The sequence below is a fragment of the Escherichia fergusonii ATCC 35469 genome, from assembly GCF_000026225.1.
Classification (GTDB): domain Bacteria; phylum Pseudomonadota; class Gammaproteobacteria; order Enterobacterales; family Enterobacteriaceae; genus Escherichia; species Escherichia fergusonii.
Genome location: NC_011740.1, coordinates 4,377,232 through 4,434,902 on the forward strand (window position 1 = coordinate 4,377,232; position 57,671 = coordinate 4,434,902).

Genomic DNA, 57,671 nt, shown 5'->3' on the forward strand with positions numbered 1-57,671 from the left:
TTTGCCAGATCCGGATCGCCCTGAATGTAGTGTTCGACATACGCTTTTTGTGCGTTGTTCACCACCTGCACGGTCGGATCGTCCTGCACCAGCGCCAGATAGCTATACATATTGTCGGCAGATTTACCGATTGGTTTGCTGACAAACTGGCGTGTGGCGTCGTGATCGGCTTTAAGCGTATCGACCAGATTACTGTCTTCCGCCGCGAGAGATTTTTTATTGGCGATATCGTAAATCGGGCGTGCTTCCGCTTTCGCTTGCGCCACCTGCCATTTTCCGCTGTCATTATTGAGTTGCAGATCGACCACGCCGAGATGATCGCCCCACATGCCCGGCATTACCGCCGGAACGCCATTCAGCGTGCCTTTGGCGATATCAGCCCCTTTGATATTCGCAAAATCTTTACTCGGGAAAACAGCGTGAGCATGACCAAACATAATGGCATCAACGCCCGGAATTTCACTGAGGTAATAAACTGAGTTTTCTGCCATCACTTTATACGGATCGGCAGACAGACCAGAATGTGCCAGAACGACAACGAGATCGGCACCTTTCTCGCGCATTTCAGGCACGTACTTGCGCACAGTTTCCGTTATATCGTTAACGGTGACTTTGCCGGACAAATTGGCTTTATCCCACCCCATAATCTGCGGCGGCACGACGCCAATATAGCCAATCTTTAACGTCTGTTTTTTTCCGTCTTTATCGACCACTTCGGTGTCTTTAATCAAATACGGTGTAAACATGGGCTGTTTGGTTTTAGCGTCAATGACGTTGGCATTTACATAAGGGAATTTCGCTCCTGCCAACGCATTTTTCAGGTAATCCAGGCCGTAGTTAAACTCGTGGTTACCGAGTGTGCCGACGGTATAGTCCAGCGTATTCAATGCCTTATAGACAGGGTGAATATCTCCGGCTTTTAATCCTTTCGCCGACATGTAATCGGCCAGCGGACTCCCCTGAATCAAATCGCCATTATCGACCAGTACGCTGTTTTTCACTTCATTGCGGGCATCGTTAATCAGGCTTGCCGTACGTACCAGTCCGAATTTTTCCGTGGCGGTGTCTTTGTAATAATCGAAATCCATCATGTTGCTATGCAGATCAGTGGTTTCCATGATACGCAGATCGACCGTCGCTGCATTCACACTGGCGGCAATCAGCGTGGCCAGGAGCGTTGCGCTAAACTTAATCATCAGGGACATCCTTTTATTATCGGGAATACGAAAGAAAAGGGAGAATAAACGTCTTACTAACAGAACAGCGAAGAATGCCACAATTTAACGCTTTGAAAATGATGACACTATCACAGTTGGCGCATTCTTTATTGATAGGGTATAAGTAAAACAACGAGTTAACACCACTGAAACAAAAGAGGTGGAAAATGTTAGAACAAGTATGCCTACTTGCACGGATGGCGGGCGACGCCATTATGCAAGTTTATGATGGAACAGTACCGATGGATGTCGCCAGTAAAGCCGATAACTCCCCGGTGACGGCTGCAGACATTGCCGCGCATACCGTCATCATGGACGGTTTACGTACGCTGACGCCGGATATCCCGGTTCTCTCCGAAGAAGATCCGCCCGGCTGGGAAGTCCGCCAGCACTGGCAGCGTTACTGGCTGGTTGATCCGCTGGATGGCACCAAAGAGTTTATTAAACGTAATGGCGAATTCACGGTAAACATTGCCTTGATCGACAAAGGCAAACCAATTCTGGGTGTGGTGTACGCGCCGGTAATGAAGGTGATGTACAGCGCGGCAGAAGGAAAAGCCTGGAAAGATGAAAATGGTATACGTAAGCAGATTCAGGTACGTGATGCTCGCCCACCGCTGGTGGTGATCAGCCGTTCCCATGCCGATGCGGAATTGAAAGAATATCTACAACAACTTGGCGAACACCAGACGACCTCAATTGGCTCCTCACTGAAGTTCTGCCTGGTGGCGGAAGGGCAGGCTCAACTCTATCCGCGTTTCGGGCCAACTAATATTTGGGATACCGCTGCCGGTCACGCAGTTGCGGCAGCGGCCGGGGCGCATGTTAATGACTGGCAGGGTAAACCTCTGGATTACACTCCGCGTGAATCATTCCTGAACCCCGGTTTTCGTGTCTCTATTTACTAAGTAATTTATGCAGCAGGTCCATTACCTGCTGCACCTCTTGCTGAGTTAAAGCACCATCCTTCGCCCATTGCACGCGTCCGTCTTTATCCAACACCGCAATGGCTGAACTCTCTTCATCCAGCTGCCAGGCTCCACGTGCTACACCATTGCTATCAACGATAAACTGCGACCACGGATAAAGCTTTTTATTACTTTCCAGAGAACTACGGACAAACATGCCGGAACCGGGAATGGCGTCGTCTGTGTTAACAATGGTGGTGGTCTGATAACGGTCATGAGGCAGCTTTGCCGATTTGATCGCTTCAATCAGTGTGGCATTTTTCTCTTTGGCCGAAGTTCGCCCGGCAATATGTTGCAGGACTCGCACTTTTCCTGGTAACTGTGCGCTGTTCCAGTTTTTATAGCTAAACTGATCTTTATCAAGAATCAGTTCACCACGGTCGGCAATCCCCACCGGTGGTACGCGCTGCCCTGTTTCAAATTTATGTGCGGAGGCCATCATCGGCAGTAACAGGCAGGAGAGCGCCAGAATCTTGCGAAGTGTCATAATTTTTCCTTCTTATCGTGTGCAGGTGATCCGACCACTTGGTCTGAGTTTTAATCATAAGTGCGATCTATTTGTTTTTCCCGCAAGTCTGATGCCAGTTTGCGGACGGGCGCACAAATCATATGAAATATGAATGCTTATACTGAAGACCGTGCTTCACTGAAAAGATAATTCTGAATAACTGTAACCATAAGGTAAAAAAATTTCTACAAAGTGGAAACATTGCGGAGATAGTCTATAGTCAGAAGGCATTAAAATTTGCGCCTCAATAATGTTGGGCCGATTGTGGCACCGCGAAGGCGTTAGACTCAGCAGGAGAAAACAATGAAAATTTTCCAACGGTACAACCCACTGCAAGTGGCGAAGTACGTAAAGATCCTGTTCCGTGGACGGTTATACATCAAGGATGTTGGCGCTTTTGAATTTGATAAGGGTAAGATTCTTATCCCAAAAGTGAAGGATAAGCTGCATTTGTCAGTGATGTCCGAAGTTAACCGTCAGGTTATGCGTCTGCAAACAGAGATGGCGTAACCAAAGTGCTATGCAGTAATAAGACGGCTCCTGAATCAGGAGCCGTTGACGTTTGGGGGGTTATGCGACGCTTTCTTCTTTATCTTTAGCGTCAGGCAGTTTTGGGGAAAGCGCAGTGGCTTTATTGTCGATGCGTGTCACCAGCAGCTGGTCGATGCGGTAGTTATCAATATCCACCACTTCGAATTTGTAGCCGGAGAACTTCACCGAATCGGTGCGTTTCGGGATCTTGCGCAGCATAAACATCATAAAGCCGCCGATGGTTTCGTAGTTGTCTGACTGCGGGAACTCATCGATATCCAACACGCGCATCACGTCATCAATAGGCGTACCACCATCGATCAGCCATGAGTTTTCATCTCGCGCCACAATCTGCTCTTCCAGACCCTGACCAACCAGATCGCCCATCAGTGTCGTCATCACATCATTCAGTGTGATGATCCCCACGACCAGCGCGTATTCATTCATGATTACCGCAAAATCTTCACCTGCAGCTTTAAAACTTTCCAGAGCTTCAGAGAGCGTTAATGTGTCTGGCACGATCAACGTATTGCGAATTTGTACGCCACTGTTCAGTGCCAGGCTTTGGTTAGCCAGCACGCGATTAAGCAGATCTTTTGAATCGACATAGCCGATGATGTGATCAATATCTTCATTACAGACGAGGAATTTCGAGTGTGGATGCTCGGCCACTTTATTCTTCAGGCTTTGCTCATCTTCATGAAGATCAAACCAAACTACATTTTCGCGTGGCGTCATGGAAGAAGGTACAGTACGGGATTCCAGTTCGAACACGTTTTCGATCAGTTCGTGCTCTTGCTTACGCAACACTCCCGCCAGCGCACCGGCTTCTACCACCGCATAGATATCATCGGAAGTGATGTCATCTTTACGTACCATCGGTAGTTTGAAGATGCGGAAGATAATATTTGCCAGGCCGTTAAAGAACCACACCAGCGGGGTGAAAACGAACAGGCAGAAGCGCATCGGGTTGATGATACGCAAAGCGACAGCTTCTGGCGCAACCATACCGATGCGTTTCGGGGTTAAATCCGCAAACAGGATAAAAAGGCCAGTCACTAACGAGAAAGAGAGGATAAAGCTCAGTTGCTCGGAGAGTTCTTCAGGCATATAGCTGGAAAACAAGCTGTGAAACGCCGGAGAAAACGCCGCATCACCCACGATACCACCAAGAATGGCGACCGCGTTCAGGCCAATTTGCACCACGGTGAAGAACATACCAGGGTTAGCCTGCATATCCAGCACCCGTTGGGCATTTATATTACCCTCATCAGCCAGCAGTTTAAGTTTGATTTTGCGCGAAGCAGCAAGTGATATCTCCGATATGGAGAAGAACGCACTTACAGCGATCAAGCAGAGTATGACAAAAATACTGTTTAACATATCTTATCCGACCGTTACGGTCAGATCCTCGGAAGGGGACGTTGATTAATTTGTGTGAAAAACACATTGAAAACTGGTTCGAAGGAAGTGAACCAGCATTTTCAGTGGCTAGTATAGCGTAATCGACTGTAATGCCGCCAGAGGGTTAAATTTTGGTTAGCAAATTTGCTGGATCTACTCATAACGTTGTATACATCTCTGTACAAAAAACGAACTACACTTAACTGGCTTCTCTAACCTGAGGTTACGATCATGCCGTTAAGTCCTTACCTTTCTTTTGCTGGCAATTGTGCCGACGCTATCGCTTTCTATCAGCAAACGCTGGGGGCGGAGCTGCTCTACAAAATCAGTTTTGCTGAGATGCCGAAATCTGCACAGGAGAGTGAAGACGGTTGCCCATCAGGTATGCAGTTCCCGGACAGTGCCATCGCTCATGCCAATGTGCGCATTGCCGGAAGTGACATCATGATGAGCGATGCTATGCCATCAGGAAATGCCCACTACTCTGGCTTTACGCTGGTGCTTGATACACAGGATGTTGAAGAGGGGAAACGCTGGTTTGGTAACCTGGCAGCAGAAGGAAAATTGAAATGGACTGGCAGGAAACGTTTTGGGCGCATGGATTCGGTAAAGTCACTGACCGTTTCGGCGTTCCGTGGATGATCAATGTCGTGAAACAGCAGGCGCCAACAGAGTAAGTTGGTTGGGGGCGGTGTTTTACTGCACCGCCATTACTTTCAGCCTAACGCGAGTATTCCTCCTCCATTCGTCGCTCTTCATCGTCTAACTGGCGGCGTTCCTGATCAAGCTGACGCTGGCGATCTTCCAGTTGGCGACGGCGATCTTCAAACTGACGCTGTCTGTCTTCATACTGCCGCCGACGGTCATCACTGACTTGCCGTTGCCAGCTCTCATCGCGCGAGTCATCGTAATTGCGATCACTGTCAGGGTTATAAGCATCACTAATCGCCTGCTGAATATTGCCGATAGTGTCATCAATGATATCGGCCCGTACCGGCAGCGTACTTAGTGACAGCAAAGCAAATAAACAAAGTTGGGGAAAAGTTTTCATAAGCCAGCCTCAGTATCAGACAGGCTTACGTTATAAAAGTGTGAATAAAAGCAGTAGCGGAGTAATCTCAATCATCCCGCATTTCAATTGCTTTTATTGCCTCGACCCGTGCCAGATGGCGCCCACCTTCAAATTTTGCATCCAACCAGGCATCGACGATCATCTTTGCCAGCTCCAGGCCCACGACTCGCGAGCCAAATGCCAGCACGTTGGTATCGTTATGTTGCCGCGACAACTGCGCAGAGTACGGTTCGCTACAAACAACCGCCCGAATACCAGCAAATTTGTTTGCAGTAATTGAGATCCCCACGCCAGTCCCGCAAATCAAAATGCCGCCATCTGCTTCCCCCGCCACCACCGCTTGAGCAACTGCACTGGCGTAACGTGGATAATCAGTACGCTCACCAGACCACGTACCTTTATCGAGTACCTCGATTCCGCGTTGGGCTAAATGCGTAAGGATCTCCTCTTTAAGGATAAAACCCACATGATCGCAGCCGAAGGCAATCTTTTTCATTTTCTGCTCCTGAAGACCGCAAACTTCACGGATTTACATAAGTTGTGATATTTATGGCTCTATATGTGCAATAAATCTACAGTCACTCTAAAAAGAATTATTTTTCTACTCCCAAAGCAATCACTGCGCAATAGTCTTACTACTTTTAGATTAAGCGTTGCTGTAAAGTTGTTTAGCAATAAAAATATATATGTAATTGATTTATATAGATTATGTTTGTTAATTGGATTGATGATATGTTGTTTAATTCACAAAATAACAAACTTTATGAATTTAGCGGTTTTGTGAAGTTGTCAGCATCTTTTCTGTTTTTGCTGTGGTGTTATAGTGGCGTCTTTATTTCATGGACAAGAGAACGCGATGAGCCAGTCAGAGTTTGATTCAGGGCTTCCTGAGGGAATCGGGCTTGCCCCCTACCTGCGAATGAAGCAGGAAGGCATGACAGAAAACGAAAGTCGGATCGTGGAGTGGTTGCTGAAACCAGGCAATCTTAGTAGTGCTCCAGCGATAAAAGATGTTGCGGAAGCATTAGCCGTCTCCGAGGCGATGATCGTAAAGGTCTCAAAATTATTAGGGTTTAGCGGCTTTCGTAACTTGCGTAGTGCGCTGGAAGATTATTTTTCTCAGTCCGAGCAGGTACTTCCCAGTGAACTGGCTTTTGATGAAGCGCCACAGGATGTCGTGAACAAGGTGTTCAACATCACGTTACGCACCATTATGGAAGGCCAGTCGATTGTCAATGTCGATGAGATTCACCGGGCCGCGCGTTTCTTTTATCAGGCAAAACAACGCGATCTCTATGGCGCTGGCGGTTCAAACGCTATTTGTGCGGATATTCAGCACAAGTTTTTACGTATTGGTGTGCGCTGTCAGGCCTATCCTGATGCTCACATCATGATGATGTCCGCTTCGTTGTTACAAGAAGGCGATGTGGTGCTGGTAGTGACCCACTCAGGGCGAACCAGTGATGTGAAGGCGGCTGTAGAACTGGCGAAAAAGAATGGGGCAAAAATTATTTGTATCACTCATAGCTATCATTCTCCGATAGCGAAGTTGGCTGATTATATTATTTGCTCCCCGGCACCTGAAACACCGTTATTAGGTAGAAACGCCTCTGCCCGCATTTTACAACTTACTTTGCTGGATGCTTTTTTTGTTTCTGTTGCCCAGCTTAATATTGAACAGGCCAATAAAAATATGCAAAAAACGGGCGCAATTGTTGATTTCTTTTCACCAGGTGCGCTGAAGTAAAAAAGTAATCCCGCAATCGCGGGATTACCACTCAACCCTACACTGAGAACATTATTATGAATAAATATCTGAAATATTTCAGCGGCGCTGCTGTGGGCTTAATGTTATCAACCAGTGCATTTGCTGCGGCCGAATACGCCGTCGTATTAAAAACATTATCTAATCCATTTTGGGTGGATATGAAAAAAGGTATTGAAGAGGAAGCCAAAACACTGGGGGTGAGCGTAGATATTTTTGCTTCTCCTTCAGAAGGCGATTTTCAATCGCAGTTACAGCTGTTCGAAGATCTCAGTAATAAAAATTATAAAGGGATTGCCTTTGCGCCACTCTCCTCGGTTAACCTGGTAATGCCCGTCGCCCGGGCATGGAAAAAAGGCATTTATCTGGTCAATCTCGATGAAAAGATTGATATGGATAACCTGAAAAAAGCGGGGGGTAATGTTGAAGCGTTTGTCACCACTGATAACGTCGCTGTTGGGGCGAAAGGCGCGGAATTTATTATCGGCAAACTGGGCGCTGAAGGTGGCGAAGTAGCCATTATCGAAGGCAAAGCCGGTAATGCTTCTGGTGAGGCACGGCGTAATGGTGCGACCGATGCTTTCAAAAAGGCCACGCAGATCAAGCTCGTCGCCAGTCAACCTGCCGACTGGGATCGTATCAAAGCGCTGGACGTTGCCACTAACGTGTTGCAGCGTAACCCAAATATCAAAGCAATTTATTGCGCCAACGATACTATGGCAATGGGCGTCGCCCAGGCTGTCGCAAATGCGGGCAAAGTGGGGAAAGTTCTGGTGGTAGGCACCGACGGTATCCCGGAAGCGCGTAAAATGGTTGAGGCGGGTCAGATGACCGCGACCGTCGCGCAGAATCCGGCAGATATCGGTGCCAGCGGTTTGAAGCTGATGGTTGATGCTGCGAAGTCAGGCAAAGTGATTGCCCTGGATAAAGCACCACAATTTAAACTGGTAGATTCTATCCTTGTGACCAAATAAGTTGTCATAAACCCCCTTCTGTAGCGTTATGGAAGGGGGCCATTAAAAAGGAAATTATTTATGGTCACGCCATATATATCCATGGCGGGGATCGGCAAATCCTTTGGTCCGGTTCACGCATTAAAATCGGTTGATTTAACTGTTTATCCTCACGAAATACATGCGTTATTAGGTGAAAATGGCGCAGGGAAATCAACTTTAATGAAAGTGCTGTCGGGAATACATCCACCGAGTAAAGGCACGATCACTATCAATAATACGACCTATGACAAACTGGACCATAAATTAGCGGCACAACTTGGCATCGGGATTATTTATCAAGAGTTAAGCGTTATTGATGAATTAACGGTACTGGAGAATTTATATATTGGTCGCCATCTGACAAAGAAAGTCTGTGGTGTCGATATTATCGACTGGAAAGAAATGCGTATTCGGGCGGCAATGATGTTGCTACGAGTGGGATTAAAAGTCGATTTAGATGAAAAAGTGGCGAATTTATCAATCAGCCATAAACAGATGCTGGAGATCGCCAAGACACTGATGCTCGATGCCAAAGTGATCATCATGGATGAACCTACGTCGTCATTGACCAATAAAGAGGTGGATTACCTGTTTTTGATCATGAACCAGCTGCGTAAAGAGGGCACAGCCATTGTTTATATCTCTCATAAGCTGGCAGAGATTCGCCGTATCTGTGATCGCTACACAGTAATGAAAGATGGCAGCAGCGTATGCAGTGGCATGGTGAGTGATGTCTCTAATGACGACATTGTGCGGCTAATGGTTGGACGTGAGTTGCAAAACCGCTTTAGCGCCATGAAAGAAAGCACCGGAAATGTGGCGCGGGAGACCGTGTTTGAAGTGCGAAATGTTACCAGTCACGACCGCAAAAAAGTCCGCGATATCTCTTTCTCGGTCAGTCGCGGTGAAATTCTCGGCTTTGCCGGGTTGGTAGGATCTGGCCGGACGGAGTTGATGAACTGCCTGTTCGGTGTGGATAAACGTGCCAGCGGCGAAATCCGCCTGAATGGTGCAGCTATCTCACCACGTTCGCCACTGGATGCGGTGAAAAAAGGGATGGCTTACATAACCGAAAGTCGGCGCGATAACGGTTTTTTCCCCAATTTCTCGATTGCCCAGAATATGGCGATTAGCCGCAGCCTGAAAAAGGGTGGTCTTAAAGGCGCAATGGGGCTGTTTCATGACCATGAGGAGCAGCAAATTGCTGAGGCGCAGCGGGAATTACTGGCGCTGAAATGCCATACCGTCAACCAGAATATCGGCGAACTTTCTGGCGGTAATCAGCAAAAAGTATTGATTTCTAAATGGTTGTGTTGTCACCCGGAAGTGATCATTTTCGATGAACCTACCCGTGGTATCGACGTCGGCGCGAAAGCCGAAATCTACAAAGTGATGCGCCAACTGGCGGACGACGGAAAAGTCATCCTGATGGTGTCATCTGAGCTTCCTGAAATTCTCGCCGTCTGTGACCGCATCGCTGTGTTCTGCGAGGGGCGACTGACGCAAATCCTGACCAACTGCGATGACCTGAGCGAAGAGGAGATTATGGCATGGGCATTACCACAAGAGTAAAAGGCGAGGTCGCGGAGAAAAAACCGTTCAACTTCGCGCTGTTCTGGGATAAGTACGGCACGTTTTTTATCCTCGCTATCATCGTCGCCATCTTCGGTTCTTTGTCGCCGGAGTATTTTTTAACGACGAACAACATTAGTCAGATCTTTGTTCAAAGCTCCGTTACCGTATTGATTGGTATGGGCGAGTTCTTTGCCATTCTGGTAGCAGGTATTGACCTTTCTGTCGGCGCGATTCTGGCGCTCTCCGGTATGGTGACGGCCAAACTGATGCTGGCGGGGATTGATCCGATCATCGCAGCACTGATTGGTGGTGTGCTGGTAGGTGGCGCTTTGGGGGCTATCAACGGTTGCCTGGTCAACTGGACAGGTCTCCATCCGTTTATTATCACTCTTGGCACAAACGCCATTTTTCGTGGCATCACCCTGGTGATTTCTGATGCCAACTCGGTGTATGGCTTCTCCTTTGATTTCGTTAACTTCTTCGCCGCAAGCCCACTTGGGATCCCTATTCCGGTGATCTTCTCTCTGCTGATTGCGTTGGTCCTCTGGTTTCTCACTACCCGGATGCGGCTTGGGCGCAACATTTATGCCCTCGGCGGCAATAAAAACTCGGCGTTCTATTCCGGGATCGATGTGAAGTTTCACACTTTGGTGGTGTTCATCATCTCTGGTGTTTGTGCTGGACTGGCGGGCGTGGTTTCCACGGCGCGTCTGGGCGCGGCAGAACCTCTCGCCGGTATGGGATTCGAAACCTACGCCATTGCCAGTGCCATCATTGGCGGGACCAGTTTCTTCGGTGGCAAAGGGCGCATTTTCTCGGTGGTTATTGGCGGGTTAATTATCGGCACTATCAATAACGGTCTCAATATTCTGCAAGTACAAACCTACTACCAGCTGGTGGTGATGGGTGGATTAATTATCGCGGCTGTCGCCCTCGACCGTCTTATCAGTAAGTAAGGAATAGAACATGAAAATCGCTCCCTCATTAATGTGTATGGATCTGCTGAAATTTAAAGAACAGATCGAGTTTATAGACAGTCACGCAGATTATTTTCACATCGACATAATGGATGGTCATTTTGTACCAAACCTGACTTTGTCACCGTTTTTTGTCAGCCAGGTGAAAAAACTGGCGAGTAAACCGCTGGATTGCCACCTGATGGTGACTCGACCGCAGGATTACATCAGCCAGCTGGCGCAGGCTGGGGCTAATTTCATCACGCTGCACCCGGAAACCATTAATGGTCAGGCGTTTCGCTTAATTGATGAAATCCGTCGCCTGGGAATGAAGGTCGGGCTGATCCTTAACCCTGAAACGCCGGTTGAGGCCATGAAATACTACATCCATAAGGCCGATAAAATTACGGTGATGACTGTTGATCCGGGCTTCGCCGGGCAGCCATTTATTCCTGAGATGCTGAATAAAATTGCTGAACTAAAAGCATGGCGCGAGCGTGAAGGTTTGCATTATGAAATCGAAGTGGATGGCTCTTGTAATCAGGCTACTTATGACCGACTGATAGCGGCAGGTGCGGACGTGTTTATCGTTGGCACATCCGGGCTGTTTAATCATGCAGATAATATTACTGATGCCTGGCAGGTAATGACCACGCAGATCCTCAATGCCCGTAAAGGAGTGCAGAGTTATGGCTAAACAGCGTAGCGTGGTGGCGGGCGTGGATATGGGGGCGACTCATATCCGCTTTTGCCTGCAAACGGCTGCGGGGGAGATTGTGCATTGCGAAAAGCGCCGTACCGCAGATGTATTGGTCCCCGATGTCGCCAGCGGAATCGCTGCTATGCTGCATCAACAGTTCGTGCATTACGATGTGACCTGTTGTGGGCTAATCATGGGTTTACCGGCACTGGTTGGCAAAGATCAACGCAGCATTATTTCGACTCCCAACTTGCCATTGTCGGCCGGGGAGCTACATGGCCTGGCTGATAACCTGCAAGCTTCACTGAAATGCCCGTTAGCATTTTCCCGTGATGTAAACCTGCAACTCTCCTGGGATGTGCAGGAAAATCATCTGGTCGATCAACTGGTCCTGGGAGCCTATCTGGGAACCGGAATGGGATTTGCCATCTGGATGAATGGTGCGCCATGGACCGGGGCGCATGGTGTTGCAGGAGAATTAGGGCACATACCGCAAGGTGATATGACTCAACACTGTGGCTGTGGCAACTCTGGCTGCCTTGAGACAGTCTGTTCGGGGCTGGCATTAAAACGGTGGTATGAACAACAACCTCGTAACTACACCTTGAGCGAGTTGTTTGTCCATGCCAGTGATGAGTTGTTTGTGCAGTCGCTGCTCGATCACGCCGCTCGCGCAATTGCTTCCAGCGTAAATTTGTTTGATCCCGATGTGGTGATTCTCGGTGGCGGTGTAATGGATATGGTAGCGTTTCCGCGAGAAGCATTGATTGACAAAATTAAGTGTTATTTGCGCCGCCCGTTACCGTATCAGGAAGTCTGTTTTATTCCGGCATCGTCTTCGGCATTTAATGGTGCGCAAGGGGCCGCGACACTGGCAAGCGGACGTTTCTTTGCGAAGCAATGATATTTACAGGACTCAGTGGTGCTGAATATATAATTTTCATATGAATTACATATATACATTATCCACGCAAATCTATTTGCTATTGCGGGAAAAGTTCGCACTAATACCTAACTAAATTATCCACTCAGCTCACACTTCATTTTCTCAAAATGACATTCTCGCCTTTATTATAAGGCGAGGATATTTTTCATTTTGCCGCTTTAAATATTGATGCCATAAATAATTAAATGGAGATTAAGATGAATAACTCCCGGTTATTCCGTTTGAGCAGGGTTTTTATTGCGCTTACCGCCACTGGTGGGCTGCTAATCAACAGTGTCAGTGCCAGTGCCAGCGAATCGACGCACAAGGCGTCTCAATATACTCAACAAATTAACCAGAATTACACAAACTCGCTGCCGTTCAATGATCGTCAGGATTTTGATGATGCACAACGCGGGTTTATCGCGCCATTGCTCGATCAGGGGATTTTGCGCACACCAGATGGCAAAGTGTACTACCGTGGCGAAGATTTTAAATTTGATCTCAATGCGCCAGCACCGGAAACCGTTAACCCAAGTTTGTGGCGCCAGTCGCAGTTAAACGGCATATCTGGTCTGTTTAAAGTCACCGACAAGATGTATCAGGTTCGTGGTCAGGATATTTCCAACATTACCTTCATTGAAGGGGATACGGGCATCATCGTGATCGACCCGCTTGTTACGCCCCCGGCCGCTAAAGCGGCATTTGATCTCTACTTACAGCATCGCCCACAGAAACCTATTGTGGCGGTGATTTATACCCATAGTCATACCGACCATTATGGTGGTGTTAAAGGCCTGGTTTCAGAAGACGATGTTAAAGCCGGGAAAGTGCAGATCATCGCTCCGGCAGGCTTTATGGATGAAGCGATTAGCGAAAACGTGATGGCCGGTAATATCATGAGCCGTCGCGCACTTTACTCCTATGGCCTGTTACTACCACGTAACCCCGAAGGTACTATTGGCAATGGTCTTGGTGTAACGCTGGTAACGGGTGATCCTTCAATTATTGCACCAACAATCACCATAACGAAAACCGGTGAAAAACGGATTATCGACGGTCTGGAGTTTGATTTCCTGATGGCACCAGGCAGTGAAGCGCCGTCAGAAATGCATCTCTATATTCCGGCACTGAAAGCGCTGTGTACCGCAGAGAACGCCACCCATACGCTGCATAACTTCTACACTTTGCGTGGCGCTAAAACCCGTGATACCAGTAAGTGGACGGAATACCTTAATCAGACCCTGGATATGTGGGGTAATGAAGCAGAAGTCTTGTTTATGCCGCATACCTGGCCGGTCTGGGGTAATAAACATATCAATGATTATGTAAGTAAATACCGCGACACCATCAAATACATTCATGACCAGACTCTGCATTTAGCCAACCAGGGCTACACCATGAATGAAATTGGCAACATGCTCAAGTTACCACCGTCACTGGCAAATAACTGGGCCAGCCGTGGTTATTACGGTTCTGTCAGCCATAATGCCCGTGCGGTGTATAACTTCTATCTGGGCTACTACGACGGTAACCCGGCGAATCTCAATCCATATGGTCAGGTGGATATGGGGCAACGCTATGTGAAAGCGCTGGGGGGTTCTGCCCGGGCCATTAACCTGGCGCAGGAAGCCTATAAACAGGGCGATTACCGCTGGGCGGCAGAGCTGCTCAAGCAAGTGATCGCTGCGAATCCGGGTGATCAGGTAGCGAAAAATCTGCAGGCTAATACCTTTGAGCAACTTGGTTATCAGGCGGAATCAGCCACCTGGCGTGGCTTCTACCTGACCGGAGCGAAAGAGCTGCGTGAAGGCGTCCATAAATTCGCTCACGGCACCACCTACTCTCCAGATACCTTGAAAGGAATGTCGGTAGAGATGCTGTTCGATTATATGGCCGTGCTTCTCAATAGCGAGAAAGCCGAAGGTAAGAGCGTCAATCTGAACTTCAATATGGATAATGGCGATAACCTGAACCTTACGCTTAATAACAGCGTGCTGAACTACCGACAAACCCTGCAACCAAACGCCGATGCTTCGTTCTATATCAGCCGAGCGGATCTGCATCAGGTCTTGACCGGGCAGGCAAAAATGGCCGATCTGATCAAAGCGAAGAAAGTGAAAGTGATTGGTAAAGCGGCGAAGCTGGATGAAATTTTTACCAGCCTCGATCAATTTGAGTTGTGGGTAAATATCGTTACACCAAATTAATTAGCGTATAGCTTCCGGGGGTGACCCCCGGAAGCGATTTTTTCAATAAATAGTTTTCACAAAACAATAATGTTAATGAATAAGTTCTGAATGCGGTAAAAGATTAAAGCCATTTCGCAGGTATTAAAAAATCGCCATACTGTGCTCCGGTTTCGCTATTCATATTGACCAGGGATATTATTCGCCGTAAACGGGATGTTTTTATGATGCAAAGAATTAAATCCATTTTAGGAACGCAGTTAAAAAAATTGTTTCTGCTCATACCAGCAATATTATTAACCGGTTGTAAGTTATCTCCTGCAATTCCCGTCATCGGTGCTTACTATCCTGGCTGGCTTTTCTGCCTGATTGCAGGCGTCGTTCTTACCCTTATTACGCGGCAAATCATACTGCGCACTTATAACAACCTGTCATGTGCCGGGCTGGTTTACACCGCGCTGTTTGCCCTCTACTCCACGCTGTTCTGGCTGGTTTTTTTCTAACTTATTTTTGAGATGCGCTCATGGAAAGTACGCCAAAAAACGCTACGCGCAATAAATTACCCGCGTTGATCCTGACCGTTGCGGCAGTCGTTGCTCTTGTTTATGTGATCTGGCGTGTCGATAGCGCCCCGGCAACTAACGACGCTTACGCATCTGCGGATACCGTTGATGTGGTGCCAGAAGTCAGTGGCCGCATTGTGGAACTTGCGGTCAAAGATAACCAACTGGTGAAACAGGGCGATCTTCTATTTCGTATTGATCCGCGCCCCTATGAAGCAAGCCTCGCAAAAGCCCAGGCGTCGCTGACCGCGCTGGATAAACAAATTATGCTCACCCAGCGTAGCGTTGAAGCCCAGCAACTCGGAGCCGCGGCAGTGAAGACATCGGTGGAGAAAGCCCTGGCGATTGTTCATCAGACCAGTAAAACCTTTCAACGTACCGAGTCTCTGTTGGCAGAGGGCTATGTATCAGATGAAGATGTGGATCGCGCCAGAACGGCCCATCGCTCAGCACAGGTTGACTATGCAGCACTGTTACTACAGGCACAATCTGCGGTCAGTGGTGTGGGAGGCGTGGATGCGCTGGTCGCCCAACGTGAGGCCGTTCTCGCCGATATTGCACTGACAAAGTTGCATCTGGAGATGGCTACCGTTCGTGCGCCTTTTGATGGACGCGTGGTGTCGCTGAAAACATCTGTCGGGCAGTTTGCTTCGGCGATGCGGCCGATTTTCACACTGATCGACACCCGCCACTGGTATGTCATCGCTAACTTCCGTGAAACAGAGCTGAATAATATCCGCGCCGGAACACCCGCGACAGTTCGCCTGATGAGTGACAGCGGTAAAACCTTTGAAGGCAAAGTCGATTCCATTGGTTATGGCGTATTACCAGACGATGGCGGCATGGTATTAGGTGGGCTACCACGTGTATCTCGCTCAATCAACTGGGTACGTGTTGCCCAGCGTTTCCCGGTAAAAATCATGGTAGATAACCCTGACCCTGAGATGTTCCGTATAGGTGCTTCGGCGGTTGCTAACCTTGAGCCACAATAATGAGCGCGCTCAACTACCTTCCGCTACCAATGGTTCGGCTGTTGGCTTTTCTTCATGAGGAGTTAAACGAACAGCGACCGGGGCGTATGGCACAAACCTTCCAGCTATGGGCTGGCTGTCTGCTGGTTGTGCTGATCTCCATGACGTTTGAGATCCCGTTTATGGCGATCTCACTGGCTGTTCTGTTTTATGGTGTGCAGACAAATGCCTTCTATACCAAATTTGTGGCGATCCTGTTTGTGGTTGCTACGGTGCTGGAAATGGGTAGCCTGTTTTTGATCTATAAATGGTCTTACGGCTACCCGCTGATGCGTCTGGTGATTGCCGGGCCGATATTGATGGGCTGCATGTTTATGATGCGTACCCATCGGCTGGGGTTGGTCTTTTTTGCTGTGGCAATTGTCGCTATTTACGGGCAAACCTTCCCGGCGATGATCGATGTGCCGGAAATTGTTGTACGTCTGACGCTGTGGTGCATCGTGGTTGGGCTTTACCCGACCTTGCTGATGACGTTAATCGGTGTGTTGTGGTTTCCCAGCCGGGCAGTAAATCAGATGCATAAAGCGCTAAGCGAGCGTCTGGATGATGCGTTACGTCATCTCACCAACGAGGTTTCACCGTTAGCAGAAAAATATATTGAACGGGAAGCGCTGGCGCTGCAAAAGCTGAACGTCTTCTGTCTAGCCGATGACGCGGAGTGGCGTAAGAAAAGCGCCTGGTGGCAGAACTGTGTTGCTACGGTCACTTATCTCTATACCAGCCTGAATCGTTACGATGTCCGTGCCTTCCCGGAATCCCCGGAAATGACTGTTTTACGTCAGAAGCTGATCAGTGAAGTGCAGTCGCTGCAACAAGCCATTTGCGCAGGTGAAACCTGGCAAAGCAACTGGCAGCTTCGGGAAGATGAACTTACGCTTGCTCATCAATGTGGTTTGTTCAGCCATTGTCAGATGTTGCTGCAACTGGGGCATATGGACCCAGCGACACCCCCCACACCAGCAGCAAAACCGCCATCAATGGTCGCGGATGCATTTACCAATCCTGATTATTTGCGTTATGCCCTGAAAACATTGCTGGCATGTTTGATTTGCTACACCTTTTATTCCGGTGTCGATTGGGAAGGTATTCACACCTGTATGCTGACCTGCGTGATTGTCGCTAACCCCAATATTGGCTCGTCATATCAGAAAATGGCATTACGTTTTGGTGGCGCATTCTGTGGGGCGATTCTGGCGCTGGTGGTCACTATTTTTGTGATGCCGTGGCTGGACAATATTGTCGAGTTACTGTGCGTGCTGGCCCCCATTTTCTGGATTGGCGCAAGGCTGGCAACCAGTTCAGAGCGTTCGTCTTATATCGGCACCCAGATGGTCGTCACTTTTGCCCTCGCCACGCTGGAAAACGTCTTTGGCCCGGCGTATGACCTCGTGGAGATCCGCGATCGTGCTATCGGTATTTTGATCGGAACGGCAGTTTCAGCAGTCATTTACACTTTTGTCTGGCCGGAAAGTGAAGCACGCGCTTTACCACAAAAACTGGCCGGAGCAATGGCGATGCTCAGCAAACTGCTGCGTATTCCACGCCAGCCGGAAGCCGCCATGGAACGAACTTATCTGCAATTGCGGATTGGCTTACATGCAGCGTTCAACGCCAGTGAAGAGATGTATGAACGCGTCGCGCTTGAGCGTCAGCTTGCAGGAGCAGAACGGGAAGCTCTCCTGCAGCGCGCGAAGAGTGTCATTACCCTTGGTCGGGAAATTATTCACACCTGGGATAATACCGGGATTAACTCGCTTACCCCTGAGCGCGTGAATCAACTTGCCGGAGCGCTGGAATTTTACGCCGCAGGATTGCCACAACATACCAGCCTTTCCCCCACGCTTGACATGAGTGAATTAAATCAACAGGAGCAGCGCGTCATGCAGTTAATCGCCAGTCTACCTGACTGGACTTCCCCAACGCTTACGCCTGCCACGCAACACGTGCAAGGAGCTACACCATCATGAGCCGTCATCTTTCCCGCTTAATTCTCTGTGGTCTGTTAGGCGGCGCGACGCTGCTTTCTGGCTGTGCCCTGGTACGCAAAGATTCTGCGCCGCATCAGCAGTTAGCCCCCGAGCAGATTAAACTTGCCGATGACATTCACCTGGCAAGCGCCGGTTGGCCACAAGCGCAGTGGTGGCGACAATTTAACGATCCGCAGCTTAACGCCCTTATCGAGCGTACTTTGCAGGGATCGCACACGCTTGCAGAAGCCAAATTACGCGTTGAGAAGGCGCAATCGCAGGCGGATTTACTGGAAGCTGGTTCACAATTGCAAGTTGCTGCGCTGGGAATGTTGAATCGCCAGCGTGTCTCGGCGAATGGTTTTTTAAGCCCCTATGCGATGGATGCACCGCATCTTGGTATGGACGGGCCGTATTATACCGAAGCCACCGTTGGCGTATTTGCCGGGATGGATCTGGATCTGTGGGGCGCTCACCGTTCATCGGTCGAGGCCGCCATTGGCGCACAAAATGCCGCGCTGGCCGAGTCTTCGGCGGTGGAGTTATCACTTACCACGGGTGTGGCACAGCTTTACTACAGTATGCAGGCCAGCTACCAGATGTTGGATTTGCTGGAGAAAACACGCGATGTGATTGATTACGCAGTAAAAGCGCACCAAAGCAAAGTCGCCAGTGGTCTGGAAGCTAAAGTGCCTTACCACGGCGCAAGGGCGCAAATCCTCGCGGTAGAAAAACAAATCGCGGCAGTAAAAGGGCAACTCCGTGAAACACGTGAATCCCTGCGTGCGTTGATGGGGGCTGGTGCCAGCGATTTGCCAGAGATCAAACCTGTTGCGCTTCCTTTGGTAAATACCGGTATTCCGTCATCACTTTCTTACGAACTACTCGCCCGGCGCCCGGATCTGCAAGCGATGCGCTGGTACGTTCAGGCATCTTTAAATCAGGTGGACGCCGCGCGGGCGTTGTTCTATCCAAGCTTTGATATCAAAGCATTCTTCGGGCTGGATGCTATTCATCTCGACAGCTTATTCAAAAACACCAGCAGGCAGTTTAACGTCATTCCTGGTCTGAAATTACCGTTGTTTGATGGTGGGCGACTGAATGCCAACCTCGAAGGAACGCGGGCGACCAGTAATATGATGATTGAACGCTATAACCAGTCGGTACTCAATGCCGTTCGTGATGTGGCGATAAACGGTACGCGTCTACAAACGCTGAATAATCAGCGAGAAATACAAGCTGAGCGCGTAGAAGCCATCCGTTATACCCAGAAGGCTGCAACAGCGGCCTGGAAGCAAGGGCTAAGCAGCCGTTTGCAGGCAACGGAATCGCAGCTTCCGGTGTTAGCTGAAGAGATGTCATTGCTGATGCTGGATTCACAACGTGTTGTGCAAAGTATCCAACTGATCAAGTCGCTTGGTGGTGGCTATCAGGCAATACCTGCCAGTAAGTAATTCTCACACCGCGCGGTGAATGTCGCGCGGTATCTCACTTCGTCACGTCAAAACTGACGACAGCCTGTTTTTCGTCAGGGTTTTGACCACAATTCACCCGTAATATCAGGGTAAACCCACAAATAAAATGTGGCATAGAAGATGCATACTCAAGGCGACAGCGCGTATGCGCGATTTGATTAACTGGAGCAAGACCGATGAAAAAAGTCGTCACGGTTTGCCCTTATTGCGCATCAGGTTGCAAAATCAATCTGGTGGTCGATAACGGCAAAATCGTCCGGGCTGAGGCGGCGCAGGGGAAAACCAACCAGGGAACCCTGTGCCTGAAGGGGTATTACGGCTGGGATTTCATTAATGATACCCAGATCCTGACTCCGCGCCTGAAAACCCCCATGATCCGTCGCCAGCGTGGCGGCAAACTCGAACCTGTTTCCTGGGATGAAGCGCTGAATTACGTTGCTGAGCGTCTGAGTGCCATTAAAGAGAAGTATGGCCCGGATGCCATCCAGACCACCGGGTCTTCGCGTGGTACGGGTAACGAAACCAACTATGTAATGCAAAAATTTGCGCGCGCCGTTATTGGTACCAATAACGTTGACTGCTGCGCTCGCGTCTGACACGGCCCATCGGTTGCAGGTCTGCACCAGTCGGTCGGTAACGGCGCAATGAGCAACGCCATTAACGAAATTGATAATACCGATTTAGTGTTTGTTTTCGGGTATAACCCGGCAGATTCCCACCCCATCGTGGCGAATCATGTGATTAACGCTAAACGTAACGGGGCGAAAATCATCGTCTGTGATCCGCGTAAAATCGAAACTGCGCGCATTGCTGACATGCATATCGCACTGAAAAACGGCTCAAATATCGCGCTTCTGAATGCGATGGGCCATGTCATTATTGAAGAAAATCTGTACGACAAAGCGTTCGTCGCTTCTCGTACAGAAGGCTTTGAAGAGTATCGTAAAATCGTTGAAGGCTACACGCCGGAGTCGGTTGAAGATATCACCGGCGTTAGCGCCAGTGAGATTCGTCAGGCAGCGCGGATGTATGCCCAGGCGGAAAGCGCAGCCATTCTGTGGGGCATGGGTGTTACCCAGTTCTATCAGGGCGTGGAAACCGTACGTTCTCTGACCAGCCTCGCGATGCTGACCGGTAACCTCGGTAAGCCGCATGCGGGGGTAAACCCAGTTCGTGGTCAAAACAACGTGCAGGGGGCCTGCGATATGGGCGCACTGCCAGATACTTACCCTGGCTACCAGTACGTGAAAGATCCGGCTAACCGCGAGAAATTCGCCAAAGCCTGGGGCGTAGAGAGCCTGCCTGCACATACCGGTTATCGCATCAGCGAGCTACCGCATCGCGCAGCGCATGGCGAAGTGCGCGCCGCGTACATTATGGGCGAGGATCCGCTGCAAACGGATGCGGAACTGTCGGCAGTACGTAAAGCTTTTGAAGATCTGGAACTGGTCATCGTTCAGGACATCTTTATGACCAAAACCGCGTCGGCGGCGGATGTCATTTTACCGTCAACGTCGTGGGGCGAGCATGAAGGCGTGTTTACTGCGGCTGATCGTGGCTTCCAGCGTTTCTTCAAAGCCGTTGAACCGAAATGGGATCTGAAAACGGACTGGCAAATTATCAGTGAAATCGCCACCCGGATGGGTTATCCGATGCACTACAACAACACCCAGGAGATCTGGGATGAGTTGCGTCATCTGTGCCCGGATTTCTATGGTGCGACTTACGAAAAAATGGGCGAATTGGGCTTCATTCAGTGGCCTTGCCGCGACACATCAGATGCCGATCAGGGGACTTCTTATCTGTTTAAAGAGAAGTTTGATACCCCGAACGGTAAAGCACAGTTCTTTACTTGCGACTGGGTAGCACCAATCGACAAACTTACCGACGAGTATCCGATGGTGCTCTCAACGGTGCGTGAAGTTGGACACTACTCTTGCCGCTCGATGACCGGTAACTGTGCGGCGCTGGCGGCGCTGGCGGATGAACCTGGTTATGCGCAAATCAATACCGAAGATGCAAAACGTCTGGGTATCGAAGATGAAGCGCTGATTTGGGTACACTCGCGTAAAGGCAAAGTCATCACCCGTGCTCAGGTGAGTGATCGTCCGAACAAAGGGGCGATTTACATGACCTACCAGTGGTGGATCGGTGCCTGTAACGAGCTGGTCACTGAGAACTTAAGCCCGATTACGAAAACGCCGGAGTACAAATATTGCGCCGTACGTGTCGAGCCAATTGCTGATCAGCGTGCCGCCGAGCAATATGTGATTGACGAGTACAACAAGCTGAAAACCCGCCTACGCGAAAGCGCACTGGCGTAAATCCCTCCACAACAGCCTCCAGCCGGAGGCTGTTTTTTTTCCATGCATTCTATTTATACTGTCTACTCCTTACCCTACATAAAAATGAAAATGAAACGATTATTTGCATTGATGTTTTTACTAACATTCTTTGCCCATGCCGACGAACCGCAGCCCGGAAGCCAATATCTGCAAGCGGCAGAAGCCGGTGACAGACGAGCACAGTATTTTCTTGCTGATAGCTGGCTTAGTTCCGGCAATCTCAGCAAGGCGGAATACTGGGCGCAAAAAGCAGCTGATAATGGTGATGCTGATGCCTGTGCTTTACTGGCACAAATCAAAATCACCAATCCGGTAAGTCTGGATTATCCACAAGCAAAAATTCTGGCTGAAAAAGCTGCTCAGGCAGGGAGTAAAGAAGGCGAAGTCACGCTGGCGCATATTCTGGTAAATACCCAGGCAGGTAAACCTGACTATCCGAAAGCTATTTCATTACTCGAAAATGCCTCTGAGGATTTGGAAAACGACTCTGCCGTTGATGCTCAGATGCTGTTAGGGCTTATTTATGCGAACGGCGTGGGCATTCCCGCCGATGACGAAAAAGCGACCTGGTATTTCAAGCGCAGTTCTGCCATTTCACGCACCGGTTATTCAGAATATTGGGCGGGAATGATGTTCTTAAACGGTGAAGAAGGTTTTATCGAGAAGAATAAACAGAAGGCGCTGCACTGGTTAAATCTGAGCTGTATGGAAGGGTTTGATACCGGGTGCGAAGAGTTCGAAAAATTAACTAACGGTTAAACGGCGCATTCAGCACGAGGTCGGATACGGCGTTAACGCCTTATCCGACCTGAAAAAATCACGCTAAATCAGACTATTGCGCAGTTTTATCAAATTTGCCCAGCACTTCACGCTCATAAGCCAGCGCTTTCTTACGGTCAAATTTGTGTTCCCACTTGGCAATCACCAGCACCGCCAGGGCGTTACCCACCACATTCAGTGCCGTACGTGCCATGTCGAGGATACGGTCAACCCCGGCAATAAACGCCAGACCTTCCAGCGGGATCCCTACGCTTCCCAACGTCGCCAGCAATACCACAAACGATACGCCAGGCACGCCAGCAATCCCTTTTGACGTTACCATCAGCGTCAGTACCAGAACGATCTCCTGCCAGATTGACAGGTCAATGCCGTACAGCTGGGCGATAAAAATAGCGGCAATACTTTGATATAGCGTTGAACCGTCAAGGTTAAAGGAATAACCGGTCGGAACCACGAAACTGGTGATCGACGCCGGTGCACCGTAGGCTTCCATCTTCTCAATAATTCGCGGCAGCACGCTTTCAGAGCTGGCAGTGGAGTACGCCAGAATCAGCTCATCTTTCAGAATACGAATCAGGATCCAGACACTTAACCCGCACAGGCGCGCCACAATTCCCAGTACTACCAGCGCGAAGAACAGAATGGCGAAATGCACCAGCAGCACCAGTTTCGCCAGTGGCCACAGTGAAGAGAAACCAAAGTTAGCCACCGTCACCGCAATCAACGCAAACACACCTACCGGCGCGTAACGCATCACCATGTGAGTCACTTTAAACATGGTTTCAGAAATGGAGCGGAACACGGTCACCAGCGGTTCACGATGCGTTGCGGGCAGGGAGGAAAGCCCCAGACCAAACAGTACCGAGAAGAAGATGATCGGTAACATTTCGCCTTTCGCCATCGACGCCACAATATTCGTCGGCACCAGAGACAAAATCGTGCCCATAATACCGTGGGAACTGCTCTGTACCGCTTCTGTAGTGCTCTGATATTTCGAGATATCGACGGTCGCCAGCTGTGACATATCCACCCCTGCACCGGGCTGGAAGACGTTCGCCAGGGTGATCCCCAGAATGATGGCGACAGTGGTGATCACCTCGAAATAGATAATGGTTTTCGCGCCAATACGCCCCAGTTGCTTAGCATCACCCACACCGGCGATACCGACAATCAGTGTCGAGATCACAATGGGTACAACGATCATTTTGATCAGATGAATAAAGATATCGCCTGCCGGAGAGAGAAAATTGACGACTAACCAGTCACGGCTATCACTGTGATAATGCAGGTAACTTCCCAGGAGAATGCCCAGCACCATAGCAATAAGGATCTGCCAGGCCAGGCTGATTTTTATATTTTTCATACGATTGACTTCCTCAGTGGAACGCCGTTCCCCGTTCAAAAACGCAAGAACGTTATAAACTGCAGGGTATGGATTGTGTTGCGTGCGTATTAAGATTTTTTGACGCTTATAATCAGTATCATCTGCATGGCATCTTGCGCAAGTGTTTAAGAACAGGGCTTTTAACTGGTTGTTTGCATAATTCACCAGTTTAATACCGATAATGATGAATAACTTTCTGTTATAGAAAGATTTTTATTTGTTGCTATTTAAATAATTACTTGTCGGCATCATTTTGTCGGCAGTGGTTAACTGCCTAATTTTCAGACAAATAATAATTGGCTGTTTTGTAACGTGTTCATCACATTGGCAGAGTTAATAACTGTCTCCGACTGACTCATACTCTTCAGTTGCAACAAAAAGAATGTTCGCTTGTGGGCATTTGTTTTGGTTCCTGGTTCGGGCTCACTCCGTCCTTTTGTATTGATAAGCACATGTAACTCAATGGCTTATTAAAATTTTGTTGGTGACCTTCAAAAATTACCCTGCCGTTTATTTGCACAATTCTACTTTTGCGTGATCTGTCGCCCAAATACTAAACAAAACTGCCAATACCCCTACATTTAACGCTTATGCCACATATTATTAACATCCTACAAGGAGAACAAAAGCATGAGTCAAATTCACAAACACACCATTCCTGCCAACATCGCAGACCGTTGCCTGATAACCCCTCAGCAGTACGAGGCGATGTATCAACAATCTATTAACGCACCAGATACCTTCTGGGGCGAACAGGGAAAAATTCTCGACTGGATCAAACCTTACCAGAAGGTGAAAAACACCTCCTTTGCCCCGGGTAATGTGTCCATTAAATGGTACGAGGACGGCACGCTGAATCTGGCGGCGAACTGCCTTGACCGCCATCTGCAAGAAAACGGCGATCGCACCGCCATCATCTGGGAAGGCGACGACGCCAGCCAGAGCAAACATATCAGCTATAAAGAGCTGCATCGCGATGTTTGCCGCTTCGCCAATACCCTGCTCGAGCTGGGCATTAAAAAAGGTGATGTAGTGGCGATTTATATGCCAATGGTGCCGGAAGCCGCGGTCGCGATGCTGGCCTGCGCCCGCATTGGCGCGGTGCATTCGGTAATTTTCGGCGGCTTCTCGCCGGAAGCCGTTGCCGGACGCATTATCGATTCTAACTCACGGTTGGTGATCACTTCTGACGAAGGTGTGCGCGCCGGGCGCAGTATTCCGCTGAAGAAAAACGTCGATGACGCTCTGAAAAATCCGAATGTCACTAGCGTTGAGCATGTGGTGGTACTGAAGCGTACTGGCGGAAAAATTGACTGGCAGGAAGGGCGCGATCTGTGGTGGCACGACCTGATTGAGCAAGCGAGCGATCAGCACCAGGCGCAAGAGATGAACGCTGAAGATCCGCTGTTTATTCTCTACACTTCCGGTTCTACCGGGAAGCCGAAAGGCGTGCTGCACACTACCGGCGGTTATCTGGTGTACGCGGCGCTGACTTTTAAATATGTCTTTGATTATCATCCGGGCGATATCTACTGGTGCACCGCCGATGTGGGCTGGGTTACCGGGCACAGTTATTTGCTGTACGGCCCGCTGGCATGCGGCGCGACCACGCTGATGTTTGAAGGCGTACCGAACTGGCCGACGCCTGCCCGTATGGCCCAGGTGGTGGATAAGCATCAGGTCAATATTCTCTATACCGCGCCCACGGCGATTCGCGCGCTGATGGCAGAAGGCGATAAAGCGATCGAAGGCACTGACCGTTCGTCGCTGCGCATTCTCGGTTCCGTAGGCGAGCCAATCAACCCGGAAGCGTGGGAGTGGTACTGGAAGAAGATCGGCAACGAGAAATGTCCGGTGGTCGATACATGGTGGCAGACCGAAACTGGCGGTTTCATGATCACGCCACTGCCTGGCGCTACCGAGCTAAAAGCCGGTTCGGCGACGCGTCCGTTCTTCGGCGTGCAACCGGCGCTGGTCGATAACGAAGGTAACGCGCTGGAAGGGGCTACCGAAGGCAGCCTGGTGATCACCGACTCCTGGCCGGGTCAGGCGCGTACATTGTTTGGCGATCACGAGCGTTTTGAACAGACCTACTTCTCCACCTTCAAAAATATGTATTTCAGCGGCGACGGCGCGCGTCGTGATGAAGATGGCTATTACTGGATCACCGGGCGTGTGGACGACGTGCTGAACGTCTCGGGTCACCGTCTGGGAACAGCGGAGATTGAGTCGGCGCTGGTGGCACATCCGAAAATTGCCGAAGCCGCTGTCGTCGGTATTCCGCACAATATTAAAGGTCAGGCGATCTACGCCTACGTCACGCTTAATCACGGGGAGGAACCGTCACCAGAACTGTACGCAGAAGTCCGCAACTGGGTGCGTAAAGAGATTGGCCCGCTGGCAACGCCAGACGTGCTGCACTGGACCGACTCCCTGCCTAAAACCCGCTCCGGCAAAATTATGCGCCGTATTCTGCGCAAAATTGCGGCGGGCGATACCAGCAACCTGGGCGATACCTCGACACTTGCCGATCCTGGCGTAGTCGAGAAGCTGCTTGAAGAGAAGCAGGCTATCGCGATGCCATCGTAACCCACCATTGCCGGATGTGGCGTAAACACCTTATCCGGTCTACACGCCCCTTTCTTTATAGTGGGAAAGGGCAAATATAAAAATTCTCCTAAGTATTTCGCGTTGCAGGCAGGAAGCAAGCGAGCATCTCCCCAGGAGCATAGAAAACTATGTGACTGGGGGAGGCGAGTGCGGCTGACGAACCTGCGGCGTGAAAGACGACGGGGAACCTCTGGAGAATCTGTGATGAATGGCACTATTTATCAGCGGATAGAAGACAATGCGCATTTCAGGGAGTTAGTCGAAAAACGGCAACGGTTTGCCACCATCCTGTCGATTATTATGCTGGCAGTTTATATCGGCTTTATTTTACTGATCGCCTTCGCGCCCGGCTGGCTGGGCACTCCGCTGAATCCGAACACCAGCGTCACACGCGGTATTCCGATTGGTGTTGGAGTGATCGTGATCTCCTTTGTTCTCACCGGTATCTACATCTGGCGGGCGAACGGCGAATTCGACCGTCTTAATAATGAAGTCCTGCATGAGGTACAAGCATCATGAAAAGAGTTCTGACGGCGCTTGCCGCCACACTCCCTTTCGCAGCTAACGCCGCGGATGCTATTAGCGGGGCCGTAGAGCGCCAGCCAACGAACTGGCAGGCGATTATTATGTTCCTGATTTTCGTCGTGTTTACGCTCGGCATTACCTACTGGGCGTCAAAACGCGTACGTTCGCGTAATGACTACTACACCGCAGGCGGCAATATCACCGGTTTTCAGAACGGGCTGGCGATTGCCGGGGACTATATGTCCGCTGCCTCATTCTTGGGGATCTCCGCGCTGGTGTTTACCTCCGGCTATGACGGCTTAATTTACTCGCTGGGCTTCCTGGTGGGCTGGCCGATCATTTTGTTCCTGATTGCCGAACGTCTGCGTAACCTGGGGCGCTACACCTTTGCCGATGTAGCCTCTTACCGTCTGAAACAAGGGCCGATCCGTATTCTTTCGGCCTGTGGTTCTCTGGTGGTCGTGGCGCTTTACCTTATCGCCCAGATGGTAGGCGCAGGTAAACTTATCGAGCTGCTGTTCGGCCTTAACTATCACATTGCGGTAGTGCTGGTCGGCGTGCTGATGATGATGTACGTCCTGTTCGGCGGCATGCTGGCGACCACCTGGGTACAGATTATCAAAGCTGTGCTGTTACTGTTTGGTGCCAGCTTTATGGCCTTTATGGTGATGAAACACGTCGGCTTTAGCTTCAACAATCTGTTCAGCGAAGCGATGGCGGTACACCCGAAAGGTGTCGATATCATGAAGCCGGGCGGACTGGTGAAAGATCCCATCTCCGCGCTGTCGCTGGGGCTGGGGCTGATGTTTGGTACGGCTGGCTTACCGCACATTCTGATGCGTTTCTTTACGGTCAGCGATGCCCGTGAAGCGCGTAAGAGCGTGTTCTACGCCACCGGATTTATGGGCTACTTCTACATCCTGACCTTTATTATCGGCTTTGGCGCGATCATGCTGGTTGGTGCAAATCCGGAATATAAAGACGCGGCGGGCCATCTGATTGGTGGTAACAACATGGCGGCAGTTCACCTGGCCAATGCGGTGGGCGGCAACCTGTTCCTCGGCTTTATTTCAGCGGTTGCTTTCGCCACCATTCTTGCGGTGGTTGCGGGTCTGACGCTGGCGGGCGCATCGGCGGTGTCTCACGACCTGTACGCTAACGTATTCAAAAAAGGCGCGACCGAACGTGAAGAACTGCGGGTATCGAAAATCACCGTGCTGATCCTCGGCGTGATTGCCATTATCCTCGGCGTGCTGTTTGAGAATCAGAACATCGCCTTCATGGTGGGCCTGGCGTTTGCCATCGCGGCGAGCTGTAACTTCCCGATCATTCTGCTTTCCATGTACTGGTCGAAACTGACCACTCGTGGCGCGATGATGGGCGGCTGGCTGGGGCTGATTACCGCAGTGGTACTGATGATTCTCGGCCCTACCATTTGGGTACAGATCCTCGGTCACGAAAAAGCCATCTTCCCGTACGAATACCCGGCGCTGTTCTCTATCACCGTGGCATTCCTCGGCATATGGTTCTTCTCGGCAACCGATAACTCAGCGGAAGGTGCGCGTGAGCGTGAACTGTTCCGTGCGCAGTTTATCCGCTCCCAGACTGGCTTTGGCGTTGAGCAAGGCCGCGCGCATTAATCTCTACCCTTCCCCGGTCGTTTGACCGGGGAATTTCTCTTCAGGCATCAGGCGGCAGACAGACGCCAATCCCACCGATACCGCAATAACCATACGGATTTTTATGCAGATATTGCTGGTGGTCATCCTCGGCATAATAGAATGGCGTGGCGTTGGCTATTTCAGTGGTGACAGGGCGATCATCATTAGCGGCGATCATCGCGGCCTGAAAACGTTCCCGGCTGGCACGGGCGGCCGAATCTTGTTCCGGTGTCAGTGGATAAATCGCCGAACGATACTGCGTGCCGTGGTCATTGCCCTGACGCATACCCTGGGCGGGATCGTGATTCTCCCAAAATACCTGTAACAGCTGCTCATAGCTGATTACCGAAGGATCGTAAACAATACGTACCGCTTCGGCATGGCCTGTTTCTCCAGAGCACACTTCCCTGTAAGTAGGATTCGGTGTATAGCCTCCTGTATAACCAGCGGCAGTGCTGTAAACCCCAGGAAGCTGCCAGAAAAGTCGCTCCACGCCCCAGAAACAGCCCATCGCAAAAATGGCGATTTCCATTCCGTCAGGTACGTTGGTCATTGAGTGACCGTTGACCGCATGCAAGGTGGCTACGGGCATCGGGGTGTTACGTCCAGGCAGGGCATCGGCGGGGGAAACCAGATGCTTTTTATCAAATAAACTCATGGTGTCGTTCTCCCGAAAATCGGTCATTGGCGTTAAGGTTGTAACAAGAGACGTATTTGCACACAATAACCGCTGTGAATAGGTCTAAAGTAAAACATAAGAAATATTTGGGATTTAGTCTGCTTTTTAATCCATGATGTTGGGTTTTTATTAAGCCGTGAAGCGGTGTTCAAGGGGCTGGAATAAAGGATATTCAGGAGAAAATGTGCGCTATATCCGACAGTTATGCTGTGCAAGCTTACTCTGCTTAAGCGGCTCTGCCGTTGCCGCGAATGTCCGTCTGGAAGTCAAAGGGCTATCAGGGGCGCTTGAGAAGAACGTTCGTGCCCAGCTTTCTACTATTCAAAGTGATGAAGTTACACCAGATCAGCGCTTTCGTGCGCGCGTGGATGATGCCATCCGCGAAGGTCTGAAAGCGTTGGGGTATTACCAGCCAACCATTGAATTTGATCTCCGTCCACCGCCAAAGAAAGGGCGGCAGGTTTTGATCGCCAACGTCACGCCAGGCGTTCCGGTGTTAATTGGTGGCACCGATGTGGTATTGCGCGGCGGCGCGCGGACCGATAAAGACTATTTGAAATTGCTCGATACTCGCCCGGCGATTGGCACTGTTCTGAACCAGGGTGATTATGAAAATTTCAAAAAGTCCTTAACCAGCATTGCGTTGCGTAAAGGCTATTTCGATAGCGAATTTACCAAAGCGCAGCTGGGCATTGCGCTCGGCCTGCATAAAGCCTTCTGGGATATTGATTATAATAGTGGCGAACGTTACCGCTTTGGGCATGTGACCTTTGAAGGATCACAAATTCGTGACGAATACCTGCAAAATCTGGTGCCGTTCAAAGAGGGCGATGAGTACGAATCGAAAGATCTGGCGGAACTGAACCGCCGACTTTCTGCTACCGGCTGGTTTAATTCGGTGGTGGTGGCACCACAATTTGATAAAGCGCGCGAAACGAAAGTATTACCGTTGACGGGCGTGGTTTCGCCGCGCACAGAAAACACCATCGAAACCGGGGTCGGTTACTCTACGGACGTGGGGCCACGAGTTAAGGCGACGTGGAAAAAACCATGGATGAACTCGTACGGTCATAGCCTGACCACCAGCACCAGTATTTCTGCACCGGAGCAGATCCTTGATTTCAGCTATAAAATTCCACTGCTTAAGAACCCCCTGGAACAATATTATTTGGTGCAGGGCGGTTTTAAGCGTACTGACCTGAACGATACCGAGTCTGACTCCACGACGCTGGTGGCTTCTCGCTACTGGGATCTTTCCAGCGGCTGGCAACGCGCGATTAACCTGCGCTGGAGTCTCGACCACTTTACTCAGGGCGAAGTCACCAACACCACGATGCTGTTTTATCCGGGGGTGATGATTAGCCGCACGCGTTCTCGCGGTGGCCTGATGCCAACCTGGGGCGACTCGCAACGCTACTCTATCGACTACTCCAACACCGCCTGGGGCTCAGATGTCGATTTCTCCGTTTTCCAGGCGCAAAACGTCTGGATCCGTACACTGTACGATCGCCATCGTTTTGTTACGCGCGGTACGTTGGGCTGGATTGAAACGGGTGACTTCGACAAAGTACCGCCGGATCTGCGTTTCTTCGCCGGGGGCGACCGCAGTATTCGTGGCTATAAATACAAATCGATCGCCCCGAAATACCCGGACGGCGACCTGAAAGGGGCCTCGAAGTTGATAACCGGATCGCTGGAGTACCAGTACAACGTCACCGGAAAATGGTGGGGCGCGGTGTTTGTCGATAGCGGCGAAGCGGTGAGCGATATCCGTCGTAGTAACTTTAAAACTGGCACCGGGGTTGGCGTGCGCTGGGAATCGCCAGTCGGGCCAATCAAACTCGATTTTGCCGTACCGGTCGCGGATAAAGACGAACACGGGTTACAGTTTTACATCGGTCTGGGGCCAGAATTATGAGTTTATGGAAAAAAATCAGCCTCGGCGTGGTTATCGTTATCTTACTGTTGCTGGGATCGGTGGCGTTTCTGGTGGGCACCACCAGCGGCCTGCATCTGGTATTTAAAGCGGCAGATCGCTGGGTGCCGGGGCTGGATATTGGCAAGGTCAGCGGCGGCTGGCGCGATCTCACCTTGTCTGATGTTCGTTATGAGCAGCCAGGCGTGGCGGTAAAAGCGGGTAATCTACATCTGGCAGTCGGGCTGGATTGTCTGTGGAACAGCAGCGTTTGCATTAATGACCTGGCGCTGAAAGACATTCAGGTCAACATCGACAGCAAAAAGATGCCCCCTTCTGAACAGGTTGAAGAAGAAGACAGTGGGCCGCTGGATCTCTCCACGCCCTATCCCATCACCCTGACGCGGGTGGCGCTGGACAACGTCAACATCAAGATTGATGACACCACGGTGTCGGTGATGGACTTCACCTCCGGCATGAACTGGCAGGAGAAAACCCTGACCCTGAAACCGACATCACTGAAAGGTTTATTGATTGCTCTGCCAAAAGTGGCGGAAGTAGCGCAGGAAGAGGTCGTCGAACCGAAGATTGAAAATCCGCAGCCGGATGAAAAACCGCTCGGCGAAACGCTGAAAGATCTCTTTTCTCGCCCGGTATTGCCGGAAATGACCGACGTGCATTTGCCGCTCAACCTGAATATTGAAGAGTTTAAGGGTGAGCAGCTGCGCGTGACGGGCGACACGGACATCACCGTGCGCACCATGCTGCTGAAAGTGAGCAGCATCGACGGTAATACCAAACTGGACGCCCTGGATATCGATTCCAATCAAGGGATCGTCAACGCCAGCGGCACGGCGCAGCTATCAGACAACTGGCCGGTGGATATCACCCTCAACAGCACACTGAACGTGGAGCCGTTGAAAGGTGAAAAGGTGAAGCTGAAAGTGGGCGGCGCACTGCGCGAACAGCTGGAGATAGGCGTTAACCTTTCCGGTCCGGTGGATATGGATTTACGCGCCCAGACGCGACTGGCAGAAGCCGGATTGCCGCTCAACGTGGAAGTGAACAGCAAACAGCTTTACTGGCCGTTCACTGGTGATAAACAGTATCAGGCGGATGATCTGAAATTGAAACTCACCGGTAAAATGACCGATTACACGATCTCTATGCGTACGGTAGTGAAGGGGCAGGAGATCCCGCCCGCGACCATTACCCTTGATGCCAAAGGCAATGAACAGCAGGTCAATCTCGACAAACTCACCGTCGCGGCGCTGGAAGGGAAAACTGAACTCAAGGCGCTACTCGACTGGCAGCAGGCAATTAGCTGGCGCGGTGAGTTAACGCTTAATGGCATTAACACCGCGAAAGAGTTCCCGGAGTGGCCGTCGAAACTCAATGGTTTGATTAAAACGCGCGGTAGTCTGTATGGCGGCACCTGGCAGATGGACGTGCCGGAGTTGAAGCTGACCGGTAACGTCAAACAGAACAAAGTGAACGTTGACGGCACGCTAAAAGGCAACAGTTATATGCAGTGGATGATCCCAGGGCTTCATCTGGAACTGGGGCCAAACAGTGCCGAAGTGAAAGGCGAGCTGGGGGTAAAAGATCTCAATCTTGATGCCACCATCAACGCGCCGGGGCTGGATAATGCGCTACCAGGACTGGGTGGTACAGCGAAAGGGTTGGTGAAAGTACGCGGCACGGTGGAAGCGCCACAACTACTGGCAGATATCACCGCGCGCGGCCTGCGCTGGCAGGAACTTTCCGTGGCGCAGGTTCGCGTGGAAGGCGATATCAAATCCACTGACCAGATTGCGGGTAAACTTGACGTACGCGTTGAGCAAATCTCGCAGCCCGATGTGAATATCAACCTCGTCACTCTGAATGCCAAAGGCAGCGAAAAGCAGCACGAGCTACAGTTGCGGATTCAGGGCGAACCGGTTTCCGGGCAGCTTAATCTGGCAGGAAGTTTTGATCGCAAAGAAGAACGCTGGAAGGGAACACTTAGCAATACGCGCTTCCAGACGCCGGTCGGTCCGTGGTCGCTGACCCGCGATATTGCGCTGGATTACCGCAATCAGGAGCAAAAAATCAGCATCGGGCCACACTGCTGGCTTAACCCGAATGCAGAACTGTGCGTGCCGCAAACCATTGATGCCGGGGCTGAAGGGCGTGCGGTGGTGAATCTCAACCGCTTCGACCTGGCCATGCTGAAACCGTTTATGCCAGAAACCACTCAGGCCAGCGGTATCTTCACGGGTAAAGCGGATGTCGCCTGGGACACCACGAAAGAGGGGCTGCCGCAGGGCAGTATCACCCTTTCGGGGCGTAACGTGCAGGTAACGCAAACCGTCAACGATGCGGCGCTGCCCGTGGCGTTTCAGACGCTGAATCTGACGGCGGAGTTGCGTAACAACCGTGCCGAACTGGGCTGGACCATCCGCCTGACCAATAACGGCCAGTTTGATGGACAGGTGCAGGTGACCGATCTACAAGGCCGCCGTAATCTTGGTGGCAACGTCAATATCCGTAACTTCAACCTTGCGATGATAAACCCCATCTTTACCCGTGGGGAAAAAGCAGCGGGGATGGTAAGTGCCAACTTGCGTCTGGGGGGTGATGTGCAAAGCCCGCAGTTGTTTGGTCAGCTCCAGGTTACGGGTGTGGATATCGACGGCAACTTTATGCCGTTTGCTATGCAGCCGAGCCAGCTTGCGGTTAATTTTAACGGTATGCGCTCGACGCTTGCCGGTACTGTGCGGACCCAACAGGGAGAAATCTACCTGAGCGGTGACGCCGACTGGAGCCAGATTGAAAACTGGCGGGCGAGGGTAACCGCGAAAGGCAGTAAGGTACGGATCACCGTGCCGCCGATGGTACGAATGGATGTATCCCCAGATGTTGTATTCGAGGCTACACCAAACCTGTTTACTCTCGACGGTCGCGTGGATGTCCCTTGGGCGCGCATTGTGGTGCATGAGCTGCCGGAAAGCGCGGTGGGCGTTTCCAGCGATGTGGTGATGCTTAACGATAACCTGCAACCGGAAGAGCCGAAAACGGCGTCGATTCCGATTAACAGCAACCTGATTGTCCACGTTGGCAACAATGTGCGCATTGACGCCTTCGGCCTGAAAGCGCGGCTGACGGGCGATCTCAACGTCGTACAGGACAAACAAGGACTGGGCCTGAACGGGCAGATCAACATCCCTGAAGGTCGCTTCCATGCCTATGGTCAGGATCTGATTGTGCGTAAGGGTGAGCTACTGTTCTCTGGTCCGCCGGATCAACCGTATCTTAATATCGAAGCTATTCGTAACCCGGATGCTACAGAAGACGACGTAATCGCCGGAGTTCGAGTCACTGGTCTGGCAGACGAACCGAAAGCGGAGATCTTCTCTGACCCGGCGATGTCGCAACAGGCCGCGCTTTCCTACCTGCTACGTGGACAAGGGTTGGAGAGCGATCAGAGTGACAGTGCGGCGATGACCTCAATGCTGATTGGTCTGGGGGTTGCACAAAGTGGTCAGATTGTGGGTAAAATCGGCGAGACGTTTGGCGTAAGCAACTTAGCGCTCGACACAGAGGGAGTAGGCGACTCCTCCCAGGTGGTGGTCAGCGGCTATGTATTGCCAGGTCTGCAAGTGAAATACGGCGTGGGTATATTTGACTCAATAGCAACACTCACGTTACGTTATCGCCTGATGCCTAAGCTATATCTGGAAGCCGTGTCTGGTGTAGACCAGGCACTGGATTTGCTCTATCAGTTCGAGTTTTAGCAATGCGAATATTTGTCTACGGCAGTTTACGCCACAAACAAGGCAACAGTCACTGGATGACCAATGCCCAGTTACTGGGCGATTTCAGTATCGATAACTACCAGTTGTATAGCCTGGGCCACTATCCAGGCGCAGTTCCGGGGAACGGAACAGTACACGGTGAAGTTTATCGTATTGACAACGCCACGCTGGCCGAACTTGATGCCTTGCGCACCAGGGGCGGTGAATACGCGCGCCAGTTGATTCAGACGCCGTACGGGAGTGCATGGATGTACGTTTATCAACGACCCGTCGATGGATTGAAGCTAATTGAAAGCGGCGACTGGTTAGACAGGGATAAGTAACCATATGCATACGCCACCTTCGGGTGGCGTTGTTTTATCCAGCTGCCTGAATGTATTCCGAATTTGACGCCATTCTTATCTTTTCTTAAATGCTGATTTGTTGTGCAGTGTTATAAACACCTGGCACGCTCAACAAGGACGCGACCTCAATGAAAAAATCTCTTCTGGCTGCACTGCTGACAGGACTGTTTGCACTCGTTTCTCTTCCCGCTTTGGGAAATGTCAATTTCGAGCAATTAAAGCAAAAAGCTGAACGTGGAGAAGCGAAAGCACAGCTGGAGCTGGGATATCGCTATTTTCAGGGTAATGAAACGACAAAGGATCTCACCCAGGCGATTGACTGGTTTCGCCGTGCCGCAGAGCAGGGATACACCCCGGCAGAATTTGTACTGGGGTTACGCTATATGAACGGTGAAGGTGTGCCGAAAGATTATGCTCAGGCGGTTATCTGGTACAAAAAAGCAGCACTGAAGGGGCTTCCACAGGCGCAGCAGAATTTGGGTGTAATGTACCATGACGGTAAGGGTGTGAAGATTGATAAAGCCGAATCTGTGAAATGGTTTCGCCTGGCAGCAGAGCAAGGTCGTGACAGCGGCCAGCAAAGTATGGGAGATGCATATTTTGAAGGCGATGGTGTAACGCGGGATTACGTTATGGCACGTGAGTGGTATAGCAAAGCAGCGGAACAAGGTAACGTCTGGTCCTGTAATCAGCTTGGTTATATTTATTCCAAAGGTTTAGGTGTTGAAAAAAACGATGCTATATCGGCGCAATGGTATCGAAAATCAGCGACATCCGGCGACGAGTTAGGGCAGCTTCATTTGGCTGATATGTACTATTTCGGTATCGGTGTTACTCAGGATTACACTCAATCGCGGATATTGTTTACCCAGTCGGCAGAGCAGGGAAATGCTATTGCACAGTATCGACTGGGATACATATTAGAAGAAGGTTTGGCGGGTGCGAAAGAGCCGTTAAAAGCACTGGAGTGGTACCGTAAATCGGCAGAACAGGGCAATGCCATTGGGCAATATTATTTAGCTGAAATATATATCAGGCGCGCAGAAGGCATTCCCTATAACCGTGAGCAAGCTATCTATTGGTACACCAAATCGGCAGAACAGGGGGATACTGATGCTCAGGTTAATCTCGGGGCATTATTGTATCGACATGGTTCCGAAGAAGAACAGAGAAGGGCCGTGGACTGGTATCGCAAGGCGGCTGAAGAGGGAGTGGCAATGGCGCAATTTAATTTGGGTAATGCTTTACTCCAGGGAAAAGGTGTTAAAAAAGATGAGCAACAAGCCGCAATCTGGATGCGAAAAGCCGCAGAGCAAGGATTTAGTTCAGCGCAGGTGCAATTAGGTGAAATCTATTATTATGGCTTGGGCGTAGAACGTGATTATGTGCAGGCCTGGGCGTGGTTCGATACCGCATCGACCAATGATATGAATCTTTTTGGTACGGAAAACCGCAATATTACAGAGAAAAAGCTGACAGCCAAACAACTGCAACAGGCTGAATTATTATCGCAACAATATATAGAAAAATATGCCCCGGAAGCCTGGGCGAGAATGCAAAAGCTTAACGCACGATCTACTGTAACGACGGGTAATAAATAACGGGTAACTGTCAGATCAGGTTTGCGCTAATACCACTCAACCAATGCCACCTGCGGGTGTAATGCCAGTCAGTTAAGCAACTGACTGGCTCTTTTTCGGGGCTGTGGGGTATTTCCAGGGCCTCTCCTTTACCACTCTCGGGAAGGCCCTTTCCCTTCTTGTCGGTAATTTCACAAGTTGTCCCATACTTGCAAGATCGCGCATCAGCTCCGGTATACGTCCCGGTGAAGCGCCCTGCAATGTCATCAGCATTCTCATCACCATTCCGCATGATTCTGAGAAACTCAGTTGATTCGGCCAGTAACCTTTCTGATGTTCCGCCATTTTAATCATCTGATATCTCACCAGATTATAAGCCAGTAAGACACCCCACAGCTCTTGCTCCACAAGCTCCGGCTTTTTACTTCTCAGCGTCAGCCTGCTCAGTTGCATCGTCTGTTTTATCTCCCTGTATCCCAGTTCGATTTCCCAGCGATGACTGTACAGATCCGCCATTTCTCCTCCGGGGAAGCGCATGGCGTCCGTCATCGACGTCAGCAGATGGCAGACCTTTCCTTTGCGCGTCACAGTCAGCAGGCGGGCTGTCACCTCATTTCCCAGTCCCGGCCACTTTTTTCGTGCCTGTGGGCTGGTTTTCAGCTTCACCAGATGATCGCCTTTACCCAGTTTTCTGATCTCTTCATATTGCGCTCCCTTTCTGAGAGGGATCATCCAGTGGCGGTGTTCTCCCGCCAGGCTCCAGGCATTTAACAGTCCCAGTGAGTAATAACCTTTATCCATTAACGTCAGAGTGTTATCGCCGGTTTGTTCTATAAGTTGCTCAGCAAGCTCATTTTCGCTGTTCTTCATCGTGCCGAAGGCTGCAGCCGTCAGCAGATGGCTGGTCAGTTCCATCTGGCAGACCATTTTGACCTGCGGGTAGAGCGCCGGGTTCCCGGCATGTGTCTGGCGGGGGAAGGCTGCATCGTTCTCTGGTGTATCCGGTGTGCGCCAGAACACACCATCGATGGCCAGCAGGGTCAGGCCGCACCATTGCGGATGCGGCGTGGCGTTATGCCAGAGCTGCGCTGTTTTCGTGAACACGCGGCGGACAGCCTCACTTCCCAGGCGCTGGCGGGCCTGAATAACGGCACTGGGGGCAACGAAAGGGCGATTGCCCGGCAGCATGATGTCCAGGCGATTCACAATCTGGTGAAGAGGTTCTTTACGCTCAAGCGCCATGCCAACAATACACCAGACCATCATTTCGAGGGGAAGACGGCGCTTGCGTAGCGTTACAGTACCAGATTCGGCAAGGCAACGAGAGATGAGTTCGGGGTCGAGGTAATCCCCCAGAGAAGTCAGTGGGTTACGCAGAGAATCATAACGGGATACCAGATCAAGAGCCTGTCCAATGTGCATAAAAAAATCCGGAAACGAGTGAGCGTTTCCGGATTCTTACACAGCCACTGGATCGGTCAACTGATCCTTAACTGATCGGCATTACACCTGCGGGTGGCGTTATTTTTTTGCGAGACGAATCGTATTCTTTTTTGTAACTTCCTCGCCTTTTGCTTTTCCTTCCGAGCCGCTTTCCATATCCGTAAACGCATAAAAAACTCTGCTGGCGTTCACAATTACGCAGGGGTAAAACGGGTACACGCTTTGAACGGTGAGAATGAGTGAGGTTGGCTAACTTCCAGCAAGCGGCTATGAACAGCAAAATGGTGGTCGGGTTTGCTTGTTCTTACCGTTCAAGCCTTTCAACTGCTGAGAATAATGATAGTGGAATAGAGAGTTTATATATTCCGGGCATAAAAAAACCCTTACTAACCGAAGCCCGGCGTTCAGGGTTATTACGCTTGAAGAACTTATTTATTCTTGGCGCGCTCGAAGGAAGCAACGATTTCAGCTTTAGCGGCTTCTGCGTTTTCCCAACCTTCAACTTTTACCCACTTGCCTTTTTCGAGGTCTTTGTAGTGCTCGAAGAAGTGAGCGATCTGAGCTTTCAGCAGTTCAGGCAGATCGTTTACGTCTTTAATGTGATCGTATTCTTTGCTCAGCTTAGTGTGCGGAACAGCAATCAGTTTCGCATCTTCACCGGCTTCGTCGGTCATTTTCAGAACGCCAACCGGACGGCAGCGGATCACTGAACCCGGCTGCAGCGGGTACGGAGTTGGGACCAGTACGTCAACCGGGTCACCGTCCAGAGACAGGGTGTGGTTGATGTAACCGTAGTTGCACGGATAGAACATCGCGGTGGACATGAAGCGGTCAACGAACAGTGCGCCGCTCTCTTTGTCGATTTCGTATTTGATCGGATCTGCGTTAGCCGGGATTTCAATAACAACGTAGATGTCTTCCGGCAGCTCTTTACCCGCAGGGACGTTGAGTAAGCTCATGTCTGTTTCCTTTAAAAATATGTGGCAAACAAGTGCCGAGTATTATAGCCAACTCGCGGCGAAAGTCTTCGCTTGTTTTCGCTCACTTTGTACTTCCGCCATCGTTTTAAGACGCTTCGTATAGCAGGAATATCCATAACAACAGTCGCTTTTTTAATGGCGTTATGAAAGCGATTACAAACTTGTGATTAACGTTTTATTTACTTTTTTGAAGTGTGATGTAACGCAATTCGTTACATGACCGATTGTCTATAGTTTTTTCGCGAACATCTTTTAACCAATAATAACTACCCCGACGAGGACAACCCTATGTGGAAACGCTTACTTGTAGTCTCTGCAGTCTCGGCAGCCATGTCGTCTATGGCGTTGGCCGCTCCATTAACCGTTGGATTTTCGCAGGTCGGATCGGAATCCGGCTGGCGTGCCGCTGAAACCAACGTGGCGAAAAGTGAAGCCGAAAAACGCGGTATCACGTTGAAAATTGCCGATGGTCAGCAAAAGCAGGAAAACCAGATTAAAGCGGTACGTTCCTTCGTTGCACAAGGGGTGGATGCGATCTTTATCGCTCCGGTGGTGGCGACTGGTTGGGAACCGGTATTAAAAGAGGCGAAAGATGCCGAAATCCCGGTCTTCTTGCTCGATCGTTCCATCGATGTGAAAGACAAATCTCTCTATATGACCACCGTGACTGCCGACAACATCCTCGAAGGTAAGTTGATCGGTGACTGGCTGGTAAAAGAAGTGAATGGCAAACCGTGTAACGTGGTGGAGTTGCAGGGCACCGTTGGAGCCAGCGTCGCCATTGACCGTAAGAAAGGCTTTGCCGAAGCCATTAAGAATGTGCCAAACATCAAAATTATCCGCTCGCAGTCTGGTGACTTCACCCGTAGTAAAGGCAAAGAAGTGATGGAGAGCTTTATCAAAGCGGAAAACAACGGCAAAAACATCTGCATGGTTTACGCCCATAACGATGACATGGTGATTGGCGCGATTCAGGCAATTAAAGAAGCGGGCCTGAAACCGGGCAAAGATATCCTGACAGGCTCTATCGACGGCGTGCCGGACATCTACAAAGCGATGATTGATGGCGAAGCGAACGCCAGCGTTGAACTGACGCCGAATATGGCAGGCCCTGCTTTTGACGCGCTGGAGAAATACAAAAAAGACGGCACTATGCCTGAAAAGCTGACGCTGACCAAGTCCACCCTTTACCTGCCTGATACCGCAAAAGAAGAGTTAGAGAAGAAGAAAAATATGGGGTATTGAGGGGCATCAATACCTGATGCCGACTTGTACGCCGCCGGATAAGGCGTTTATGCCGCATCCGGCGGTTGTGCGAGATGCCTGATGCGACGCTGTTGTGTCTTATCTGGCGCACGCTTTACAACGGGGGAAACTATGAATACTAACCAACACCAGGAAATCCTCCACACCGAAGGATTAAGTAAATTTTTCCCCGGCGTCAAAGCGTTAGACAATGTTGATTTCAGCCTGCGCCGTGGTGAAATCATGGCGCTGCTCGGTGAAAACGGGGCGGGAAAATCAACGCTAATCAAAGCATTAACCGGCGTTTACCACGCCGATCGCGGCACCATATGGCTGGAAGGTCAGGCTATCTCACCGAAAAACACCGGCCACGCACAACAGCTAGGCATCGGCACCGTCTATCAGGAAGTCAACCTGCTACCCAATATGTCGGTTGCTGATAATCTATTCATAGGTCGCGAACCCAAACGTTTCGGCCTTCTACGCCGTAAAGAGATGGAAAAGCGCGCCACTGAACTGATGGCATCTTACGGTTTCTCCCTCGACGTGCGGGAACCGCTCAACCGTTTTTCAGTCGCGATGCAGCAAATCGTCGCCATTTGTCGGGCCATTGATCTCTCCGCCAAAGTGCTGATCCTCGATGAACCCACCGCCAGCCTCGACACTCAGGAAGTAGAGTTACTGTTTGGCCTGATGCGTCAGTTGCGCGATCGCGGCGTCAGCCTGATCTTTGTCACTCACTTTCTCGATCAGGTCTATCAGGTCAGCGATCGGATCACTGTCTTACGCAACGGCAGTTTTGTTGGCTGTCGGGAAACCCGCGAGCTACCGCAGATCGAACTGGTAAAAATGATGCTGGGGCGCGAACTGGACACCCACGCGCTGCAGCGTGCCGGGCGAACATTGTTAAGCGACAAACCCGTTGCCGCGTTCAAAAATTACGGCAAAAAAGGAACAATCGCACCGTTCGATCTCGAAGTGCGCCCCGGCGAGATCGTCGGACTGGCAGGTCTGCTGGGATCCGGACGTACCGAAACCGCCGAAGTGATCTTCGGTATCAAACCTGCTGACAGCGGCACGGCGTTGATCAAAGGCAAACAGCAAACCCTGCGATCCCCACATCAGGCGTCGGTACTGGGTATCGGCTTCTGCCCGGAAGACAGGAAAACCGATGGCATCATCGCCGCCGCCTCGGTGCGGGAAAATATCATCCTCGCTCTCCAGGCCCAGCGCGGCTGGTTACGGCCGATTTCGCGCAAAGAACAGCAAGAGATTGCCGAACGCTTTATCCGCCAGCTTGGCATTCGCACACCTTCCACCGAACAGCCGATTGAGTTTCTCTCCGGTGGCAATCAGCAAAAAGTGCTGCTCTCACGTTGGCTACTGACCCGGCCGCAATTTCTGATCCTCGACGAGCCAACCCGCGGCATTGACGTTGGCGCCCACGCTGAGATCATCCGCCTGATTGAAACGCTATGCGCCGATGGTCTGGCGCTGCTGGTGATCTCCTCCGAACTGGAAGAGCTGGTGGGCTATGCCGACCGGGTGATTATCATGCGCGATCGCAAACAGGTGGCGGAGATCCCGCTGGCAGAGCTTTCCGTTCCGGCGATCATGAACGCCATTGCGGCGTAAGGAGAACAGTGTGATGCCTCAATCTCTCCCGGACACTACGCCGCCGAAAAGGCGCTTTCGCTGGCCAACGGGAATGCCGCAGCTGGCGGCGCTATTGCTGGTGCTGCTGGTCGATAGCCTGGTGGCCCCGCATTTCTGGCAGGTGGTGCTTCAGGATGGGCGTTTGTTCGGTAGCCCTATCGACATTCTTAATCGCGCCGCCCCCGTTGCGCTACTGGCGATTGGTATGACGCTGGTGATCGCCACTGGTGGGATTGATCTCTCCGTGGGGGCGGTGATGGCTATCGCCGGAGCCACAACGGCTGCGATGACGGTCGCGGGATTCAGCCTGCCAATTGTTTTGTTAAGCGCCCTGGGCACTGGCATCCTGGCGGGATTGTGGAACGGCATACTGGTGGCGATCCTCAAAATTCAGCCGTTTGTTGCCACTTTGATCCTAATGGTCGCCGGACGAGGTGTGGCGCAATTGATCACCTCCGGGCAGATCGTCACGTTCAACTCGCCGGATCTCTCATGGTTTGGCAGTGGATCGCTGTTGTTCCTGCCAACGCCAGTCATTATTGCGGTGCTGACGCTTCTTCTGTTCTGGCTGTTGACCCGCAAAACGGCACTGGGGATGTTTATCGAAGCTGTTGGTATCAACATTCGGGCGGCAAAAAATGCCGGAGTCAACACGCGGATCATCGTCATGCTCACCTACGTGTTGAGTGGGCTATGTGCGGCGATTGCGGGCATAATCGTGGCGGCTGATATTCGCGGTGCCGATGCCAATAACGCCGGGTTATGGCTGGAACTGGACGCCATTCTTGCGGTGGTGATTGGCGGTGGATCGCTGATGGGCGGGCGCTTTAACCTGCTGCTCTCAGTAGTGGGTGCGCTGATTATTCAGGGAATGAATACCGGGATCTTGCTTTCGGGCTTTCCGCCAGAGATGAACCAGGTGGTGAAAGCAGTGGTGGTGCTTTGCGTGCTGATTGTTCAGTCGCAACGCTTTATAAGTCTGATTAAAGGAGTGCGTAGACGTGATAAAACGTAACCTGCCGCTTATGATCACCATCGGCGTCTTTGTGCTGGGCTATCTCTACTGCCTGACGCAGTTCCCCGGTTTTGCTTCCACAAGAGTGATCTGCAATATCCTGACCGATAACGCCTTTCTTGGGATCATCGCCGTCGGCATGACTTTTGTGATCCTCTCCGGTGGGATCGATCTCTCCGTCGGTTCGGTGATCGCCTTTACTGGTGTGTTTCTGGCAAAAGTGATTGGCGATTTCGGCCTCTCGCCGCTGCTGGCGTTTCCACTGGTGCTGGTGATGGGCTGTGCCTTCGGCGCATTTATGGGGCTTCTGATTGACGCCCTGAAGATCCCGGCGTTTATCATTACCCTGGCAGGAATGTTCTTTTTGCGCGGCGTTAGCTATCTCGTTTCGGAAGAATCGATCCCGATAAACCATCCCATTTATGACACGCTTTCAAGCCTGGCGTGGAAAATCCCCGGCGGTGGTCGCTTAAGCGCGATGGGGTTGCTGATGCTGGCAGTGGTGGTTATCGGCATATTTCTCGCGCATCGTACTCGTTTTGGTAATCAGGTATATGCCATTGGTGGCAACGCGACGTCGGCGAACCTGATGGGGATTTCCACTCGCAGCACCACTATCCGCATTTATATGCTCTCCACCGGGCTGGCAACGCTGGCGGGGATAGTCTTCTCGATTTATACCCAGGCCGGATATGCGCTGGCGGGCGTAGGTGTGGAACTGGACGCTATCGCCTCAGTAGTGATTGGCGGTACGTTGTTAAGTGGTGGGGTAGGAACGGTGCTGGGAACGCTTTTTGGCGTGGCGATTCAGGGGCTCATTCAGACTTATATAAACTTTGATGGCACGCTGAGCTCATGGTGGACGAAAATTGCCATCGGTATTTTGTTATTCATTTTTATTGCCTTACAGCGTGGGTTAACGGTGCTGTGGGAGAATCGTCAGAGTTCGCCAGTGACAAGAATCAATATTGCGCAGGAATAATAACGCCTCTCCGTGTGGAGAGGCGCAGGAGATTACGCGTCCGGGAACTCACGGATAAAGCGTTCGACATCTTCAACCATATGGTCATTGCCAACGAAGAATGAACGGCGCTGGTGCAGGGTTTCCGGGATGATATCCAGAATACGCTCTTTGCCATCGCTCGCTTTACCGCCCGCTTGTTCCGCCAGGAATGCCATCGGGTTGCACTCATACAGCAAACGCAGTTTACCGTCCGGGTGGCTGGCGGTGCTTGGGTAGAGATAAATCCCACCTTTCAGCAGGTTACGGTGGAAATCTGCGACCAGTGAACCGATATAACGTGAGGTATATGGACGGTTGGTGGACTTATCTTCTTCCTGGCAGAATTTAATGTACTTCTTCACCCCGTTCGGAAACTTAATGTAGTTCCCTTCGTTGATGGAGTAGGTTGAGCCTTTCTCCGGGAAACGCATTTTTTCCTGGCACAGGCAGAAAACGCCGAGTGACGGATCATAAGTAAAGGCGTGGACGCCGCAGCCAGTGGTGTAAACCAGCATGGTAGATGAGCCGTATACCACGTAACCTGCCGCAACTTGTTTGTTACCAGGCTGGAGGAAATCTTCTTCCGTTACCGGCGTGCCAACAGGTGTAACGCGGCGGTAGATGGAGAAAATGGTACCGACAGAGACGTTAACATCGATGTTGGACGAGCCATCCAGAGGGTCCATCAGCACAACGTATTTTGCGTGTTCACAGCCATCAAAGACGACAATCCCATCTTCTTCTTCGGATGCAATGCCCGCAACGATATCGCGCGCTTTCAGTGCGGCTTTCAATTTTTCATTAGCGAACAAGTCGAGTTTCTGCTGAACCTCGCCCTGCACATTCTCAGCACCGCTGGCACCCAGGATATCAACCAGTCCTGCTTTGTTGATATCGCGATGGATAATCTTGGCGCCCAGTTTTATTGCCGACAGCAAAGCAGTGAGCTCACCGGTAGCATGAGAAAACTCGTGCTGCTTTTCGACAATAAATTCACCTAACGTTTTCATAAAACTTTCCCTGCAATGATTATGGAGTAAAGCGACCGCCACAATCTTAACAAATAATCTGAATGTTGCGCTCAGGTGAATCGCGCCAGCAAATTACGGATTATCCTGAAATGCGTTTCTCAGTTGCCCGACATATGCGTAAAATGAACGGCAGATTAAAAAAGGATAGTGACGTATGCGCATTCATATTTTAGGAATTTGTGGCACGTTTATGGGCGGTCTGGCGATGCTGGCGCGCCAGTTAGGCCATGAAGTAACGGGTTCGGACGCCAATGTGTATCCGCCGATGAGCACCTTACTTGAGAAGCAAGGCATTGAACTGATTCAGGGTTACGATGCCAGCCAGCTCGATCCACAGCCGGATCTGGTGATTATTGGCAACGCCATGACCCGTGGAAATCCGTGTGTGGAAGCGGTACTGGAAAAAAACATCCCTTATATGTCAGGTCCACAGTGGTTGCACGATTTTGTGCTGCGCGACCGCTGGGTGTTGGCCGTTGCCGGTACACACGGCAAAACCACCACCGCGGGAATGACGACCTGGATTCTGGAACAGTGCGGTTACAAACCGGGATTTGTGATTGGTGGTGTGCCGGGGAACTTTGAGGTTTCGGCGCGTCTGGGCGAAAGTGACTTCTTTGTTATTGAAGCGGATGAGTATGACTGTGCCTTCTTCGACAAACGCTCTAAATTTGTCCACTACTGCCCGCGTACGCTGATCCTCAACAACCTTGAGTTCGATCATGCAGATATCTTTGACGACCTGAAAGCGATCCAGAAACAGTTCCACCATCTGGTGCGTATCGTTCCGGGGCAGGGGCGTATTATCTGGCCTGAAAACGACATCAACCTGAAACAGACCATGGCGATGGGCTGCTGGAGCGAGCAGGAGCTGGTGGGCGAGCAGGGGCACTGGCAGGCGAAAAAGCTGACCACTGACGCTTCCGAATGGGAAGTCTTGCTGGATGGCGAAAAAGTGGGCGAAGTGAAATGGTCGCTGGTGGGCGAACATAATATGCACAACGGCCTGATGGCGATTGCGGCGGCCCGTCATGTTGGCGTAGCGCCAGCAGATGCTGCTAACGCGCTGGGTTCGTTTATTAACGCTCGTCGTCGTCTGGAGTTGCGCGGTGAAGCAAATGGCGTGACGGTGTATGACGATTTTGCCCATCACCCGACGGCGATTCTGGCAACGCTGGCGGCGCTGCGTGGCAAAGTTGGCGGTACGGCGCGCATTATTGCCGTGCTGGAACCGCGCTCGAATACCATGAAAATGGGGATCTGCAAAGACGATTTGGCACCGTCGTTAGGTCGTGCCGATGAAGTCTTCTTACTGCAACCGGCGCATATTCCGTGGCAGGTCGCAGAAGTGGCAGAAGCCTGCGTTCAGCCTGCACACTGGAGCGGCGATGTTGATACGCTGGCAGATATGGTGGTGAAAACCGCTCAGCCGGGCGATCACATTCTGGTGATGAGTAACGGCGGTTTTGGTGGTATTCATCAGAAACTGCTGGATGGACTAGCGAAGAAAGCGGAAGCCGCGCAGTAATTCGGCCTCAGCCTGAGATAGTATTGCCGGATAAGGCGTTCACGCCGCATCCGGCAAACCATACTCACATCAACAACGAAAATTACCCTTCGTTTTCCGCTAACTCACGCAGATATTGGAAAATCTGGCGCGCGGATTTCGGCGGCTTATTCCCTTCTTTCTCTTTCTTCGCGTTGCGGATCAGAGTACGCAGTTGCTGACGATCGGCATCGGGCCACAGATTTAATACTTCAGCAATGGCGTCATCACCCTGGTCGATCAGACGATCGCGCAGGTTTTCCAGTTTATGGAACAACACCACCTGCTGGTTGTGGCGATTTTTCAGCTTATCCAGCGCCTGACGGATCGGTTCTACGTCGCGCTGGCGCAGCATCTTACCGATGAGCTGCAACTGGCGGCGGCGACCTTCCATCTTAATACGCTGGGCGAGCTCAATAGCCGCGCGCAGATCCGCGTCTAACGGGATCTTATCCAGCGCGTTTTTCCCCAGATCAACAATTTCTGCGCCAAGGCGTTTTAGCTCCTCGGCATCACGTTTAATTTCACTTTTACTGACCCAGATAATTTCATCGTCTTCGTCTTCGATGTCATCACCGGGAACGTCGTCGAGCCAGTCTTCGGGCTGCTTAGTCATCTCAGGCTCCTTAAAAAAAGAGGCTAATGTTACCAGTTAAGATGCGCACTGAAAAACGGTTCTCTGTTAGACTTCAGAGAAACTCTCTACATTATGGCACTTGCAATGAAAGTAATCTCTCAAGTTGAAGCGCAGCGCAAGATTCTGGAAGACGCAGTTTCCACTGCGCTGGAGTTGGCCTCAGGCAAATCGGACGGTGCGGAAGTTGCCGTCAGCAAGACCACCGGCATTAGCGTTAGCACGCGATATGGCGAAGTGGAGAATGTCGAATTCAATAGCGATGGCGCGCTGGGGATCACTGTTTATCACCAGAACCGCAAAGGCAGCGCATCGTCTACCGATTTAAGTCCGCAGGCCATTGCCCGCACCGTACAGGCAGCGCTGGATATTGCCCGTTATACCTCGCCAGATCCCTGTGCCGGCGTGGCAGACAAAGAGCTGCTGGCCTTTGACGCACCGGATCTCGACTTATTCCACCCTGCGGAAGTTTCCCCGGATGAAGCTATTGAACTGGCTGCTCGCGCAGAACAGGCAGCATTACAGGCGGATAAACGCATCACCAATACCGAAGGCGGCAGTTTTAACAGCCACTACGGCGTAAAAGTTTTTGGCAACAGCCACGGCATGTTGCAGGGTTATTGCTCAACGCGTCATTCACTCTCAAGCTGCGTAATTGCCGAAGAAAATGGCGATATGGAGCGTGATTACGCCTACACCATTGGTCGCGCGATGAGCGATCTGCAAACGCCAGAGTGGGTCGGGGCCGATTGTGCTCGCCGTACTTTATCGCGCCTGTCACCGCGTAAACTTTCCACCATGAAAGCGCCGGTAATTTTTGCCAATGAAGTGGCAACCGGACTTTTTGGGCATCTGGTTGGGGCGATAGCGGGTGGATCGGTTTACCGTAAATCCACCTTCCTGCTGGATTCGCTGGGTAAACAAATTCTACCGGATTGGCTGACCATTGAAGAGCATCCGCATCTGCTGAAAGGGCTGGCCTCCACGCCATTCGATAGCGAAGGTGTGCGCACCGAGCGCCGCGATATCGTCAAAGATGGTATCCTGACTCAGTGGCTGCTGACCAGCTATTCGGCGCGGAAACTGGGGCTGAAAAGCACCGGACATGCGGGCGGTATTCACAACTGGCGGATTGCCGGACAAGGGCTAAGCTTCGAACAAATGCTCAAAGAGATGGGCACCGGGCTGGTGGTGACGGAGCTAATGGGCCAGGGCGTGAGTGCCATTACCGGTGATTATTCCCGTGGTGCAGCGGGCTTCTGGGTAGAGAATGGCGAAATTCAGTATCCGGTTAGCGAAATCACCATCGCAGGTAATTTAAAAGATATGTGGCGCAATATTGTCACCGTCGGTAACGATATTGAAACACGCAGCAATATACAGTGTGGTTCTGTGCTGTTGCCGGAGATGAAAATCGCCGGGCAGTAAAAAAAGGCGCGACCTGCCGCGCCAAATCTTAATAAGAAAAAGGAAGTGAGCAATGCGTAAAAGCCTGTTAGCTATTCTTGCAGTCTCCTCGTTGGTATTCAGTTCGGCGTCGTTTGCCGCTGATCTTGAAGACAATATGGAAACCCTCAACGACAATTTAAAAGTGGTCGAAAAAGCCGATAACGCGGCGCAAGTCAAAGACGCGTTAACCAAAATGCGCGCAGCGGCGCTGGATGCGCAAAAAGCAACGCCGCCCAAGCTCGAAGGCAAATCGCCAGACAGCCCGGAGATGAAAGACTTCCGCCACGGTTTCGACATTCTGGTCGGTCAGATTGACGACGCGCTGAAGCTGGCTAATGAAGGTAAAGTAAAAGAAGCGCAGGCTGCCGCAGAGCAACTGAAAACGACCCGCAACGCCTATCACCAGAAGTATCGTTAATTCCTTATTGGGCGGTGAAACGTTACCGCCCAACGCTTTCTTCCCCTTCGTAAAATCACCGCAATATCTATCTTCACTACCGCATATTCCTGCGTGTCGTCCTCATTTTTGCGAGGCGTTTTCCAGAAATGAATGTAATGCATATGTAATGCTATAATGCATTACACTTTTCATAATTACCGGAGGCATAATGGCCACACTTAACGTCCGCCTGGATGACAAACTGAAAAATGAGGCTTATGCGGTGCTGGAAAAATTAAATATCACGCCTACTGAAGCAGTGCGGCAGCTGTTTCAGTACGTTGCGGAAAATGGACGAATGCCGGTAAAAACGCTCACTGTCAGTGATAGTGAAGAAGCCTTGTTACGCACTGTCAGGGAACGACTGGCCAACCCACAGGAGGCCATTAAGGTCCGACTGGATGAACTATGAACTGGCTTTTGATCCGCGGGCGCTGAAAGAGTGGCAAAAACTGGGCGTGACAGTCCGGGAACAATTTAAAAAAAAGCTTGGGGATGTGCTGAAAAGGCCGCGCAATCCATCGGCTAAACTACGGGATTTGCCGGACTGCTACAAAATTAAGCTTCGCACACTGGGATATCGCCGGGTCTATCAGGTCAATGATAAAGAGTTACTCGTGTTGGTGATAGCTATTGGTAAGAGAGAGAGAACTCAGCCGTTTATGAAGACGCGACAAAACGGCTGGATGAGTGACTAACGTAAATGATGCACCACCTGATTGCTGCTGCCGCGCCAGATCAGGGAAGGGTCTTTTAGATCCTGCATAAATTTGCCGTCGACCAGCACGTTAATCAAATCAACAACCTGCATTTGCGTAGCGTTGAGTTCGTCGAGTTTATAGCCTGTCCACACCCAGATGTCTTTACCAGGACATTCGGCGCGGATGCGTTGTACCAGTTTCAGAATATCCGGCACGTTTTGCGGATGCAGCGGATCGCCGCCGGAGAGGGAAATACCCTGGCGTTTGATGCGGGTGTCATTCAGATCGTTAATGATCTGGTCTTCCATTGCTTTGGTAAATGGCTGACCGGAATTTACCCGCCAGGTGCTTTTGTTATAGCAACCGGGGCATTCATGAACACACCCGGAGACAAACAGGGTGCAGCGAGTGCCGGGGCCGTTGACGATGTCGACAGGATAGTACTGATGATAATTCATTATTTCGCCTGGCTTATCAGTCCGCGTGTAGGCTGTATCAGGCAATCAACGCCTGATGCGACGCTGTTGCGTCTTATCAGGCCTGGAGCCGTTGCCAAATGTAGGCCGGATAAGGCGTTTACGCCGCATCCGGCATTTGCTTAGCGCAGAGTGAAGATTAACCGATCTGCCCATTTCCCAAATGTTTAACGCGGCGCTTAACTTCTTCCTGCTTACCGGCGTTAAACGGACGCGCATCCGGGCTACCTAAATATCCGCACACGCGGCGAGTCACCGACACACGGGAGGCGTCATGGTTACCACATTTCGGGCAGGTGAAGCCTTTACTGGTGCACTCAAACTCACCGGTAAAACCACACTCGTAACACTCATCAATCGGCGTATTGGTGCCGTAATACGGTACATGCTGATAGCTGTAATCCCAGACATCTTCCAGCGCCTTCAGGTTGTGCTGAATGTTTGGATATTCGCCGTAGCAAATGAAACCACCGTTCGCCAGCGGCGGGTAAGGCGCTTCAAAGTCGATCTTGTCGTACGGGTTCACCTTCTTCTCGACATCGAGGTGGAAACTGTTGGTGTAGTAACCTTTATCAGTCACGCCCGGCACCACGCCAAACTCAGCAGTATCGAGACGGCAGAAGCGGTCGCACAGGTTTTCACTTGGCGTGCTGTAAAGGCTAAAACCGTAACCCGTTTCTTCTTTCCACTGATCCACCGCCTGACGCAGACGTTCAACAATGGCGATACCTTTCGCGCGCAGCTGCTCGTTGTCATACACATGCTCGCCGCCAAACAGCGCGTTAATGGTTTCGTGGATGCCGATGTAACCCAGCGAAATAGACGCACGACCGTTTTTGAAGATTTCAGAAACGTCGTCGTCAGCATTCAGACGAACGCCACAAGCACCTTCCATATAGAGGATCGGGGCCACGCGCGCTTTAACGCCTTCGAGACGAGCGATACGGGTCATCAGCGCCTTACGTGCCAGCACCAGACGTTCATCCAGCAGCTTCCAGAAGGTGGCTTCATCGCCTTTCGCTTCCAGCGCAATGCGCGGCAGGTTCAGGCTGATCACGCCGAGGTTGTTACGACCATCGTGGATCTGTTCGCCGTTTTCATTTTCCCACACGCCGAGGAAGCTGCGGCAGCCCATCGGGGTTTTAAACGAACCGGTGACTTTCACTACCTGATCGTAGTTCAGGATATCTGGATACATGCGCTTGCTTGCGCACTCCAGCGCCAGCTGTTTGATGTCGTAGTTCGGATCGCCTTTTTTATGGTTCAGGCCATCGCGAATCGCAAACACCAGTTTCGGGAACACCGCAGTTTTGCGGTTTTTACCCAGGCCCGCGATACGGTTACGCAGGATAGACTCCTGAATCAGGCGAGACTCCCAGCTGGTGCCCAGACCAAAACCAAAGGTCACAAACGGTGTTTGACCGTTGGCGGTGTGCAGGGTGTTTACTTCGTACTCCAGCGACTGGAAGGCATCGTAGCACTCTTTGATGGTACGAGAGTTAGCGTAACCTTCGGCGTCCGGGATGTTCCACTCTTCTGCGGTCTTGCGATGTTTGTTGTAGCTGGCGGTAACAAACGGTGCCAGCACTTCATCGATACGGTTAATGGTGGTGCCGCCATAAATATGACTGGCGACCTGAGCAATTATCTGCGCAGTTACCGCGGTTGCCGTAGAGATCGACTTCGGTGGTTCAATCTCGGCGTTCCCCATCTTAAAGCCTTGGGTCAGCATACCTTTCAGGTCGATCAACATGCAGTTGAACATCGGGAAGAACGGCGAGTAATCGAGATCGTGATAGTGAATATCGCCACGCTCATGTGCCTGCACCACGTCACGCGGCAGCAGGTGCTGACGTGCATAGTGTTTAGCCACAATCCCGGCCAGCAGGTCGCGCTGGGTTGGAATCACCTTGCTGTCTTTGTTGGCGTTTTCGTTGAGCAACGAGGCGTTGGTCTGCTCAACCAGACCACGGATCTCCTGATTCAGGCGACCGCGTTTTTCACGTTCAATATCGCGATCGTGACGGTACTCGATGTAAGCACGAGCCAGTTGTTTGTATGGACCCGACATCAGCTGGTTTTCAACGGCGGTCTGGATCTCGTTGATATCCACCTGGCTGCGGCCCTGCATCTGCTCGCTGACAACCGCGGCAACAGTGGCGCAATAATCTGCATCATCGACTTCCGCTGCTTTAGCTGCACGCAGAATCGCTTCTTTGATGCGCTCTGATTTAAACGGCACTTTGCAGCCGTCTCGTTTCATCACATGCGGTGTCATGATCGCTCCATATTTTTAAGAACAGGTTATCCACAGAAATTGGGAAAGGTGTTTTCCGGTTTTTTCGTTTCGTTTTCCGGCGCTTTCCGCAATCGCCATCCGCTTATCCACAACGCCGCACCTTTTTCGTGGGGAGTTGTAGTAGCAATTATAGTCGATTAATACAACATATTGGGTCGGGACGCATTTTAAAGTCTATATATAGTGCTTTGCATCAAGGATGTTTGAACTTTTTTTGATGTAGCTCAAAGTAAAAAGCAGAGCGTACGGATGACGGGCGCTACAGCGTTATGTAAATTTTTTAATGAATTTTTTGATTATAAAATCAACAAAAACAACATACTGAAAGGCAAAACCCCGGAATGACCAGTATTACCGGGGCTTAGCGGATACTTACTTCTGTAACCACCAGACGGCCTCAAAAGGCCGTAAAGTCATGGCACAGGGTTGTGCTGAGGCTTCTTCGTAGTTATGCATCACAAGCTGCCAGTTTCCGCGCATTTGCCCTGGCTGCCAGGGTTGGATCTCACGGCTAAGGTTGGCAATGACCAGCAAGGTTTGCCCCTTCCATTCACGGCGATAGCACCACAATACAGGGCTGTCTGGCAGCAGATCCTGGTAATTGCCCCATGTCAGGACGGCTTCTTGCTTACGCAGTGTGATTAACTTTTGGTAGGTGTAAAACACCGAGGACTCATCGGCCAGCGCGGCTTCTACGTTGATTTCTTGATAGTTATCGCCCAGGTCAATCCACGGTTCACCCGTTGTAAACCCGGCATTATCGCCGTTGCTCCATTGCATTGGCGTGCGACTATTGTCACGGGATTTACTGGCGAGGATTGCCAATAACTCGTCGGCGTCACGCCCATCGTTGCGCAGTTCGGCAAACATATTGAGGCTCTCCACGTCGCGATAGTCAGTAATGCGCGTGAAATGTGGGTTAGTCATGCCAATCTCTTCGCCCTGATAGATATATGGCGTTCCCTGCATGCCATGCAGCACCATCGCCAGCATTTTTGCCGCAGGTTCGCGGTAGTCCCCTTCATCACCAAAACGAGAAACAATGCGCGGCTGATCGTGGTTACACCAGAACAAGGCATTCCATGCCACGTTGTGCATTCCTTGTTGCCAGTGGCGGAACAATGCTTTCAACGCCACAAAGTCAGGTTTAGCCAGCGTCCATTTTTCACCACCGGGATAATCGACCTTCAGGTGATGAAAATTAAAGGTCATCGACAATTCACTGCCTGTTAGTGCCGCGTATCGCTGGCAATGCTCAAGGCTGGTGGAGGACATTTCACCCACGGTCATTAAACCGCGAGGCGTAAACACATCGCGGTTCATCTCATGCAAAAACTCGTGTGCTCGTGGCCCGTCGGTGTAGAAGCGACGCCCATCGCCATCCAGGTCATTAGGAAAACGCAGATCTTTAGAGATCAAATTCACTACATCCAGGCGTAACCCATCGACCCCGCGATCGGCCCAGAACTCACAGACTTTTTTCAGTTCTGCGCGTACCGTCGGATTCTCCCAGTTGAGATCCGCCTGTTCTGGTGCAAAGAGATGCAAATAGTACTGTTCGCTTTCTGCATGCCAGCGCCACGCACTACCGCCAAATTTTGAACGCCAGTTATTCGGTGGCGTTTCTGGTTCACCATCGCGCCAGATATAAAACTGACGGTAAGGGCTTTCTTTGCTCAGCGCCTCGCGAAACCAGGCATGTTGGGTAGAAGTATGATTAAACACCATATCGAGAATGATACGAATGCCGCGTGATTTCGCCTGCGTCACCATTTCGTCAAAATCGTCCAGCGTACCGTAAGTGGGATCTATCGCCGTATAGTTCGCTACGTCGTATCCGTTATCGACCTGGGGAGAGACATAAAAGGGGGTTAGCCAGATAGCATCGACGCCCAGGTTATGCAGATAGTCCAGGCGTTGGATAACGCCACGTAAATCACCGGTGCCGCTACCCGTGGTGTCCTGAAAACTCTTGGGATAAATCTGGTAGATAACGCCGTTTTGCCACCAGTGGGGAAGATTCGTCATTACGTTATTCCTGCAAATGCGAGGGGGGCGCAATTGCGCCCCGAAGAAAATTAAACAATGTCCAGCGTGCCCAGGCGGTATTTCCGCTGGTAGATAAACGAGGTGAGTACAATCGGGATGATGATGGCGATAGCCATTGCCAGCGCAAACACTTGCCAGTAGCTCGGTTGAATAGAGAGAATTCCCGGCAGGCCGCCTACGCCGATGCCATTCGCCATAACGCCGTTCAGACCACATAGCAATCCTGCCAGACCAGAACCAATCATCGCGCACAGCATCGGGAAGCGATATTTCAGGTTGATGCCGTACATTGCAGGCTCAGTGACCCCAAGCCAGGCGGAGATAGCGGCAGGCACGGAGATCTCGCGTTCATTGTTCTTGCGGCTGGAAATGATAATGCCTATCACGGCGGAGCCCTGAGCGATATTCGACAGCGCAATAAGCGGCCACACTGGCGTGCCACCCATGCTTTGAATCATCTGCAAATCTATAGCAAGCGTGGTCTGGTGTACGCCGGTGATCACCAGCGGTGCGTAAAGGAAGCCAAACAATGCCGCACCAATGGGGGCAAAGCTGCCGGTCATCAGGTGACGCACCGCAAAGGCAACGCCATCGCCAATCATGCGACCAAACGGACCGATCAGCGCATGGGCGAGGAAGACCGCGAGGATCAGCGAACAGACCGGCACCACCACCAGATAGAGGTAATCCGGCACGATACGCTTAAGGCGAGTTTCTATCACGCCCAGCGCCAGCCCGGCTAACAGTGCCGGAATAACTTGTGCCTGATAGCCCACTTTGGCGATGCTGAACATGCCAAAGTTCCATACTTCCGGTAGCTGCTGCCCGAGCAGATAAGCGTTCATCAACTGTGGGGAAACCAGCGTCACGCCAAGCACGATACCGAGGATCGGCGTGCCGCCCATTTTTTTCACCGCTGACCAGCAAATTCCGACCGGCAGGTAGAAGAAGATCGCTTCACCGATCAACCATAGAAAATCGTAGATCGTTTGCAGGGAAGGGTACATTTGCGCCAGCGTTTGACCGTTGCTCATGGGCAAATCACCGATCACATTGCGAAAACCGAGGATCAAACCACCACTAATCAACGCGGGCAGCAGCGGGAAGAAGATCTCCGCGAAATGAGAGATCAACTGCTCATGCCATTTCATATTCTGCCGGGCGGCTTTTTTCACCTGCTCTTTATCAACCCGCGCCTGTCCGGTCGTCGCTATCAGCGCTTGATAGTAATCACCCACGTTGGTGCCTATTACCACCTGAAATTGCCCGGCATTGGTGAAACAGCCTTTCACCATGGGGAGTTGCTCAATCTCTTTCGGTCTGGCATTGGCCGGTTGGTTGAGGACAAAGCGCAGGCGAGTAATACAGTGGCTCACCGTCGCAATATTGCCGCGCCCGCCGACCAGTTTAATCAACCGATCGATATCCGTTTGGTTTATTTTGCTCATCATAACGCCCCATGGCAGATGACATTTTTGGTTGGCTGCAGAATATAGTGCGCGGAAAAATTTAAAAACGGGAACGTTCCCGAAACGCAGCGAAGATCACAATTTATCGTTCAGGAAACGATCAGGACAGGGTGGCGGGGATGATGATTTGTTGCGGTTCGCTGCGCCCGGTTACCTGCGCAATTAACTGGCAGGCCGCCTGGCGTCCGGCTTCGGCGTAACCTGGGTCAACGGTGACGATCTCCGGATGGAGGAATTTCATTAACGGTGTATTACCGACGCTCGCCAGTTGCAAGGTGTCGATGCGTTGCTCTTGCAGGTATTTACTTGCGCCAAGTGCCAGCGTGTCGGTTGCGCACAGTAACGCGGTGGTTTCAGGGGTAATCACTTTTGCGACATTATCATAACCTTGCTTCATCGCAAGGCCTGGCAGAGCGGCGACAGGATGAAGTATATGCGCTTTGCAGAACGCCAGGTAGGCTTCGTGACGTCGCTTACCAGTCGTCACGTCACTGTGAGGCACGCCGAGATAACTGATATTACGATGCCCCTGGTCATACAGCCGTTGCATCAGGATTTTGATTGCCCCTTCGTCGTCATAACAGACCGAAGCAAAGCCTTTTGCGTCACGTGCCAGCAGAACCAGCGATGACTGCCAGTGGGCTAACATGTCTTCGGTTATGCCGGTAAAACCGAACAGCACTACGCCGTCGATATTACGCCGTTTCAGCACCCCCAAATGTTCGGCAACTAATTGCGGAGAAAACCGACTTTCCATCATGATCGGGTCGTAACC

Annotated in this window: 46 protein-coding genes and 2 pseudogenes (2 of these 48 only partly in view); 32 read left to right on the plus strand and 16 right to left on the minus strand. The window is 51.1% G+C overall.

What is annotated here, in order from left to right; genetic code table 11:
* A protein-coding gene (gene cpdB, locus EFER_RS21325) for a 2',3'-cyclic-nucleotide 2'-phosphodiesterase (protein ID WP_000589417.1) crosses the window boundary here: on the minus strand, positions 1-1,196 show its 5' portion. 748 nt of this gene lie to the left of the window's left edge; the window shows 1,196 of its 1,944 coding nt (coding positions 1-1,196); it begins with the start codon at positions 1,194-1,196; the stop codon falls past the left edge of the window.
* 188 nt (positions 1,197-1,384) lie between these two features.
* Between cpdB and cysQ the strand changes: the two genes are divergently transcribed.
* Positions 1,385-2,125: a 3'(2'),5'-bisphosphate nucleotidase CysQ gene (cysQ, locus tag EFER_RS21330; RefSeq protein WP_000893392.1), complete on the plus strand. Its 741-nt coding sequence runs from the start codon at positions 1,385-1,387 to the stop codon at positions 2,123-2,125.
* Here the strand turns inward: cysQ and EFER_RS21335 are convergent.
* Positions 2,115-2,672, minus strand: a complete 558-nt coding sequence (locus EFER_RS21335) for a YtfJ family protein (protein ID WP_000175262.1) — start codon at positions 2,670-2,672, stop codon at positions 2,115-2,117. The genes cysQ and EFER_RS21335 overlap by 11 nt on opposite strands.
* Before the next feature lie 324 nt (positions 2,673-2,996).
* Between EFER_RS21335 and EFER_RS21340 the strand changes: the two genes are divergently transcribed.
* Positions 2,997-3,203 (plus strand): DUF1107 domain-containing protein, encoded by a 207-nt coding sequence (locus tag EFER_RS21340; protein ID WP_000689228.1) that lies wholly within the window; start codon positions 2,997-2,999, stop codon positions 3,201-3,203.
* A 60-nt stretch (positions 3,204-3,263) separates the two neighbouring features.
* On the opposite strand, the gene paeA is transcribed toward EFER_RS21340, so the two are convergent.
* Complete coding sequence (paeA, locus tag EFER_RS21345) at positions 3,264-4,607, minus strand: polyamine export protein PaeA (RefSeq protein WP_000934982.1); 1,344 nt, start codon at positions 4,605-4,607, stop codon at positions 3,264-3,266.
* Positions 4,608-4,859: 252 nt separating this feature from the next.
* On the opposite strand from paeA, the pseudogene yjdN reads away from it, so the two are divergent.
* Positions 4,860-5,305, plus strand: a pseudogene (gene yjdN, locus EFER_RS21350) (VOC family metalloprotein YjdN).
* Between the two features lie 44 nt (positions 5,306-5,349).
* On the opposite strand, the gene yjdP reads toward yjdN, so the two are convergent.
* On the minus strand, positions 5,350-5,679 hold the full coding sequence (gene yjdP, locus EFER_RS21355; protein WP_000847205.1) for a DDRRRQL repeat protein YjdP: 330 nt from the start codon (positions 5,677-5,679) through the stop codon (positions 5,350-5,352).
* A 67-nt stretch (positions 5,680-5,746) separates the two neighbouring features.
* Positions 5,747-6,196, minus strand: coding sequence for a bifunctional allose-6-phosphate isomerase/ribose-5-phosphate isomerase RpiB (rpiB, locus tag EFER_RS21360; RefSeq protein ID WP_000716786.1), 450 nt, complete (start codon positions 6,194-6,196; stop codon positions 5,747-5,749).
* 360 nt (positions 6,197-6,556) lie between these two features.
* Between rpiB and EFER_RS21365 the strand changes: the two genes are divergently transcribed.
* The 13 genes from EFER_RS21365 (at position 6,557) to yjcO (ending at position 22,945) form a co-directional block, all read left to right on the plus strand.
* Entirely contained in the window at positions 6,557-7,447 is an 891-nt protein-coding gene (locus EFER_RS21365; protein WP_000083220.1) for a MurR/RpiR family transcriptional regulator, read from the plus strand.
* Between the two features lie 56 nt (positions 7,448-7,503).
* Positions 7,504-8,439 carry a D-allose transporter substrate-binding protein gene (gene alsB / locus EFER_RS21370; RefSeq protein ID WP_001046183.1) on the plus strand — a complete coding sequence of 312 codons (936 nt, stop codon included), beginning with the start codon at positions 7,504-7,506 and terminating at the stop codon, positions 8,437-8,439.
* A 60-nt stretch (positions 8,440-8,499) separates the two neighbouring features.
* Entirely contained in the window at positions 8,500-10,032 is a 1,533-nt protein-coding gene (alsA, locus tag EFER_RS21375; protein WP_000258618.1) for a D-allose ABC transporter ATP-binding protein AlsA, read from the plus strand.
* The gene (gene alsC / locus EFER_RS21380; protein WP_000513252.1) at positions 10,011-10,991 is read left to right on the plus strand and encodes a D-allose ABC transporter permease; all 981 of its coding nucleotides are present in this window, start codon (positions 10,011-10,013) and stop codon (positions 10,989-10,991) included. The genes alsA and alsC overlap by 22 nt, the downstream gene beginning before the upstream one ends.
* Before the next feature lie 10 nt (positions 10,992-11,001).
* Positions 11,002-11,688 carry a D-allulose 6-phosphate 3-epimerase gene (gene alsE, locus EFER_RS21385; protein ID WP_000684965.1) on the plus strand — a complete coding sequence of 229 codons (687 nt, stop codon included), beginning with the start codon at positions 11,002-11,004 and terminating at the stop codon, positions 11,686-11,688.
* Entirely contained in the window at positions 11,681-12,595 is a 915-nt protein-coding gene (alsK, locus tag EFER_RS21390; RefSeq protein ID WP_001118914.1) for an allose kinase, read from the plus strand. The genes alsE and alsK overlap by 8 nt, the downstream gene beginning before the upstream one ends.
* A 239-nt stretch (positions 12,596-12,834) precedes the next feature.
* Positions 12,835-14,826, plus strand: a complete 1,992-nt coding sequence (locus tag EFER_RS21395; protein ID WP_001066041.1) for an alkyl/aryl-sulfatase — start codon at positions 12,835-12,837, stop codon at positions 14,824-14,826.
* 206 nt (positions 14,827-15,032) lie between these two features.
* On the plus strand, positions 15,033-15,308 hold the full coding sequence (locus EFER_RS21400; RefSeq protein ID WP_024256574.1) for a YtcA family lipoprotein: 276 nt from the start codon (positions 15,033-15,035) through the stop codon (positions 15,306-15,308).
* A 20-nt stretch (positions 15,309-15,328) separates the two neighbouring features.
* Positions 15,329-16,360: a multidrug transporter subunit MdtN gene (gene mdtN / locus EFER_RS21405; RefSeq protein WP_000446399.1), complete on the plus strand. Its 1,032-nt coding sequence runs from the start codon at positions 15,329-15,331 to the stop codon at positions 16,358-16,360.
* Positions 16,360-18,366, plus strand: a complete 2,007-nt coding sequence (mdtO, locus tag EFER_RS21410; RefSeq protein WP_001275245.1) for a multidrug efflux transporter permease subunit MdtO — start codon at positions 16,360-16,362, stop codon at positions 18,364-18,366. Before mdtN ends, mdtO begins: the two co-directional genes overlap by 1 nt.
* Entirely contained in the window at positions 18,360-19,820 is a 1,461-nt protein-coding gene (locus EFER_RS21415) for an MdtP family multidrug efflux transporter outer membrane subunit (RefSeq protein WP_024256575.1), read from the plus strand. Before mdtO ends, EFER_RS21415 begins: the two co-directional genes overlap by 7 nt.
* Positions 19,821-20,017: 197 nt before the next feature.
* A complete protein-coding gene (locus tag EFER_RS21425) occupies positions 20,018-22,165 on the plus strand; it encodes a formate dehydrogenase H subunit alpha, selenocysteine-containing (protein ID WP_015953946.1) in 2,148 nt (715 codons plus the stop codon).
* A 90-nt stretch (positions 22,166-22,255) separates the two neighbouring features.
* Positions 22,256-22,945, plus strand: a complete 690-nt coding sequence (yjcO, locus tag EFER_RS21430) for a Sel1 family TPR-like repeat protein YjcO (RefSeq protein ID WP_015953947.1) — start codon at positions 22,256-22,258, stop codon at positions 22,943-22,945.
* Positions 22,946-23,018: 73 nt separating this feature from the next.
* On the opposite strand, the gene gltP is transcribed toward yjcO, so the two are convergent.
* Positions 23,019-24,329 (minus strand): glutamate/aspartate:proton symporter GltP, encoded by a 1,311-nt coding sequence (gltP, locus tag EFER_RS21435; protein WP_002431724.1) that lies wholly within the window; start codon positions 24,327-24,329, stop codon positions 23,019-23,021.
* A 651-nt stretch (positions 24,330-24,980) separates the two neighbouring features.
* On the opposite strand from gltP, the gene acs reads away from it, so the two are divergent.
* The 3 genes from acs (at position 24,981) to actP (ending at position 29,125) form a co-directional block, all read left to right on the plus strand.
* Complete coding sequence (gene acs / locus EFER_RS21440; protein WP_000078255.1) at positions 24,981-26,939, plus strand: acetate--CoA ligase; 1,959 nt, start codon at positions 24,981-24,983, stop codon at positions 26,937-26,939.
* A 225-nt stretch (positions 26,940-27,164) separates the two neighbouring features.
* Positions 27,165-27,479, plus strand: coding sequence for a DUF485 domain-containing protein (locus EFER_RS21445; RefSeq protein WP_001014565.1), 315 nt, complete (start codon positions 27,165-27,167; stop codon positions 27,477-27,479).
* A complete protein-coding gene (actP, locus tag EFER_RS21450) occupies positions 27,476-29,125 on the plus strand; it encodes a cation/acetate symporter ActP (protein ID WP_000832551.1) in 1,650 nt (549 codons plus the stop codon). The genes EFER_RS21445 and actP overlap by 4 nt, the downstream gene beginning before the upstream one ends.
* A 40-nt stretch (positions 29,126-29,165) precedes the next feature.
* Here actP and msrA read toward each other — a convergent pair whose 3' ends face one another.
* Positions 29,166-29,804 carry a peptide-methionine (S)-S-oxide reductase MsrA gene (msrA, locus tag EFER_RS21455; protein ID WP_002431723.1) on the minus strand — a complete coding sequence of 213 codons (639 nt, stop codon included), beginning with the start codon at positions 29,802-29,804 and terminating at the stop codon, positions 29,166-29,168.
* Between the two features lie 205 nt (positions 29,805-30,009).
* On the opposite strand from msrA, the gene tamA reads away from it, so the two are divergent.
* From tamA to esiB, 4 genes are all read left to right on the plus strand, one after another.
* A complete protein-coding gene (tamA, locus tag EFER_RS21465; protein ID WP_001269286.1) occupies positions 30,010-31,743 on the plus strand; it encodes an autotransporter assembly complex protein TamA in 1,734 nt (577 codons plus the stop codon).
* Entirely contained in the window at positions 31,740-35,516 is a 3,777-nt protein-coding gene (tamB, locus tag EFER_RS21470) for an autotransporter assembly complex protein TamB (protein ID WP_000060850.1), read from the plus strand. Before tamA ends, tamB begins: the two co-directional genes overlap by 4 nt.
* A 2-nt stretch (positions 35,517-35,518) precedes the next feature.
* Positions 35,519-35,860, plus strand: a complete 342-nt coding sequence (locus EFER_RS21475; protein WP_001219160.1) for a gamma-glutamylcyclotransferase family protein — start codon at positions 35,519-35,521, stop codon at positions 35,858-35,860.
* 149 nt (positions 35,861-36,009) lie between these two features.
* Positions 36,010-37,482 (plus strand): secretory immunoglobulin A-binding protein EsiB, encoded by a 1,473-nt coding sequence (gene esiB / locus EFER_RS21480; protein ID WP_000749157.1) that lies wholly within the window; start codon positions 36,010-36,012, stop codon positions 37,480-37,482.
* Between the two features lie 72 nt (positions 37,483-37,554).
* Here the strand turns inward: esiB and EFER_RS21485 are convergent, their stop codons facing one another.
* Together EFER_RS21485 and ppa are read right to left on the minus strand one after the other, a co-directional pair.
* Positions 37,555-38,883 (minus strand): IS4-like element IS4 family transposase, encoded by a 1,329-nt coding sequence (locus EFER_RS21485; RefSeq protein WP_000547318.1) that lies wholly within the window; start codon positions 38,881-38,883, stop codon positions 37,555-37,557.
* Between the two features lie 449 nt (positions 38,884-39,332).
* Positions 39,333-39,863, minus strand: a complete 531-nt coding sequence (ppa, locus tag EFER_RS21490; protein ID WP_000055077.1) for an inorganic diphosphatase — start codon at positions 39,861-39,863, stop codon at positions 39,333-39,335.
* A 309-nt stretch (positions 39,864-40,172) separates the two neighbouring features.
* Between ppa and ytfQ the strand changes: the two genes are divergently transcribed.
* The 4 genes from ytfQ to yjfF all read left to right on the plus strand — a co-directional run bounded on the left by ytfQ (position 40,173) and on the right by yjfF (position 44,782).
* Positions 40,173-41,129, plus strand: coding sequence for a galactofuranose ABC transporter substrate-binding protein YtfQ (gene ytfQ, locus EFER_RS21495; RefSeq protein ID WP_000265945.1), 957 nt, complete (start codon positions 40,173-40,175; stop codon positions 41,127-41,129).
* Between the two features lie 132 nt (positions 41,130-41,261).
* Positions 41,262-42,764: a galactofuranose ABC transporter, ATP-binding protein YtfR gene (gene ytfR / locus EFER_RS21500; RefSeq protein WP_001095656.1), complete on the plus strand. Its 1,503-nt coding sequence runs from the start codon at positions 41,262-41,264 to the stop codon at positions 42,762-42,764.
* A gap of 13 nt (positions 42,765-42,777) precedes the next feature.
* Complete coding sequence (gene ytfT, locus EFER_RS21505) at positions 42,778-43,800, plus strand: galactofuranose ABC transporter, ATP-binding protein YtfT (RefSeq protein WP_015953949.1); 1,023 nt, start codon at positions 42,778-42,780, stop codon at positions 43,798-43,800.
* On the plus strand, positions 43,787-44,782 hold the full coding sequence (gene yjfF / locus EFER_RS21510) for a galactofuranose ABC transporter, permease protein YjfF (RefSeq protein ID WP_000596013.1): 996 nt from the start codon (positions 43,787-43,789) through the stop codon (positions 44,780-44,782). The genes ytfT and yjfF overlap by 14 nt, the downstream gene beginning before the upstream one ends.
* A gap of 32 nt (positions 44,783-44,814) precedes the next feature.
* On the opposite strand, the gene fbp is transcribed toward yjfF, so the two are convergent.
* Positions 44,815-45,813, minus strand: a complete 999-nt coding sequence (gene fbp, locus EFER_RS21515) for a class 1 fructose-bisphosphatase (RefSeq protein ID WP_000853758.1) — start codon at positions 45,811-45,813, stop codon at positions 44,815-44,817.
* Positions 45,814-45,988: 175 nt separating this feature from the next.
* Between fbp and mpl the strand changes: the two genes are divergently transcribed.
* Entirely contained in the window at positions 45,989-47,362 is a 1,374-nt protein-coding gene (gene mpl / locus EFER_RS21520; protein WP_001219809.1) for a UDP-N-acetylmuramate:L-alanyl-gamma-D-glutamyl-meso-diaminopimelate ligase, read from the plus strand.
* A gap of 82 nt (positions 47,363-47,444) precedes the next feature.
* On the opposite strand, the gene yjgA is transcribed toward mpl, so the two are convergent.
* Complete coding sequence (gene yjgA, locus EFER_RS21525) at positions 47,445-47,996, minus strand: ribosome biogenesis factor YjgA (protein WP_000166270.1); 552 nt, start codon at positions 47,994-47,996, stop codon at positions 47,445-47,447.
* Between the two features lie 93 nt (positions 47,997-48,089).
* Between yjgA and pmbA the strand changes: the two genes are divergently transcribed.
* The 4 genes and pseudogenes from pmbA (at position 48,090) to EFER_RS21545 (ending at position 50,596) form a co-directional block, all read left to right on the plus strand.
* Positions 48,090-49,442: a metalloprotease PmbA gene (pmbA, locus tag EFER_RS21530; protein WP_001162158.1), complete on the plus strand. Its 1,353-nt coding sequence runs from the start codon at positions 48,090-48,092 to the stop codon at positions 49,440-49,442.
* Between the two features lie 52 nt (positions 49,443-49,494).
* A complete protein-coding gene (cybC, locus tag EFER_RS21535) occupies positions 49,495-49,881 on the plus strand; it encodes a cytochrome b562 (protein WP_001232246.1) in 387 nt (128 codons plus the stop codon).
* Between the two features lie 190 nt (positions 49,882-50,071).
* Positions 50,072-50,314 carry a type II toxin-antitoxin system RelB/DinJ family antitoxin gene (locus tag EFER_RS21540; protein ID WP_000212726.1) on the plus strand — a complete coding sequence of 81 codons (243 nt, stop codon included), beginning with the start codon at positions 50,072-50,074 and terminating at the stop codon, positions 50,312-50,314.
* A pseudogene (locus EFER_RS21545) lies at positions 50,304-50,596 on the plus strand (type II toxin-antitoxin system RelE family toxin). The gene EFER_RS21540 and the pseudogene EFER_RS21545 overlap by 11 nt, the downstream one beginning before the upstream one ends.
* On the opposite strand, the gene nrdG reads toward EFER_RS21545, so the two are convergent.
* From nrdG to treR, 5 genes are all read right to left on the minus strand, one after another.
* On the minus strand, positions 50,597-51,061 hold the full coding sequence (nrdG, locus tag EFER_RS21550; RefSeq protein WP_001106235.1) for an anaerobic ribonucleoside-triphosphate reductase-activating protein: 465 nt from the start codon (positions 51,059-51,061) through the stop codon (positions 50,597-50,599). It lies immediately after the preceding pseudogene.
* Positions 51,062-51,218: 157 nt separating this feature from the next.
* The gene (gene nrdD / locus EFER_RS21555; RefSeq protein ID WP_000187805.1) at positions 51,219-53,357 is read right to left on the minus strand and encodes an anaerobic ribonucleoside-triphosphate reductase; all 2,139 of its coding nucleotides are present in this window, start codon (positions 53,355-53,357) and stop codon (positions 51,219-51,221) included.
* Positions 53,358-53,750: 393 nt separating this feature from the next.
* Positions 53,751-55,406, minus strand: coding sequence for an alpha,alpha-phosphotrehalase (treC, locus tag EFER_RS21565; protein WP_000183357.1), 1,656 nt, complete (start codon positions 55,404-55,406; stop codon positions 53,751-53,753).
* Positions 55,407-55,456: 50 nt separating this feature from the next.
* The gene (gene treB, locus EFER_RS21570) at positions 55,457-56,878 is read right to left on the minus strand and encodes a PTS trehalose transporter subunit IIBC (RefSeq protein WP_015953953.1); all 1,422 of its coding nucleotides are present in this window, start codon (positions 56,876-56,878) and stop codon (positions 55,457-55,459) included.
* A 118-nt stretch (positions 56,879-56,996) separates the two neighbouring features.
* On the minus strand, positions 56,997-57,671 hold the 3' portion of the coding sequence (gene treR / locus EFER_RS21575; RefSeq protein WP_001181293.1) for a trehalose operon repressor TreR. The gene runs 273 nt beyond the window's last position; the window shows 675 of its 948 coding nt (coding positions 274-948); the start codon falls outside the window, past its right edge — the gene reads right to left on this strand; its stop codon occupies positions 56,997-56,999.

Bases quoted from the DNA above. Each gene is read 5' to 3' on its own strand.
- ppa (WP_000055077.1), bottom strand. From the start codon at position 39,863: ATGAGCTTACTCAACGTCCCTGCGGGTAAAGAGCTGCCGGAAGACATC.
- mdtN (WP_000446399.1), top strand. From the start codon at position 15,329: ATGGAAAGTACGCCAAAAAACGCTACGCGCAATAAATTACCCGCGTTG.
- mdtO (WP_001275245.1), top strand. From the start codon at position 16,360: ATGAGCGCGCTCAACTACCTTCCGCTACCAATGGTTCGGCTGTTGGCT.
- EFER_RS21445 (WP_001014565.1), top strand. From the start codon at position 27,165: ATGAATGGCACTATTTATCAGCGGATAGAAGACAATGCGCATTTCAGG.
- EFER_RS21395 (WP_001066041.1), top strand. From the start codon at position 12,835: ATGAATAACTCCCGGTTATTCCGTTTGAGCAGGGTTTTTATTGCGCTT.
- alsK (WP_001118914.1), top strand. From the start codon at position 11,681: ATGGCTAAACAGCGTAGCGTGGTGGCGGGCGTGGATATGGGGGCGACT.
- ytfR (WP_001095656.1), top strand. From the start codon at position 41,262: ATGAATACTAACCAACACCAGGAAATCCTCCACACCGAAGGATTAAGT.
- pmbA (WP_001162158.1), top strand. From the start codon at position 48,090: ATGGCACTTGCAATGAAAGTAATCTCTCAAGTTGAAGCGCAGCGCAAG.
- EFER_RS21485 (WP_000547318.1), bottom strand. From the start codon at position 38,883: ATGCACATTGGACAGGCTCTTGATCTGGTATCCCGTTATGATTCTCTG.
- treC (WP_000183357.1), bottom strand. From the start codon at position 55,406: ATGACGAATCTTCCCCACTGGTGGCAAAACGGCGTTATCTACCAGATT.
- rpiB (WP_000716786.1), bottom strand. From the start codon at position 6,196: ATGAAAAAGATTGCCTTCGGCTGCGATCATGTGGGTTTTATCCTTAAA.
- acs (WP_000078255.1), top strand. From the start codon at position 24,981: ATGAGTCAAATTCACAAACACACCATTCCTGCCAACATCGCAGACCGT.
- alsB (WP_001046183.1), top strand. From the start codon at position 7,504: ATGAATAAATATCTGAAATATTTCAGCGGCGCTGCTGTGGGCTTAATG.
- yjcO (WP_015953947.1), top strand. From the start codon at position 22,256: ATGAAACGATTATTTGCATTGATGTTTTTACTAACATTCTTTGCCCAT.
- cysQ (WP_000893392.1), top strand. From the start codon at position 1,385: ATGTTAGAACAAGTATGCCTACTTGCACGGATGGCGGGCGACGCCATT.
- nrdG (WP_001106235.1), bottom strand. From the start codon at position 51,061: ATGAATTATCATCAGTACTATCCTGTCGACATCGTCAACGGCCCCGGC.
- ytfQ (WP_000265945.1), top strand. From the start codon at position 40,173: ATGTGGAAACGCTTACTTGTAGTCTCTGCAGTCTCGGCAGCCATGTCG.
- mpl (WP_001219809.1), top strand. From the start codon at position 45,989: ATGCGCATTCATATTTTAGGAATTTGTGGCACGTTTATGGGCGGTCTG.
- EFER_RS21475 (WP_001219160.1), top strand. From the start codon at position 35,519: ATGCGAATATTTGTCTACGGCAGTTTACGCCACAAACAAGGCAACAGT.
- fbp (WP_000853758.1), bottom strand. From the start codon at position 45,813: ATGAAAACGTTAGGTGAATTTATTGTCGAAAAGCAGCACGAGTTTTCT.
- nrdD (WP_000187805.1), bottom strand. From the start codon at position 53,357: ATGACACCGCATGTGATGAAACGAGACGGCTGCAAAGTGCCGTTTAAA.
- paeA (WP_000934982.1), bottom strand. From the start codon at position 4,607: ATGTTAAACAGTATTTTTGTCATACTCTGCTTGATCGCTGTAAGTGCG.
- EFER_RS21335 (WP_000175262.1), bottom strand. From the start codon at position 2,672: ATGACACTTCGCAAGATTCTGGCGCTCTCCTGCCTGTTACTGCCGATG.
- ytfT (WP_015953949.1), top strand. From the start codon at position 42,778: ATGCCTCAATCTCTCCCGGACACTACGCCGCCGAAAAGGCGCTTTCGC.
- tamB (WP_000060850.1), top strand. From the start codon at position 31,740: ATGAGTTTATGGAAAAAAATCAGCCTCGGCGTGGTTATCGTTATCTTA.
- EFER_RS21540 (WP_000212726.1), top strand. From the start codon at position 50,072: ATGGCCACACTTAACGTCCGCCTGGATGACAAACTGAAAAATGAGGCT.
- gltP (WP_002431724.1), bottom strand. From the start codon at position 24,329: ATGAAAAATATAAAAATCAGCCTGGCCTGGCAGATCCTTATTGCTATG.
- yjdP (WP_000847205.1), bottom strand. From the start codon at position 5,679: ATGAAAACTTTTCCCCAACTTTGTTTATTTGCTTTGCTGTCACTAAGT.
- EFER_RS21365 (WP_000083220.1), top strand. From the start codon at position 6,557: ATGAGCCAGTCAGAGTTTGATTCAGGGCTTCCTGAGGGAATCGGGCTT.
- EFER_RS21340 (WP_000689228.1), top strand. From the start codon at position 2,997: ATGAAAATTTTCCAACGGTACAACCCACTGCAAGTGGCGAAGTACGTA.
- esiB (WP_000749157.1), top strand. From the start codon at position 36,010: ATGAAAAAATCTCTTCTGGCTGCACTGCTGACAGGACTGTTTGCACTC.
- actP (WP_000832551.1), top strand. From the start codon at position 27,476: ATGAAAAGAGTTCTGACGGCGCTTGCCGCCACACTCCCTTTCGCAGCT.
- cybC (WP_001232246.1), top strand. From the start codon at position 49,495: ATGCGTAAAAGCCTGTTAGCTATTCTTGCAGTCTCCTCGTTGGTATTC.
- msrA (WP_002431723.1), bottom strand. From the start codon at position 29,804: ATGAGTTTATTTGATAAAAAGCATCTGGTTTCCCCCGCCGATGCCCTG.
- alsE (WP_000684965.1), top strand. From the start codon at position 11,002: ATGAAAATCGCTCCCTCATTAATGTGTATGGATCTGCTGAAATTTAAA.
- EFER_RS21400 (WP_024256574.1), top strand. From the start codon at position 15,033: ATGCAAAGAATTAAATCCATTTTAGGAACGCAGTTAAAAAAATTGTTT.
- alsC (WP_000513252.1), top strand. From the start codon at position 10,011: ATGGGCATTACCACAAGAGTAAAAGGCGAGGTCGCGGAGAAAAAACCG.
- alsA (WP_000258618.1), top strand. From the start codon at position 8,500: ATGGTCACGCCATATATATCCATGGCGGGGATCGGCAAATCCTTTGGT.
- treB (WP_015953953.1), bottom strand. From the start codon at position 56,878: ATGATGAGCAAAATAAACCAAACGGATATCGATCGGTTGATTAAACTG.
- yjgA (WP_000166270.1), bottom strand. From the start codon at position 47,996: ATGACTAAGCAGCCCGAAGACTGGCTCGACGACGTTCCCGGTGATGAC.